The 57,671-nt window shown below is 41.8% G+C and carries 38 protein-coding genes, 1 rRNA gene and 1 pseudogene (1 of these 40 running past the window's edge); 23 read left to right on the top strand and 17 right to left on the bottom strand.

The genetic code is table 11. From position 1 onward, the window contains the following. Both panF and yfcC read left to right on the top strand, forming a co-directional pair. Nucleotides 1-729, top strand: partial view of a sodium/pantothenate symporter gene (panF, locus tag L2740_RS19335; RefSeq protein WP_248951684.1) — the 3' portion only. It extends 714 nt beyond the left edge of the window; 729 of the gene's 1,443 nt are visible here — the last part of the coding sequence; its start codon lies off the left edge, out of view; its stop codon occupies nt 727-729. A gap of 157 nt (nt 730-886) precedes the next feature. Continuing rightward, a complete protein-coding gene (gene yfcC / locus L2740_RS19330; protein WP_248951683.1) occupies nt 887-2,431 on the top strand; it encodes a putative basic amino acid antiporter YfcC in 1,545 nt (514 codons plus the stop codon). A 49-nt stretch (nt 2,432-2,480) separates the two neighbouring features. On the opposite strand, the pseudogene L2740_RS21515 reads toward yfcC, so the two are convergent. From L2740_RS21515 to L2740_RS19315, 4 genes and pseudogenes are all read right to left on the bottom strand, one after another. Continuing rightward, nucleotides 2,481-2,768 (bottom strand): annotated as a pseudogene (locus L2740_RS21515) (GNAT family N-acetyltransferase); the annotation flags it as partial. Nucleotides 2,769-2,820: 52 nt separating this feature from the next. Then, nucleotides 2,821-5,526 carry a TonB-dependent receptor plug domain-containing protein gene (locus tag L2740_RS19325; protein WP_248951682.1) on the bottom strand — a complete coding sequence of 902 codons (2,706 nt, stop codon included), beginning with the start codon at nt 5,524-5,526 and terminating at the stop codon, nt 2,821-2,823. 486 nt (nt 5,527-6,012) lie between these two features. Then, nucleotides 6,013-7,002, bottom strand: a complete 990-nt coding sequence (locus tag L2740_RS19320; RefSeq protein WP_248951681.1) for a TDT family transporter — start codon at nt 7,000-7,002, stop codon at nt 6,013-6,015. Nucleotides 7,003-7,121: 119 nt separating this feature from the next. Beyond that, a complete protein-coding gene (locus L2740_RS19315; protein ID WP_248951680.1) occupies nt 7,122-8,195 on the bottom strand; it encodes a methyltransferase in 1,074 nt (357 codons plus the stop codon). A 174-nt stretch (nt 8,196-8,369) separates the two neighbouring features. Here L2740_RS19315 and L2740_RS19310 point away from each other — a divergent pair, with 174 nt between their 5' ends. Then, nucleotides 8,370-9,047 carry a TetR/AcrR family transcriptional regulator gene (locus L2740_RS19310; protein ID WP_248951679.1) on the top strand — a complete coding sequence of 226 codons (678 nt, stop codon included), beginning with the start codon at nt 8,370-8,372 and terminating at the stop codon, nt 9,045-9,047. Between the two features lie 36 nt (nt 9,048-9,083). Here the strand turns inward: L2740_RS19310 and cysK are convergent, their stop codons facing one another. Then, entirely contained in the window at nt 9,084-10,052 is a 969-nt protein-coding gene (cysK, locus tag L2740_RS19305; RefSeq protein ID WP_248951678.1) for a cysteine synthase A, read from the bottom strand. A gap of 674 nt (nt 10,053-10,726) precedes the next feature. Between cysK and L2740_RS19300 the strand changes: the two genes are divergently transcribed. Next, a complete protein-coding gene (locus L2740_RS19300) occupies nt 10,727-11,974 on the top strand; it encodes a response regulator (protein WP_248951677.1) in 1,248 nt (415 codons plus the stop codon). A 99-nt stretch (nt 11,975-12,073) separates the two neighbouring features. On the opposite strand, the gene L2740_RS19295 is transcribed toward L2740_RS19300, so the two are convergent. Beyond that, nucleotides 12,074-14,422 carry a carbohydrate binding family 9 domain-containing protein gene (locus tag L2740_RS19295; protein ID WP_248951676.1) on the bottom strand — a complete coding sequence of 783 codons (2,349 nt, stop codon included), beginning with the start codon at nt 14,420-14,422 and terminating at the stop codon, nt 12,074-12,076. Between the two features lie 183 nt (nt 14,423-14,605). Next, nucleotides 14,606-15,379, bottom strand: a complete 774-nt coding sequence (gene cysZ, locus L2740_RS19290; protein WP_248951675.1) for a sulfate transporter CysZ — start codon at nt 15,377-15,379, stop codon at nt 14,606-14,608. A 230-nt stretch (nt 15,380-15,609) separates the two neighbouring features. Here cysZ and smc point away from each other — a divergent pair, with 230 nt between their 5' ends. The 7 genes from smc to L2740_RS19255 all read left to right on the top strand — a co-directional run bounded on the left by smc (nt 15,610) and on the right by L2740_RS19255 (nt 26,432). Next, nucleotides 15,610-19,035, top strand: a complete 3,426-nt coding sequence (gene smc, locus L2740_RS19285) for a chromosome segregation protein SMC (protein ID WP_248951674.1) — start codon at nt 15,610-15,612, stop codon at nt 19,033-19,035. A gap of 23 nt (nt 19,036-19,058) precedes the next feature. Beyond that, nucleotides 19,059-20,030, top strand: a complete 972-nt coding sequence (zipA, locus tag L2740_RS19280; RefSeq protein WP_248951673.1) for a cell division protein ZipA — start codon at nt 19,059-19,061, stop codon at nt 20,028-20,030. A 97-nt stretch (nt 20,031-20,127) separates the two neighbouring features. Then, complete coding sequence (gene ligA, locus L2740_RS19275; protein ID WP_248951672.1) at nt 20,128-22,134, top strand: NAD-dependent DNA ligase LigA; 2,007 nt, start codon at nt 20,128-20,130, stop codon at nt 22,132-22,134. A 467-nt stretch (nt 22,135-22,601) separates the two neighbouring features. Further along, nucleotides 22,602-23,069, top strand: a complete 468-nt coding sequence (locus L2740_RS19270; RefSeq protein ID WP_248951671.1) for a DUF2919 domain-containing protein — start codon at nt 22,602-22,604, stop codon at nt 23,067-23,069. Between the two features lie 545 nt (nt 23,070-23,614). Then, nucleotides 23,615-24,808: an HD-GYP domain-containing protein gene (locus L2740_RS19265; RefSeq protein ID WP_248951670.1), complete on the top strand. Its 1,194-nt coding sequence runs from the start codon at nt 23,615-23,617 to the stop codon at nt 24,806-24,808. A 41-nt stretch (nt 24,809-24,849) separates the two neighbouring features. Beyond that, nucleotides 24,850-25,698 carry an SDR family oxidoreductase gene (locus L2740_RS19260; protein ID WP_248951669.1) on the top strand — a complete coding sequence of 283 codons (849 nt, stop codon included), beginning with the start codon at nt 24,850-24,852 and terminating at the stop codon, nt 25,696-25,698. A 146-nt stretch (nt 25,699-25,844) separates the two neighbouring features. Next, nucleotides 25,845-26,432, top strand: coding sequence for a thiol:disulfide interchange protein DsbA/DsbL (locus L2740_RS19255; RefSeq protein ID WP_248951704.1), 588 nt, complete (start codon nt 25,845-25,847; stop codon nt 26,430-26,432). Nucleotides 26,433-26,583: 151 nt separating this feature from the next. On the opposite strand, the gene L2740_RS19250 is transcribed toward L2740_RS19255, so the two are convergent. From L2740_RS19250 to L2740_RS19240, 3 genes are all read right to left on the bottom strand, one after another. Then, entirely contained in the window at nt 26,584-29,220 is a 2,637-nt protein-coding gene (locus L2740_RS19250; RefSeq protein WP_248951668.1) for a family 20 glycosylhydrolase, read from the bottom strand. Between the two features lie 5 nt (nt 29,221-29,225). Then, nucleotides 29,226-30,077: an ROK family protein gene (locus tag L2740_RS19245; RefSeq protein ID WP_248951667.1), complete on the bottom strand. Its 852-nt coding sequence runs from the start codon at nt 30,075-30,077 to the stop codon at nt 29,226-29,228. Nucleotides 30,078-30,163: 86 nt separating this feature from the next. Then, nucleotides 30,164-31,435 (bottom strand): MFS transporter, encoded by a 1,272-nt coding sequence (locus L2740_RS19240; protein WP_248951666.1) that lies wholly within the window; start codon nt 31,433-31,435, stop codon nt 30,164-30,166. 676 nt (nt 31,436-32,111) lie between these two features. On the opposite strand from L2740_RS19240, the gene L2740_RS19235 reads away from it, so the two are divergent. The 7 genes from L2740_RS19235 to L2740_RS19205 all read left to right on the top strand — a co-directional run bounded on the left by L2740_RS19235 (nt 32,112) and on the right by L2740_RS19205 (nt 43,004). After that, nucleotides 32,112-34,754, top strand: coding sequence for a TonB-dependent receptor (locus L2740_RS19235; protein ID WP_248951665.1), 2,643 nt, complete (start codon nt 32,112-32,114; stop codon nt 34,752-34,754). A gap of 164 nt (nt 34,755-34,918) precedes the next feature. Then, a complete protein-coding gene (locus L2740_RS19230) occupies nt 34,919-36,406 on the top strand; it encodes a tryptophan halogenase family protein (RefSeq protein WP_248951664.1) in 1,488 nt (495 codons plus the stop codon). Between the two features lie 362 nt (nt 36,407-36,768). Beyond that, nucleotides 36,769-37,641, top strand: a complete 873-nt coding sequence (locus L2740_RS19225) for an AraC family transcriptional regulator (RefSeq protein WP_248951663.1) — start codon at nt 36,769-36,771, stop codon at nt 37,639-37,641. Between the two features lie 559 nt (nt 37,642-38,200). After that, nucleotides 38,201-38,467, top strand: coding sequence for a DUF4212 domain-containing protein (locus L2740_RS19220; RefSeq protein WP_248469162.1), 267 nt, complete (start codon nt 38,201-38,203; stop codon nt 38,465-38,467). Between the two features lie 29 nt (nt 38,468-38,496). Further along, a complete protein-coding gene (locus tag L2740_RS19215; protein ID WP_248951662.1) occupies nt 38,497-40,215 on the top strand; it encodes a sodium:solute symporter family protein in 1,719 nt (572 codons plus the stop codon). A gap of 204 nt (nt 40,216-40,419) precedes the next feature. Then, nucleotides 40,420-42,267 carry a DUF294 nucleotidyltransferase-like domain-containing protein gene (locus tag L2740_RS19210; RefSeq protein ID WP_248951661.1) on the top strand — a complete coding sequence of 616 codons (1,848 nt, stop codon included), beginning with the start codon at nt 40,420-40,422 and terminating at the stop codon, nt 42,265-42,267. Between the two features lie 59 nt (nt 42,268-42,326). Then, on the top strand, nt 42,327-43,004 hold the full coding sequence (locus L2740_RS19205; RefSeq protein ID WP_248951660.1) for an exonuclease domain-containing protein: 678 nt from the start codon (nt 42,327-42,329) through the stop codon (nt 43,002-43,004). Nucleotides 43,005-43,070: 66 nt separating this feature from the next. Here L2740_RS19205 and L2740_RS19200 read toward each other — a convergent pair whose 3' ends face one another. Beyond that, a complete protein-coding gene (locus L2740_RS19200; protein ID WP_275974399.1) occupies nt 43,071-44,834 on the bottom strand; it encodes an ATP-binding response regulator in 1,764 nt (587 codons plus the stop codon). A gap of 23 nt (nt 44,835-44,857) precedes the next feature. Next, nucleotides 44,858-45,391 (bottom strand): heme NO-binding domain-containing protein, encoded by a 534-nt coding sequence (locus L2740_RS19195; protein ID WP_248951659.1) that lies wholly within the window; start codon nt 45,389-45,391, stop codon nt 44,858-44,860. A gap of 252 nt (nt 45,392-45,643) precedes the next feature. Between L2740_RS19195 and L2740_RS19190 the strand changes: the two genes are divergently transcribed. Continuing rightward, nucleotides 45,644-46,222 carry a lecithin retinol acyltransferase family protein gene (locus L2740_RS19190; RefSeq protein ID WP_248951658.1) on the top strand — a complete coding sequence of 193 codons (579 nt, stop codon included), beginning with the start codon at nt 45,644-45,646 and terminating at the stop codon, nt 46,220-46,222. A 246-nt stretch (nt 46,223-46,468) separates the two neighbouring features. Here L2740_RS19190 and L2740_RS19185 read toward each other — a convergent pair whose 3' ends face one another. The 4 genes from L2740_RS19185 to L2740_RS19170 form a co-directional block, all read right to left on the bottom strand. Then, complete coding sequence (locus L2740_RS19185; RefSeq protein ID WP_248951657.1) at nt 46,469-47,533, bottom strand: ketoacyl-ACP synthase III; 1,065 nt, start codon at nt 47,531-47,533, stop codon at nt 46,469-46,471. A gap of 98 nt (nt 47,534-47,631) precedes the next feature. Further along, nucleotides 47,632-48,303: a GntR family transcriptional regulator gene (locus L2740_RS19180; RefSeq protein ID WP_248951656.1), complete on the bottom strand. Its 672-nt coding sequence runs from the start codon at nt 48,301-48,303 to the stop codon at nt 47,632-47,634. 314 nt (nt 48,304-48,617) lie between these two features. Then, entirely contained in the window at nt 48,618-50,183 is a 1,566-nt protein-coding gene (locus L2740_RS19175) for an aldehyde dehydrogenase (NADP(+)) (RefSeq protein WP_248951655.1), read from the bottom strand. 41 nt (nt 50,184-50,224) lie between these two features. Then, nucleotides 50,225-51,226, bottom strand: a complete 1,002-nt coding sequence (locus L2740_RS19170) for a 4-hydroxyproline epimerase (protein WP_248951654.1) — start codon at nt 51,224-51,226, stop codon at nt 50,225-50,227. Nucleotides 51,227-51,535: 309 nt separating this feature from the next. Between L2740_RS19170 and L2740_RS19165 the strand changes: the two genes are divergently transcribed. Continuing rightward, nucleotides 51,536-52,588 (top strand): proline racemase family protein, encoded by a 1,053-nt coding sequence (locus L2740_RS19165; protein WP_248951653.1) that lies wholly within the window; start codon nt 51,536-51,538, stop codon nt 52,586-52,588. 36 nt (nt 52,589-52,624) lie between these two features. Continuing rightward, on the top strand, nt 52,625-53,914 hold the full coding sequence (locus tag L2740_RS19160; protein WP_248951652.1) for an NAD(P)/FAD-dependent oxidoreductase: 1,290 nt from the start codon (nt 52,625-52,627) through the stop codon (nt 53,912-53,914). Nucleotides 53,915-54,740: 826 nt separating this feature from the next. Here the strand turns inward: L2740_RS19160 and L2740_RS19155 are convergent. Beyond that, a complete protein-coding gene (locus tag L2740_RS19155) occupies nt 54,741-56,048 on the bottom strand; it encodes an aminopeptidase P N-terminal domain-containing protein (protein ID WP_248951651.1) in 1,308 nt (435 codons plus the stop codon). Nucleotides 56,049-56,216: 168 nt separating this feature from the next. Between L2740_RS19155 and gmhB the strand changes: the two genes are divergently transcribed. Beyond that, the gene (gene gmhB / locus L2740_RS19150; RefSeq protein ID WP_248951650.1) at nt 56,217-56,771 is read left to right on the top strand and encodes a D-glycero-beta-D-manno-heptose 1,7-bisphosphate 7-phosphatase; all 555 of its coding nucleotides are present in this window, start codon (nt 56,217-56,219) and stop codon (nt 56,769-56,771) included. Between the two features lie 809 nt (nt 56,772-57,580). Then, nucleotides 57,581-57,671 (top strand): 16S ribosomal RNA (locus tag L2740_RS19145); the annotation flags it as partial.

Below are 57,671 nucleotides of genomic sequence, written 5' to 3'. Positions count from 1 at the left end.
ATGATGTTGTCGTTTTGGGTGTTGATCTGTTTTGGCACTATGGGGCTGCCCCATACTATAGTTCGGCTTTTGGCAGTAAAAGATACTAAGTCGCTTAAACGGGGGATGATTTGGGGAACGATTATCTGTTTTCTGATGACGTTGATTCCTCATTTATGTGGCTTTCTAGGTCGGGTATTATTTCCTGAACTCGCTATCCCAGATGAAATCATGCCAACCCTTATTGCGCAGTTGATGACTCCGTTTTGGGCGGGGATCCTACTGGCCGCACCTATCGCTGCGGTTATGTCTTCAGTTGACTCAATGTTATTACAATCAGCGGTGAGTATTGTCCGCGACGGCATGGTTAGAGCTTATCCAAGTATGTCTGCCACATGGCAAGTTCGATTAACACAAGTGGTGATGGTGGTGATCACCGCATTAGCGTGTTTTTGGGCAATTAATCCACCGGATATGATTGTTTGGATTAACCTAGCTGCTTTTGGTGCCTTACAAGCAGTATTTTTGTGGCCCATTATTGCCGGATTATTTTGGCCAAGCGTGAGTGGCAGAAGTGCACTTTTTGCTATGTGCAGCGGTATGGTGAGCTATTTAAGTCTACAATTACAAATTCCGTTGCAAGCAGGTATTCACCCAATTGTGCCTGCATTGCTAATTTCATTGATGATGTTAATTATCAGTCATTGTGGCGAACGCCTTTGTATAAGCCGAACGCTAAAAGCTAAGTAGATTAGTAAGCTGTGTTTTAGTTGCTAGTAAATACACTGTTTTGCTGTGGCTTTGTTGTGATTCGCATCAACCTTGTAACTATGGGGTAACTCCGCTCTGGTCAAGGCGTAGCCGTTAGTTTATATTTGCCGCCATATAATAAGAATATGGTGGTAAAATGGACCCAATAAGCCCCTCAAATACAATCGATAATCAGGCCGTTGCTCAAGGTAAGATCTTTAAAATGCCTGATACCTTAGTGATAATTTTCTTTGTCGCTATTGCAGCGGCAATTCTAACTTACTTCGTACCTATAGGTTCTTTTCAAACTCAAGATGTGAGTTATGTCGTTGATGGCGTAGAAAAGAGTCGCAGTGTTATTGACCCTAACTCTTTTACCTATGAAGTTGACGATGCTGGTGAGCCAATATTAAAGCCTGTCGCCTTATTTGAAGGCCACGGCGGAGTTGGCTTTTTTAACTTTGCTTTTGAAGGCTTAACTTCAGGCTCTAAGTGGGGCAGTGCCCTTGGCGTTATTATGTTTATGCTGGTCATTGGCGGTGCTTTTGGCATTGTGATGGCTACCGGCACTATCGATAACGGCATTTTAAAGCTAATTGATATCACTCAGGGGAAGCAGGGATTATTCATCCCGGTTATTTTTGTTCTGTTCTCTCTCGGTGGCGCGGTTTTTGGTATGGGTGAGGAGGCGATTGCATTCGCCATTATTATTTGTCCTTTGATGATCCGTTTAGGTTACGACGGTATTACCACTGTGATGGTAACTTATGTTGCGACTCAAATTGGTTTTGCTTCGTCTTGGATGAATCCATTTAGTGTGGCAATCGCTCAGGGGATCGCTGGCGTGCCTGTACTGTCGGGTTCTGGGTTTCGTTTTGCTATGTGGTCAGGTTTTACTTTACTAGGCTTGATTTTTACCATGCGCTATGGTGCAAAAGTAAAGGCAAACCCGGCACAATCTTATAGCTTTCATAGTGATAGCTATTTTAGAGAAAATCAAAAAGAAGCATCACTTGATAGCCGGTTTAACCTCGGTGATATTCTGGTGTTGTTGACGATTTTTGCAACGGTCGCTTGGATTATTTGGGGAGTTGTTACCCAAGCTTGGTTTATCCCTGAAATCGCCAGTCAGTTTTTTACAATGGGCATAGTTGTTGGTTTGATAGGCGTGCTGTTTAAGCTTAATAATATGAATATTAATACCGTTGCCAGTAGCTTTAAGCAGGGCGCTGCGACTATGCTAGAGCCTGCTGTATTGGTTGGCTGTGCATCAGGCATTTTATTATTACTAGGTGGTGGTGACGCTGCAACACCAAGCGTACTTAACACCATTTTAAGCAAAGCAGGGGAGTTTATTGGTCAGTTGCCAAGTGTGATGTCAGCCTGGTTTATGTATGTATTCCAATCGGTATTTAATTTCTTTGTTACCTCTGGTTCTGGTCAAGCAGCACTAACCATGCCGTTAATGGCACCGCTTGCCGATTTAGTTGGAGTGACCAGGCAAGTCGCCGTACTCGCGTTTCAGCTTGGTGATGGCTTTACAAACATTTTAGTACCGACATCAGCCTCACTCATGGCGACTTTAGGTGTTTGCCGGGTAGACTGGGGGCAATGGCTTAAGTTTATCTGGCGCTTTATGTTGGCGTTGTTTACGGTTTCTAGTGTTATCGTTATTAGTGCGCATTACTTAGGCTTTAGCTAGTAATAAACCAAGGCATAAGAGCAGACATTTTCAAACCGCTAAGCTCCCTTTATAGGGAGCTTTTTATCACATGTTTAATCATTTGCACGTCGATGATCGCTTGTCCTTGATAGTTATCTAGCAGTTGCCCATTACCAAATGTAAATCCTTGCTTTGTGTAAAAATTAATAGCGGACGCATTACAATCAAGTACGTATAAGCTAACTGTGCACGTAGAAGTCAGTTCAATGTTTTTCTCAAAATGTTGCATTAATTGATTGCCTAAGCCTTTTCCATAAACGCTGGGACAAAAATATAGCTTGCTAAGCTCAATAGTGTCAGACACAAAAAAACGGCACCCTAAGGTGCCGTTTTTATATTCACTTTATGTTAGATTAAGTGAGCCTAGCTTAGAACTTCACTTCGCCTTCAATGAAGTACTCTTGGCCACGAGCATTGTAAATACCACGTGGGTAGTGAGGCCACTGAGTGTCAGTAGGGTCAAAGTTTGGACCCGCATCAAACAAGTTGACAATACCTGCTTTTAGCTTGATTGACTCAGAGATAGTGTAGCCTGCAGTTAGGTTCCACTTAGTCTGTGATGCAACTTCATGATCTTCTTCAATGAATACATCGCCATTTGCTTCAGCAGCTTCTTTAAATGATTTGTATTGAACACCGTGCATACGTGCAGTGTGGTATGCGCCAAGTGTTGCTTCAAAATCATCAATGAAGTAACCAAGGATTAGGTTAGCGCGGTACTGAGGTAAGCCACCGTTGTCGATATCATCTTCTACAGGATCAGTCGATGTTAGCTGGTACTCAGAGTTTAGGATGTAAGTACCGCTAAAGTTAAGCTTAAGCTCACCAAAGCTGTTTAGATCCCAAGTGTAACCCGCAGTTAAATCTAAACCGCGCACTTTTTGGTACGCTAAGTTTTGTGCAACAGCGTTAACATGAGTAATTGTGCCGTTTTCGTCACGAGTGATCATATCTTCATACAGCTCATAATCACGAGCAGCTTGTGAAGCACTGATGTCACTCACCATGTCATCAAGTTTCCACTCCCATAGGTCGAATGAAGCGTCAAACGCGTCGCCGCCCCATACTGCACCGATGTTGGCTGTGTAGCCTGTTTCTGCATCTAGATCTTCGTTGGCACCAGTTGTGGTATCAATATGTAGCTCATTACATACAGCGTTTAACTGTTCATCAGGGTAAACTGTACCTGGTGTTCCGCCCATTGCCGCACACTGTTTGAAGTCAATAACAGTATTGAAGCCGTCAGTTGGGTCGCCGTATACACGGTGCATGTCAGGTGCGCGGAATACTGAGCTCCAAGAACCACGAACAAGTAATTCACGAACAGGACGGTATTCAACTGCGATTTGTGGTGATAGGTTACCACCGAAGTTGTCGTAATGGTCGTAACGTAATGCTGCATCGATAGTTAAATCATCTAATACAGGGATACTGACTTCGGCATATGTTGCCCAGTTCTTACGCTCACCAGCACCTGATGAACCACCTTTACCTAAGATGTTACCGTTCTTAGATTCTGAATCTGAGTCAGTTTCATAATCTTGAATAGTGTACTCTGCACCAAATGCGAACATTGCGTCGCCAGCATCCATCTCAAATAAAGAACCTGTGATGTTAGCTTGCACGTTCTTTTGTGTAGATTGCGCACGTTCAAACGAGCTATAAGACGCTTTTTCAGCATCTTCTGGAGACATATTCTCTAATAGAGAGTTACCGTTTTCACCTGCCGTGATGTAGTTGAACATACCGCCAACAGTTGCGTTACCATTACCAAATACATCTACACTTGTACGTCCGTAGTTAACTGAAGCGTCCCAGTTATACTCATCAGCAATCACGCCTTCTAGACCAGCGGTAAAGAAGTAGTTACGAGTTTTAGTTTCAGTTGAGCGATGCCCAAGTTCATGTAAACGGCGAGCATAATAGTAAGAACCATCTTCAGCGTTAGCAAAGTCACCACCAAGGCCAGTATCTTTGTCGAACTCTTTGCTCATGTACTTATCGCTACCAGCTTGACCATAACTTACGGTTAGCTTGTCACCAGCAACAGTAATATCGTAATCATCAATTGCTGATGGCTCGATGTTAGTAATTGATTTACCTTCAGAGAAATCTAAGCGACCAACGAATGTCATATCTTCAGCTAACTCATAGTTAAAGTTAGTTGAGCTGATAAAACGTGTGCTTTCTGGCTGAAGATCACGCCATGCTGAACGGTCGAAACCACAGATGTTGCGTGCTTCATCCCATAGGAAGCCACCATCAGTACACTCTTGAGGCGTAAGCTGGCGCGCACCTTCACCAGTACCAGCAATTCTTGCGCCGTAAGAGCTATATTGTGAATATTGGCTGTGTGGTACTTTGTCTGTATGCAAACCAAAGTTATCTCTATCAGTCGCTAATAGAGACTCGCTATCTGTAAATTCGATAAAGCTTGATACGTTACCTTTATCTGATGAAGCACCTAGAGATAATGCAATGCGATCACTTCCACCGCCACCATTTGTGGTATCGCCATGACGATACTTAATAGCAACGCCTTCAAAATCTTTCTTCAAGATGATGTTAATTACACCACCAACAGCGTCAGCACCATAAATTGCTGAACCACCAGATTGTAAAATCTCAATACGTTGAACAGCTTCCATTGGTAGGTTAGCTGTATCAACAAAGTTGTCAGTACCGCCAGCTGGCTTTGGATATTGGTTTAAACGTTTGCCGTTAATTAGGGTAAGGGTACGGTTAGCACCAGCACCACGTAAGCTAATTGAAGAGGCTGCAGGTGTAAAACCATGTACAGACTGAGTTGTCATTGCACCAGTGGTTGAGGTTAGACTTTCTAGAGCATCTTGTACGCTAGTAAAGCCTTGTTTAGCCATTTCATCAGCGCTAAGTACGGTAACTGGCGTTGCTGTCTCCATATCACTGCGTTGAATACGTGAACCAGTTACTTGAATGCGTTCAACATTCTCATCATCTGCTGCAAGAACTACTGGCGAGCTTAGTGCTGCTGTTGCTGCACCAGTTGCTAACGCAAAGCGAATTGCTTTGGCCAATCTTGAGTTAAGTGCCATATCTTTAATACTCCCTTGGAACTTATATAGTTATTTTTATTTAGCCACCACTCCTTAAGGGAATGTAAATATATGTTAAGAAGTGGGTGCTTGAACGGGATGAAAGCACAAAGGGTTAACTGGGGCAACATGCTATTTACAGCTGTTATTTATATAAGAAAATTACGATAAAACAGTTTGTTGTGAAGATTTTGCTCGATTGTTGCGGGTTTGTTTGCGTAAGAGAGGCTTTGAGTGCTGATTTGTTTTTCAGTTGGTGTAAATGTGTATTTACTGGTGTTTATTTGTTGTTATTCTGTTTTGTGCTGTAGAGTTTAAGATTGCAGTGTAACAAGCTGTATACTGTGGGGTTTAAAAGCTTTAATTTGTGATGTTAATCACACCGAGTCAAAGAATTGTTAAGTCTTAGCTACGACTGAATTCACTTTTCCGGCGTGATTAACATTATTTTTTCTTGATATCTTATTGAGTAAGTATAGTGCTTTATCAAAGGCTTACTTTTGTAAAAATGCTAGATTTATAGTGCTGTAAGTATTTGGTGGCAACATAGCCGACAACAAGAGTTGCTACAATTAGCTCTACTTTAGCTGTTATCAGTAGGTCTGCTGAGACGTTGCTTGCGCCAAATGTTACAACAATCCAGTTTACGGTTTTAAATAATGCTGTAGCTCCGATCACCATAGGGAAGGTAAATGCAGCGTATCCCGGTGAGAACGGTAGTTTTAGCAAGTGAAAAAACGCTAAGTAAATAACACTTGTCATCAATAACGCCAAAGTGAGCAGTACGCCAACAATAATCAACGATGGTTGTGTTGTCATCGTTAAGTAACCCGCAAGTGATAAGCTTGCTGGGGCCGCCATGATGGCAATAGTTGGTTTCGCTGCATCAGCAATTGGCTGGCAAAAGATTAGGCGGTATAACATGATAGGTAACATGATCAAATAACTCACCATACCAAACATCAAAATAGCATCAGCTAACCATTGATATTGCATTTCAGAGCCATGTGGAAATGAAACTGCTGCAACGATTATCCCAATAGGCGGTACAAACCAACTTGGCACCATATGTTCAAGTTTAAAATCGATTGCGCGATAGTAAATAAACATACCTAAGAAAATGATATGAATGGCAATTGCCACGAGCCATAAGCTTACACCTACAACATGATTAAATTGGCCTAAAGCAGCTGAAACGACCATTAACCCCATTGCGAATGTTGGTACAACACTACCAACTACCGGGTGAGTGAGTTCTTCGACAAGTACCTTTGGATGTAAAATAAATTTAAAAACCAGCATAAGTAGCATTACGCTAGCAATTGATGCGCCGATTAATTGACCTTGGCCATTTAAGCTGGGTAGCATACTTTCCCAAGCCCAACCAAGGCTTGCAATGGCTAATGCTAGCCCTGCCATTGGGCTAGGTAGACGAGAAACTCTGTGTCTAAGTTTATGGCTTTGTGTGCTGGTCATAATAAAATCCTTGTAGCAATCTTTATGGTTTTATTCTATCTCGACCTTTGGTTAATAAAAATTGAAACTAAGTTAACCTTAGCTTCAATTATATTTAATCTTGGTAGGTGGGGATTAAATTAGGGCTTACGTTTACAGCGAAGTAAAGTATGACCTAGGCCGATATTATCGATATCTTCATCTACAAATAAACCTGCCTGACTAATTAACTTAAGTAGAGTTTTACTGTGATACATACGGCTATTGCCATTAGCGATAGCAGTAAAGTACAGCGAGGTGGCATTCACGCAATAAGCACCAGCTTCAAATGGCTGGCGATCCCAGAACGTTTCTAAGATACACAGCTCACTATTTGGTTTCATCACTTTAGCGGCACGGGTTAAAATGCTTAAGATCTCTGATTCAGAGAAGCAGTCTAAAAATTGGCTCATCCAATAAAGGTCACCATTTTCACAAAATGGTTTTTGCTCGTCTAAAAGATCAGTCGTAAATGGATGGACTCGCTCTGCAACCCCGGAGTTTTTGGCATTTTCGATTGCCACCTTTAGTTGGCCGGGGAGATCCATAATGGTGATTTGCACGTCTGCATTATAACCAGTACAAGCCAGTGCCCACTTGCCTGTATTGCCACCCACATCAACGATATGTTTCGGCTTAGCTTGAAATATTAGGGGTAACAATGACTCAAAGGCATGATCTGAATAGTAATGATCAAATTCAAACCAACTTTTCTTAATTTGCTCTGGCAATTGGCTTAAGCCTGGATAAATTGTTTGCCAATCACCTAGCGAACTTAGACCTTTAGGTTTGCCTTCTAACAGCGAGGCTTCAAGTTCAAATAGTCCTTGATAGCATACATCGTGGGTGAAGTTGAGGTTCACCTGCGCCATATCATCATGGAGTAGGAAGTGGCCTATTTTATCTAAAGTATACATATCGTTATTGAGATACAGTAAACCCATACTTAATCCCATATCGACTAATACACCGACGGAATATTCGGACAACTCAGTTTGTTGAGCTAAGTGTGTAACACTACAGCCTTTGCTGCCGCAATCAGAGATAAGCTGTAATAAATTGAACTTTAATAAGCAACGAGCAACTTGGAAACTGATAGGAGCAAAAGCAATTTTTTGGGCTTCGAATTTTGCGTCAAACGCGCTAATAGCAAGGGGAGAACGATAAAAAGGCATAAGTAAACCGAGGTAAACAACGTCGTAATTAGTGGGGGGCGATTTTACATGTTACAGTTTGTTTATTGTTTGAACTTGATCCGACTTCATGCGTAAAGTCGTATTTTTATGAGCAGCATGCAAACGCACTGCAACCGCCGACAATTCTCAATGTTTAGCCGATAGGAAAGTAACATGCAGGTACCATTAACTTATGTTGGACGGCAATCAAACCGCAGTGACGGCCAAGCACGAAGAGTCGCAATATTAGAGGCGACATTGAAACTAATCGTTAAAGAGGGGATCCGCGGTGTGCGCCATAGAGCTGTGGCGACAGAAGCACAGGTTCCATTATCGTCAACTACCTACTACTTTGATGATATCAAAGATCTCATTAGCGACTCGTTGACCTATTTTGCGGAGAAAAACCTTTGGATGAATAAAGTGCTAGAGCAAAAAAGTTATGCGCTTATAGAAGGGTTAATGCAGGCAAAACAAAGCACAAATGCTGAGCAAACAAAACTAATTATTATCCAAGAACTGAGCTTATTTATCTGCGAACACATTAAAGGGCAGGTGGCGTTACGACACGATAGAATACTTGAAGCTGCCTTTCATGAAGAGGCCCTGCGTAACCCGCAATTAGCGGCGGCTATTATGGCGTTAGACACTACTTTTTTAACGAGTATTAAGCAGTTTTTTATCGCTATGGGCTCAGATACTGCAAAAACAGATGCCAATCAAATTTTGGCGATGATTAAGTTTTTTGAATATCAATATCTAATTCGTGAAGCGATAGATGAAGAGCAACTGGTAACAACGATTAATTCAACGGTTAGCTATATTGTTAACGCAATAAAAAACCCAAGCTAGGCTTGGGTTTTATGCTTAACAAATCTGCTGTTTTACTTATTGAACGTTTTCAGCGTCGCTAAATTGACCTTGGAATAACGCAGAAGACAAGTAACGTTCAGCTGCTGACGGTAAAATTACGACAATGTTTTTACCTTCAAACTCTGGTAGTGCTGCAATTCGGTTAGCGGCAACAACTGCTGCGCCAGAAGAAATACCCACTAAAATACCTTCTTCTTTCATTAAACGTTGAGCCATTTCAATTGACTCTTCGTTGGTTACGGCTTCAACTCGGTCAATTAGAGTTAAATCTAGGTTACCTGGAATAAAGCCTGCGCCAATACCTTGGATTTTGTGTGGTCCTGGCTGTACCGTTTGGCCAGACAAAGTTTGCGCGATAACAGGTGAGTCAGTTGGCTCAACCGCAACAGAGGTAATCGCTTTGCCCTGGGTATTTTTAATGTAACGGCTAACACCGGTAATAGTACCACCAGTACCAACACCAGCGACTAATACATCTACGCTGCCGTCAGTGTCATTCCAGATCTCTGGACCTGTGGTCTTTTCATGAATTTCTGGGTTGGCAGGGTTATTAAATTGCTGCAGTAACACGTACTTTTCTGGTGCGGATTGGCGAATTTCTTCAGCTTTATCAATAGCACCTTTCATGCCTTTAGCGCCTTCAGTCAGTACAAGGTTTGCACCAAGGGCTTTAAGTAGCTTTCTACGCTCTAGGCTCATAGTGTTAGGCATAGTCAGTGTTAATTTATATCCGCGAGCGGCGGCTACATAAGCAAGGGCAATACCAGTGTTACCTGATGTTGGTTCAATCAGTTCTTGCTCATAAGTCAAAATGCCTTTTTTCTCAGCATCCCAAATCATGTTCGCGCCGATACGGCATTTGACACTGAAGCTTGGGTTACGTGCTTCTACTTTAGCAAGCACTTTACCATTACTAACGCGATTAAGACGGACAAGAGGGGTGTTACCAATCGTTTGTGAATTATCTTCGAAAATTTTGCTCATGGGTTGCTTGCTCCTTTATATGCACAGCTAAATCATAATCGCCTTTGGCCACATTAGAAGTGATAGTTTGTTCTTCGTTATTCTTTTTGGTTATTAAAGCGTTTACTGTTATTCGTAAATGAAGATTTCATTACTGCTTGAGAATGTTAATGTAATGTAAGTTAAAGAAAATACAATGTTTTTGAAGCCAAATGCTTGGGCTTGATTCTGCCTAAAATTAGCGTTAATGGAAAGTTAATCATGAACCAGCCGACAATCTGCAAAAATAACGATCCAAAGACCTGGGTGACGCCGTTTGCTTTTGATCTCGCTCCAAATATTCTTTATATGCCACTAAGCGATACAAGATAAGATCTCTGCCACAGTTGTTATTGACGTGCGTAAAAGCAAGCATCAAGCGGCACAAGAGCATCAAAGTGACAATGAAGATGTTAATTTTTCACTTAATAATGCAGCAGATATCTGACATTAGTTATACCGTTTTGTATCAACACGGGGTAAGCTGGCATACATAAACGCATATAGAAAATATGTGACTGGATAAAATTTCCGTTTCAACATTGATATTTAGCGAAATGTCACCACCGAAGGTGGACTAAGTTGCCAAAATAGAAAGTTAACAAATGGCTGTTGCTAAATGTAATGCTGAAAGCGTTCGGAAGGAGGAGAGCAGCTTGCGAATTTTAGTGGTTGAAGATAGCCAAGTAGTTTCTCGGGTTATGCGGCATTTGCTAACTCAGGAGCTAAATTGTGAGGTTGATGTCGCACCAGACATGCACAGTGCTAAAGCGCTGCTGGCTGAAAACCAATACTTTGTTGCGATTACCGACCTAAATTTACCCGATGCACAAGAAGGCGAGATCGTTAAGTTTGTTTTAGCAAAACAGATCCCCTGTATTGTATTAACCGGCAGCTGGGATGCTGAGCAAAGAGCGCGTTTATTGCAGCTGGGTATTGTTGACTATGTATTTAAAGAAAATCGATTTAGTTACGAATATACGGCTAAGTTAGTTAAACGTCTTTGTCGCAATCAAAGCGTAAAAGTGCTCGTCGCAGATGATTCAGTCGTGAGTCGCAAGTTTATCCGTAGCTTACTTGAGCAACATCTTTTTCAGGTTATCGAAGCTGATGATGGCGTGTCTGCACTGGAAACCCTCAGTGAAAATCCAGATATAAAGCTGTTAATTACGGATTACAACATGCCAAGACTCGATGGCTTTGGCTTGATCATTAAGGTGCGTGAGCAACTGAGCCGTGAAGAACTTGCTATTATTGGCTTATCTAGTGATAGCGATGAAAGCCTATCTGCGCGATTTATTAAAAATGGCGCCAATGACTTTTTACAAAAACCGTTTGTACATGAAGAGTTTCACTGCCGAGTATTAACTACATTAGACGCCTTAGATATGGTGACAAGGCTCTGGGAACAAGCAAACCTTGATTACCTTACTAACGTGTTTAATCGTCGCTATTTTTTCAATATGTATGAAGAGAAGCTTAATACCATAGCTCAGAAAAAAGGTTCATTAGCACTGGCCCTGCTTGATATTGACTATTTTAAAAAGGTTAACGATACCTATGGTCACGATGTTGGTGATGAGGTGTTGATTGAGTTTTCTAGCAGGTTACAACAATCTTTTTCTCAGCACTTTACGGTAGCACGTATTGGTGGCGAAGAGTTTGTTGTTGGCTTTAAAGGGTTGAACGTTGAAAAAGCATATGTCTTATTAGATAGTTTTAGAATGCAACTTGAGGCAACACCGATTGCCACATCTAAAGGTTTACTCAATATAACTGTTAGCACTGGGGTGACTGAGTTTACTTTGGATGAAAACGTCGATGCGCTGCTTAACCGTGCGGATATTGGCTTATATGAAGCGAAAGCCAATGGCCGAAATCTAGTGTGTATTGCACAAGATTAACAATTACTCGCTAATGAAAAAGCAGCCCAAAAGGCTGCTTTTTTATGTGGTTACAAATGTTAGCTTTCTATTTGCTTATCGTTCCGTTTAATTCTTTGGCTAGAGCAGCCATGCGTAACTGATTTTCATAAAGTAGGTTTCTTCGGTTTTCATTAGTGAATCGACCTCATCATCAGCTTTTAAACCGTCCGAGTAGCCTAAATAAAACACGCTTTGTGGATTGAGCTTGTAGCCGTATAACACTTCATTACCCAATTGCTGATATTGCGCGTTGGGCGTGCTGTATTTATATAAGCTAGTGTCACGCTCAATATCAGTATATACACTCGAAATTCTGATGAAGTTATGGATATCAATATACCAACTGAGGCGTAAGTCGCTCAAATTTGCCGTAAATAATCGTCCCTCATCAACATCCAAGGTGCGATATACGTGAGATAAGTCCATTTCAATTGAGTCAGTGATCTTCCAGTTTACGCCTGGATTAAATTTCACTCTGGTACCCAATTGATCATTGGCAAAGTCAATGTCATCACCATAGTTAACATCCACTTCCATAAAAAGTGTTCGCGTTGGTTTGATGTTGCCATAGAACCAGCCCATGGTTTCGGTAAACATTTGAGTATTACCCGCTATGACTAGTGATGCACCGTTGTGACGGCGGCCGACACGGTCTCTATGTACGACACCAAATGTAGCGTAGCTTTGCCACTGACCATTTACTTGTACACGCGCCTCAGCTTCTTGCTCTAGTTTATCGCCTGCTTGATTATGGCTAATATCCCAGTCGCCGCTAAGTCGTACTTCGTTAAAAAAGCCCGATGTTGGATACCAAGTATAACCACCGCCGGTGACAAATTTATTAAAGTCGACTTGATCAACAAAACCTAAATCGGCTCTAAAGTCTTCACCTATCGAAATATATTGTGCAAAAGCGTCCCAATTTCGAGAATCATATTGGTACTTGAGCAGGTACATATCGTCACTAAAGCTGCCATTCTTTTGGGTTCTTAATACGCGCTCATTTACGCCGCAATCGTTTAAATCACAGTTTTGCTTTGGTAGGCAGTCATCGGTATTACAAAATTCTTTAAATAGATCCGTTGGGTATTTAGTATCTGAAACCACATATTGCGCGATAAATGTATCGTGATCACTGGGTTGATACTTTACATCCACACTACTGACATAATTGTGGTAATCATCGCTTTTCTTGGCGGTAACTAATGCACCAATAGATAGTGGTTTACCAAAATCAAAACGATAGCGACCAGCAAAGTTATGGCTTTTCTGATCAATACTGGCGACATCTGAACTGAGGTTACCAGGCACCAAAAAGTTGGTGTTAGTGTCGTCAGTAATAAGCGTGGCAAAGGTATGGTCACCGAGCTTGCTAGTAAGCTTTAAACCATAGTCTGGTGCGCCGATATTACGAGTGTGCAAAAGGTTTAATTGAGTATCGAAATAATCTTTGTTATCAAGAAAAAATGCACGTTTTTCTGGGTAAAACAATGCAAATGTACTATTGATATCGAGTTGACCTGCATCGGCCTCTACTTGGGAGAAATCAGGATTCAGGGTTGCGCTAAGTAAAGTGCTCGGGGTGATCCCCCAACGCAGATCTAAACTCGGTTCAATATTATTGTCGTTGTCCCATTCGCTGTTTTCTTCATGGGGGCGATTGCCTGTGCGGTTGAGCACTAATGAAGGAGTGATCTGTAAGTCGTTACCTTGTTCAATATTAGCAAGGCCTGTAGCAACGCCAAGTTGGCATAAAGTACAGTTGTTATTACGATCAATTTGATGGCTTGATAGGCGATGTTCTTCGTTTCGTGGATAGAAACGAATAAACTCAATGCCCCATGTTTGCTTATCTTTGTTATCGAAGTTCAGTAGTCGCAGTGGCAACTCTATTTCAACTTGATAGCCAGTATCTGTGCGTTTGGCTGCGCTGTACCATATGCCATCCCAAGCATCACTTTCACTGCCAGTAAGTTCATTTTCAATCGAGTCCATTTGCACACCATAGGCGTTAACAAAGAACTGATAAGCGAGTCGTGCATCGTTAAAGGTATCAAGTTTAATACCGACTAAATCATCGCCCCACACACTGTCTCGATCACTTAGGTTAGCGCGGATCTGCTCAGGGTTTGGATCTTTGGCATGGTAGCTAAGATACAGACTTGATTGGGTTGCAAATATTTTTACATCTGTTTTAACCGGAGCTGCAATATTTTCACCGGGGCTGGTTTCAAAAGCCAATGTTGCAGCTGCTGCTTGTTGCCATTGAGTTTCATTAAACTCACCATCAATTTCAACTTGACCTTCGATTGTTGGGATTTGAATATTAAATTGTGTTGTTTCGCCAGCTTGGGCATAAAAGACGGAGGATGCACTAAAAAATAAGACCAATGGAAGCAAGCGACGTTTAACAGCAGGTTTAATCATTTGTTATCTATGTTTATTTTATGTTGCGCAGATTGTGCCAGAATTAGTCCTTTGATAGAGCTTTAGCTTGTGGTGAATTTGTTACAAAACTTGTCGAGTGAACCTGCTTAATCGTAAAAACGATTAATTCGAACATAAAAAAAGCCATGGGAACATGGCTTTAATGGTAGCTATTGCTAGGTACTAATCCGGTGCGATGGCATTGTTTTTATACGCGCTACGGTACTTGTCGACCCACATGGCAGTCGCGCCGCAAATCGCCACAGGCATAACCACAAAGTTTACAATTGGGATCATTGAAAACAGGGTAACAGCAGCACCAAAGCTAAAGCTGGAGCCTTTAGTTTGGTTTAGTGCGAATTTCATATCGTTAAACGGAACTTTGTGGTTATCAAATGGATAGTCGCAGTACTGAATTGCCATCATCCACGCACTAAATAAAAACCATAAAACCGGCGCTATGGTTTGGCCAATAAAAGGCACTAAAAACAGCAGCAAAAATACAATTGCGCGTGGCAGGTAGTATTTCAGCTTTATCCATTCTCGGCCTAAAATTCGCGGTAAATCCTTAATCAAATTGATGTTACCACCGGTATTAAGTGGTTTACCGGTAAGCTGTTGCTCGACTTTTTCAGCAAGTAATCCGTTAAATGGGGCGGCTATCCAGTTCATCACTGAGCTGAAAATAAACGACATCACAACCAGCAAAGTTAAAATAGCCAACGGCCATAAAATAAAGTTAAGCCAACTTAAGTATTCTGGCAGTTGTCCTGATAGCCAAGCAAATACGCTTTCTAATTGACCAATAGCAAAATAGATGAGGCCACCAAACAGTAGTAAGTTGATTGATAATGGAATAAAAACGAATTTCCTCAGGCCCTTGGTTTTGATGAGACTGAAGCCATCTAGAAAATAATTAACACCGCTTTTTTTTTGTACTTGATTGGTTTTATTCATAGAAATACTAGGTTGTTAAAAATGCGTATTAGTACGATTGTGAGTCAGTCGGTATTTAATCACAAGTTAAAAGCGCTTAATCAACGATAAAAACGTTACAAAATGCAGTGAGCTTTGGTAAAGTTAGCCCATTAACACGCACACGCTGACTAGCGATAGTTTGCTTGATGCAAAGGTTAGCCCTCAAACTTAATCGCTACTGCCTAGCGAGGAAATGACTACACGGCACCATGAGACTCAAACAGATTAAACTTGCCGGATTCAAGTCATTTGTCGATCCAACTAAAATACCTTTTCCTAACCCATTAAGTGCCATTATTGGTCCAAACGGCTGCGGCAAATCCAATGTGATTGATGCTGTACGCTGGGTGTTAGGGGAGAGCTCGGCTAAACACTTACGTGGCGACTCGATGACAGACGTCATCTTTAATGGCTCAACTGCGCGTCGACCAGTTTCGGTGGCCAGTGTGGAGCTAATTTTTGATAATCAAGATGGCCGCTTGCTTGGTCAGTATTCAAGTTATCAAGAAATTGCTGTCAAGCGACAAGTGAGCCGTGATGGTGACTCTAACTATTTTCTTAATAATCAAAAATGCCGTCGTAAAGACATTACCGACCTTTTTATGGGCACTGGGTTAGGTCCGCGTAGCTATGCCATTATTGAGCAGGGCACTATTTCACGACTGATTGAATCTAAGCCACAAGAGCTTAGGGTATTTATTGAAGAGGCTGCGGGGATCTCGCGTTACAAAGAGCGCCGCCGCGAAACCGAAAATCGTATTCGTCATACCCGTGAAAACTTAGCTCGTTTAGGCGACATTCGCTCTGAATTAGCTAAACAGTTAGAAAAATTAGCAGAGCAAGCGAAAACTGCTAAAAAGTACCGCGAGCTTAAGCAAGCAGAGCGTAAGTGTGACGCCGAGTTATCTGTATCACGCTACCATGAATTAACGTTACAAATTGCTAAAATTGATGCTGAGCTAGCAAAGCTAGAGCTACAACAAGCAAAATTTGTTGCTGAAAACCAAACACTTGAGCTGAGTTTAACTGAACTTACACTAAAGCTAAGTGAGCTTGATGCGCAAGAAGCACATCAAGTCGAAGATTTTTATCTCACTAAAACCCACATTGCTAAGCTTGAACAATCCTTGAAGCATCGACAGTTGCAAAATGAAAGCTTAACTGAGCGATTACAAGAAGTCGCAGCACAGTTAACTGCTTATCGTGGCCGCCTAGTTGAAGATGAAGCAAAGCAAGCTTTACTGATTGAAAAGCAAACTCAGGCCTCACCTGAGGCTAATTTGCTGCGTAAGCAGTTAGCCGACTTTGATATTGATGTGCACTCTGCCACTGAGTTACTCGACTCCTTGACAGAGAAGCTCAATGGCTTAAATGATATTTATACTCAAGCGAATTTGAAGTTTGAGATGAATCGAACTCAGTTAATCCATTATCAAACGGGCATTGAGAATAAACTCAAACTTGTGACTCGTTTAGAATTGCAAGTTGACGCCACAGCATCTGAGCTGCAACAGTTCCAATCGCAAGATATAAGTCAACAAGTCAATGAGTTGACTCAAGCTGTTGAGCAGGAACTTGAAATTGTTGACGAGCTTAAGTTTAAGCTAACAACTGCAGAGCAACAGCAGCAGTCTTTGCTCATTGAGCAAGATAAACTAAAAGTGCAGCTTGCTGATGAAAAAGGTCGACTTGCGGTTGTAAGCCAATTATTACCGGTTGATAGACCTGGTAGTGAGCAAGCATTGTGGCAGGTACTTGAGGTGTCTCCGGGCTGGGAAGCTGCAGTGGATATCTTATTATCAGGGGTGTTGAATACGCAGGTGCTTGGCGCTGAACAACTAAATGCTGATGAGATTGCTACTCGATACGGCTTTACGGTCGGCACTACAGATAATGGCATTATTCGCGCACCGGTAAATTTGGCGCCTTGGCTAAATAATGTGACCTGGTCAGCCAGCTTGAATGACGCTTTGTTACAGCGCAGCACGTTAAAACAGGATGAGCTTATTGCGACAGCGGACGGCTACCTTGTTGGTAATGACTTCATTATTGAGAAAACTCAAGCTGCGGGCTCAACCGTTGAGCTGAAAAACGAACAAATTACACTTCAGGCAAACATTGAAGCTAACCAAGTTAAGTTAGCTGAACTAGACAATGCAGTCGCTGATGTAAAACGAAATTTAGCGCCGTTAACTGAACAAATCGCGCAAAAACAGCAGTTAATTCAAACTAAACAGATTGAACTCGCGACAGTTAGCTCACAGTTACGCTCACAGCAGCAATCTATTAAGGATATATCCTCAAGACTGAGACAAACTCAAACTGAGTTACAGGAAGCAAAGCAGGAGCAGCAACAGTTATTGTTAAATGCTGAGCAAGGCAAGGAACTGCATGAGCAGCTGAAAGTGGCGCTACAGCAATCCGCTACACAAAAGAGTGCGGTTCAAACGCAGAAATCGAAAGCGGTTGAACAGTTAGCCATTTTGAGGCCTCAGCGTCAGCAATTAGATGCTAAATTGAGCCAGCTTTCGGTCAATGAACATCAGCTACAAACTCAACTAATGTTGATTGAGCAGCAACTGAGTCAACATCAGCAGCGCTTGGTTGAATTTGAACAAACTCAAGCACAGCTGTTATCGCTACAAAATAAAGAAGACCAGCAACAAGAAGGTGATTCTCAGCCACTTACTGTACAACTTGAGCAAGCCCTTCAGGCGCAAAAAGTTAAGCAAGAGGCCTTGGCACAGCTCCGCCTAGAACAAGCGAAGATTCAGGAACTGTGCGATAGTGCAGGAACGAATAAAAAACAACAGCTTGCGAAGTTAGAAAACTTGACTCAAGCGTCAAGCACGTTAAAGTTACGTCGTGAAGGTTTAAAAGGACAAATTGATAGCCAACAACGCATATTAGATGAGCAAAGTGTTGACGTTGCACAAATATTATCGACATTAGATGATAATAAGACCACGCTATGGCGTCAAAAAGAGCTAGAGCGACTACGTGCACAAATTGCTCATTTAGGAGCAATTAACTTAGCGGCTATTGAAGAGTTCGAACAACAAAATCAACGCAAGAGCTATTTAGACAGTCAAGACGACGATCTTAATGCTGCACTTAGTAGCCTTGAAGAAGCGATACGAAAAATTGATAAAGAAACCAAAAGTCGCTTTAAAGAAACCTTTGATAAAGTTAACGCCGATTTAGGTTTGTTATTTCCAAAGGTCTTTGGTGGTGGTAGTGCTTATTTAGCCTTAACAGATGATGACTTGTTGGAAACAGGCGTTACTATTATGGCAAGGCCGCCGGGTAAGAAGAATAGTACAATTCACCTTCTTTCTGGTGGAGAAAAAGCGCTAACAGCTTTATCATTAGTATTCGCTATTTTTAGACTGAATCCAGCGCCATTTTGTATGTTGGATGAAGTTGATGCACCTTTAGATGATGCCAATGTCGAACGTTTTTGTCGTTTGGTAAAAGAGATGTCGCAAAGTGTGCAATTTATATATATTAGTCACAACAAGATCACCATGGAATTGGCCGATCAACTTATCGGTGTGACTATGCATGAGCCCGGCGTTTCACGCATTGTGGCTGTTGATATTGATGAAGCGGTGGCGCTAGCTGACGCCGGATAAACATAAGAGATACAGGGTAACCAATGGAAAATTTGCAACTGGTATTGCTATTTTTAGGTGCGATAGCCATTATCGCCGTACTTGTGCATGGTTTTTGGTCGATAAGAAAACAACAACCAAAGGGTTATAAACAAAGCCCTATGACCGACATCAATCGTGAGCGTCGTGATGCAGATGGTTTTGATAACGACGGAATTGGTGAAGTAAGAGTGGTTAAGGTTGCTGCAGACGATGCCACTAATAACGACTCTGTAGCGACTGTAAACGATGGCGTAGCAAAGTTCTCTGCAACTTCAGAACCAGCCATAAAAGAAAATGCATTTGAGTTAACTCAAACTCCTCAAGAAAAAGTGACTAAAACTCGAGTCGAGCCATCATTGTCGACCGAAAATCCTGAGTTTGCAGAGCAAGCACCTGTGCAAGAGTCATTATTCGCAACAGAAGAGATGACTTCGGAGCAAACGGTTACAGCGCCTGTTCAACAAGCTAACGAAGCTCAAATCCAGGCTCATAATCAAGCTTACAGCGAAAACGCACAAGCTGTTGCGGCTCCGCAAGAAGCTGCACCTACACAAGAGCTCGGTGAGCCTCAAGACGTTTTAGTGTTACATGTTGTCGCCAAAGATGGTGAAGAACTCCACGGTGCAGAATTACTACCTTGCTTATTAACGCTTAACTTTAAATATGGCGATATGAATATTTTCCATCGCCATGAAGATAATGCTGGAACAGGTAAAGTATTATTCTCTATGGCCAATATGGTTAAGCCAGGTGTGTTTGACCCTGACAATATGGAGCAATTTACCACTCAAGGCGTGGTGTTATTTATGACTCTACCTTGCTATGGCGATGCGCTAATGAACTTTTCAATCATGCTTAATTCTGCGCATCAAATTGCTGATGACCTCGGTGGTGAAGTGCTTGATGGCGGCCGTGATACATGGTTAGAAAGCACTAAGCAGAATTATATTCAACGGATCAGAGCGCTAGCATAAGTGTAGATGATTGCACGACAGTGTCTATTGTTAGGCTGTAAGCGTAGAAAATTGAAAGGCCGCAGCAGCGGCCTTTGTTATTATTTGGACATATAAGATGCAAGCTATTGAAACCGAAATTGCTCAGTTAACCGCTGAACTCAATCAACATAACTATCGCTACTATGTCGACGACAGCCCGTCAATTCCTGATGCTGAGTACGACCGCTTATTACATAAGCTTAAAGCCTTAGAGACCGAGCATCCGCAATTTTGTTTACCTGACTCACCCACTCAGAGAGTGGGTGGCGAAGCGTTGGCTAAGTTTGATCAAATTCAGCACTTAAAGCCGATGCTGAGCTTGGATAATGTATTTGATGAAGCAGAGTTTAATGCGTTTAATCAGCGCATTGTTGACAAAACAGGTAAAGATTTAAGTTACTGCTGTGAGCCAAAGTTAGATGGTCTAGCTGTGAGTATCACTTATCGCAATGGCGTATATGAGCGTGCTGCAACCCGCGGTGATGGCCAAACAGGTGAAGACATCACCGAAAACGTGCGTACGATTAAATCTATTCCGTTAACGCTACGTGGCGATAACTTACCTGCACTGGTTGAAGTGCGTGGTGAAGTGATTATGCCTCATAAGGCGTTTGAAGCCCTTAATGAGCGCGCCCGAGCTAAGGGTGAAAAGCTATTTGTAAACCCGCGTAATGCTGCCGCTGGTAGTTTGCGTCAGCTAGATAGCAAGATCACTGCTAGCCGTGCATTAGGTTTTTATGCCTATGCATTAGGTGTAGTAGAACCTGAATCGTGGCCACTTGCCGACAGTCATTATGGCCAACTTGAGCAGCTGCGTTCATGGGGCGTACCGGTCAGCCAAGAGGTTAAAGTATGTAGTTCGGTTGCAGAGGTAATTGAATACTATAATGATATTCAACAGCGTCGTAGCAGCTTAGCTTTTGAAATTGACGGCGTAGTGATCAAAGTAAACCAAATCGCTCATCAGCTAAGCCTAGGTTTTGTGGCAAAAGCGCCGCGCTGGGCAACTGCATTTAAGTTTCCTGCACAAGAAGAGATGACACTGCTTGAAGGTGTTGATTTTCAGGTCGGTCGCACTGGCGCAGTAACACCTGTTGCGCGCTTAAAGCCTGTATTTGTTGGCGGTGTGACAGTATCGAATGCCACATTGCATAACGCAGATGAAGTCGCACGTCTTGGCGTTAAGATTGGCGATACTATTATTATCCGCCGCGCAGGTGACGTTATTCCTCAAATTGTTGCAGTGGTTGCCGAAAAACGCCCTGATGATGTTAGAGATATCGTTTTTCCAGCGCTTTGTCCTGTTTGTGAAAGCGAAGTTGAACGAGTTGAAGGTGAAGCTGTTGCACGCTGCACGGGCGGTTTATTTTGCGAAGCGCAGCGTAAAGAGGCGATTAAACATTTTGCTTCACGCAAAGCATTAGATATCGACGGTATGGGTGATAAAGTTGTTGAGCAGCTAATTGATAAAGAACTCGTTGCGAGCCCTGCAGATCTCTTCAAGTTAACCGCATCAGCTTTGACTATGTTAGAGCGTATGGGAATGAAGTCGGCGACGAAATTAGTCGCAGCAATTGAGGTTGCTAAACAAACAACATTCTCGCGCTTCTTGTACGCGTTAGGTATTCGTGAAGTCGGCGAGGCGACAGCGGCAAACCTTGCGGCATACTTCAAAACACTAGAAGCGCTTAAAGCAGCTAATGCAGAAGCATTTATCAAAGTTGATGATGTAGGTACGATTGTTGCCGCGCATTTAGAGCACTTTTTTGCCCAGCCACATAATCTCGAGGTGATTGATAAGCTTGTTGAGGCAGGTGTTCACTGGCCAGCCATTGAAGAGGTTGCTGAAGAAGATCTGTCTTTGAAAGGGCAAACCTGGGTGTTAACTGGTACGCTAACACAGCTTAATCGTAATGATGCTAAAGGTCAATTACAGGCTCTAGGGGCAAAAGTAGCTGGTAGCGTATCTAAAAATACTGACTGTTTAGTTGCAGGCGCAGCTGCAGGTTCAAAGCTTGCGAAAGCCCAAGAGCTTGGGGTTAAAGTGATTGATGAAGAAGCGCTAATCGCTATTTTATCGTAGCTCACTTCTTAGTTTTACACCTTGCAGTAAAAAGCTCCTAGGCCTTTGGTTAGGAGCTTTTTTGTTAGCCCTGATTGGTATTACTAACCCATTAAATGATCCCAGTACTAAGTGAGTGGATCGTGGATTAATGGGGATGGCAGTGTTAGCGCTACATTGAGCTAATGTTGGTGATGAGATCAGTTGTTTGGCATTTCTTGATAAGCCTGCCTTATTGCGCTGGTAATTGATAATTTTCGGGTTAGGTTTGTTTGCAGCAATAGGTTGAATAGCAAAGATTTTGATATCAACTGAGATTAGTGTGTCCCACATCTTGAAAAGTACCTAAAAAGCACCATATCTAACATGACCTGAGTAAATAGGTTTTAGCTTGTAAAAGCGCAAAATATATAAAACTACACGGCTTTAAATAACTAAGGCTAGCTACATTAGCTGTTGAGCAATTAACTTTCAATTAGGGACGGTTTGTGAATTTTAGCAATATCACTTGGCTCGATGATAAAGGCCACGTTAAACCACCAATTATGCTGTATCTATTGCTAGTGTTTATTGCCCGTGGTTGGTGTGTGTTTGTGGCATCATTAACACAAGCTAGCGATCGTGCTGGTTTAGTGACGTTATTTTATCCCCACAAAAATGACTTTTTAATGGCCTTAGCGGCAGGCGCTGGAGCACTTTTTATTTATGCCGCGGTAATTGCTGAGCGAAAACGTAAACCTGCCTGGGTACGTCATGTGTTTCCGTACATGAAATGGCTACTGGCAATACTCTTGATCGTTGATGGTGGTTTACTCATCCAACGGATTTTGCACACCTATTATGTTTATAGCTGGAGTATAGGTTTAGATGCATTATTTTTATTCTGGGCCAGTTTGTACTTGTATAAATCTAAACATTTAAATTTGTACTTTAGCGACTGGAAAGAAAAAGAGTAAAAAAAAGACGCTGCAAGCAGCGTCAAATAGGGTTGCTTGTACAGAGAGTCACTCTGTATAAGGCGCCTTATGTTTACGATAAAACCTTTACTGTTCAACCTCGGCTTAACTGCAACCCAGATCTCCCAAAGTAAAAGGACAATTGACAGTATTGCTCCCTAACGATCTTTCGGGGCGACCAATGTTAAGGAACAGTTTCAGTATAGACTCTTGGTATATTGTATGCAATTCTCTGTTGCAGCATTTTTCAATAAATTTAGAATATGATATTCCTATATTGAATTTGCTTGTTTTCGACGGGAGCGGATTAAACGTTCAAATAGGCCTGTCAATTTAACTTTAGCTGTCATAAAGTTGGCGCTAGGTCTTTATTATAACGTAAATATCTATAATATATCGTTATTAGGCTAGTGTATTATGCTGCCTAACAAGCTTTAGATAGCCAGTCAGTCACATTTAATTTAAGTGACCAGCACAGTGCGCCTTCTAGATATAGTCAATACAGGTTTAAATCCGCCTGCAAAGTGAAATTGGGAGTGATATCAATGTCAAAAGCTGTCGAGGTGAGAGTGCCCTTGTCAGACCTAAAAGTTGGCATGGTCGTTAAATTGCCGCTTGCATGGACCAATCACCCGTTTCTGTTTAACCGCATTGAAATTGAAACTCTGTCTCATATCGAGTTGATTAAAACACTAGATGTCGCCTTTGTGTATCTTATTTCCGGCGAAGAGCTATTACCTAAGAAAACCGAGGTAGAAATTGTTGTGCCTGAACTGACTCCAGAGCAATTGGCCGAGCAGGCTAAAAGTGTAGTGAGGAAGTCAATCCGCCTAGGGCAGCAACGTTTTACTAAAGGAGCAAACGATTGCCGCTCCGTTTTTTCTAAATTAGGCTCAGATCCTCAAGGCGCTTACCGCAGTGCCGCGACCTTAGTTGAAGAATTAATGGATCACCTAAAAGAAACTGAAACACCTTATTTGGCAAGCGTTGATGCGGGAGTGGATATATCGATAAATCAGCATGGGGTGTCAATTGCTGTATTGTCGATGATGATTGCGCAGACGTTAGGCATGAATCATAGCCAGTTAAGAGATATCGCTCTAGGAGCGCTATTTCATGATATTGGTAAACAAAAAGTACCGGATATTATTCGCCGTAAGAAAACTAACCTATCTGACCATGAAATCAATTTTCTGAATATGCACCCACAATTTGGCCATAGCATGTTGGAAAAATCAGGATTGTTCCCTAAAAAAGTGCTTGATATTGTGTTACATCATCATGAGTGGGTTGATGGTAGTGGTTATCCGCATAAGCTAAAGGGGGAGCAAATTGCGGCAGAAACTCAAGTGGTTAGCTTAGCAAATGATTTTGAACGATTACTTCGCGGCGAGGGACGATCACCGCAAATTGCTTTAGGGTATCTATTTAAAAATCGTGTGCAAAAGCATGATGCTGCGATGATCTCAGCTTTGGTTAAAGTTTTAGGTATTTACCCTCCAGGAACTTTGGTGGAACTGTCTAACGGCGAAGTCGCTAAGGTTATGGTAACGACTGCAGAGTTTAAAAAGCCGATTATTCGCAGTTGCACTGCCCAAGGGCTGCAATCTCAGCTTAGGTTCTTGCAACAAGAAGATATCGAAATCAAAGGTGTCATTAAAGTTGAACAACTGTCTGCGGCGGCAATTAGAACGTTAGATGCAAACTCGCCAGTTAGCTTTTATTTTAGTACCTTATAGCTTAATTAAAGCTAATTCATAACCAATAAAAAGAGAAATATATGATCAAAACTGTAGGTATAGTCGGCTGCGGTTGGTTTGGTTTGCCTCTTGCTCAATTCCTTCAAGAACGTGGCACTATCGTTTATGGCAGCAAGCGTTCGCAGTCTGCAGCTGAAGAATTAAGTGTGTTTGGCATTAACGGTTTTCAGCTCGATTTAGATGATGACGAGCATTTGGCTCAAGATAGTCAAACTATTACAAATGCCCTTAATGCTGATTGCCTTGTGGTTAATATTCCCCCCGGATTAAGAAAGGCTCCTAATGCCTATCTGCAGCGACTTGCCAAATTAAAGCAGTTAATCGCAGGTTTCGATTATAAAAGACTGATTTTTGTCAGTACAACTGGGGTTTACCCTGCAATTAATGGTGTGCTTACAGAAAAAGACGCACAGGCACACTCGCCAATTAGTGAAAAGCTATTGCAAGCAGAACAACTGTTTTCTGACCAGCCGAATATTTGCGTGGTTCGTTTTGCTGGTCTTGTTGGCCCACAAAGGCACCCGGGACGATTTTTGGCAGGTAAAAAAGAGCTTACGGGTGGTATGAGTGCAGTCAATATTGTGCACTTAAATGATTGTATTGCGGCAGTGACTAAACTGATTTTTGAGTCTAACGTTGGTGGTATTTATAATGTATGCGCTCCCGAGCACCCAACGAGACAGGATTTTTATGTAAAAGCAGCTAATATGCTGGGCTTAACTGCTCCTGATTTCGCCAAAGAGGAAGGTGATGCTTATGACGTATCATCAGCAATGGGTAAGTTAATTTGTAGTCAACGATTGGTTGAAGAGATTAATTTTGAGTATCAATTTTGCGATCCTATGGATATGCTAGAAGCATGTGAATAGAGGGTTAGCTTGGCTCAAAACGTTTAATTAAACACTGAACTTTAAAGTATTTAAAGCTAGGCAGCATCTCAAAGGTTTAGTTAAAGCAACAATAGCAATTAAGGATGAATATGAAATTATTAATCAAGGCCGTTAGTCACATTTTTATGGTTGCTATGCTGTGGTTACCATTACAAGTTGCAGCGGCGAACACTTATGTTGAAGGTGTGGATTACGTTAAAATCGCAGGGATCCCAGAAAGCACAAAACCTATTGTGCGTGAGTTCTTTTCGTATAACTGTGGTCACTGTTACCGCCAAGATCCATTTTTTGAGCAAACAGCGCACCTTCTAGGTGATGAAGTTAAGTTTGAACGTACCCCAGTTGGCGCCGGTCGTACAAGTTGGATTTTAAGTCAGGAAGCCTATTACTTGGCGCAAAAGTTCAGTGTAACTAAGCAAGTTCATGGCAATATTTTTACTCGAATTCATGAGAAAGAAGGCGCATTTACTCGCCCTGAACAACTGAAAGACTTTTTTGTAAGCCAAGGCCTAGATGGCAAAGATGTCGAAGCAGCAATGCAATCAACCGATGCTAAATTAGCGCTGATGAATTACGACACTCAAGCGCAATTAGCTGAAATTCGTGGCGTGCCATCAATCGTTGTTAACGGTCAGTATTTAGTTAAGAATCCTGGTAAAACACCAGAAGATCTAGTGCAATTAGTCAAATATTTAAATACTCTCGAAGAGTAGGTTCAGTTTCAAACTCTAGCGCTTGATAATAGGCAGTTTGAAAGCACAGAATTTGCAACTCAACAGCCCACTAAAAGTGGGCTTTTGCTATTTGTGCTATTTGATATTTTTGAAGGCAAAGACATCAATACAGCATAGATTACAGCCTAAGCTACAAATTCAATCTCCGGCCTTTTCGTACGCCATCAGCCCCTATCGCGCGTACTTCAATAGTGCCTGTTACCTCACTAGTTGATGTATAAGGCTGCCAATTTTGGCTTGCTGACTGGGCTGTATCAGCTTGAACCTCTCTATACTCAACCTCGATATAAGGGAATGGGGTTTTCACTTTTAACTTGCCATTCTCTACAGTGGCTCCAACAGTTGGAATGCGGTAAAACACGTCGGATTTTGCCAGCTTTGCTAGCTCTCTTGCACCAAGTACATAAGCAAAACTCTGCCAGTCTTTGGCGCGTTGCTGCTGCGCTTTTTTACTAAAGTGACCGCTGTTTTCATCATAGACTACTCCGGAATAATCATAATCTAATTCCCACTCTGCTTTATGCCAAGCGCGTTCAGCTAGCGCAAGTAAACGGGGATACAGCATGTATTCTGCTTGCGAGTCGCTCCTTAGCATCTCGCTCCATAAATGTCCTTGTACGCCCTTGTACCGTACTCCTTGATCTAGGGGGGATTGGCTGTCATCAGAGCGATAAGGGTGGCCAGTACTGTCAAACCAAAACTCTGCATGGGCAGGTAAGTTATCAGGCATAAATTCAAATACTTTTTGGGTGCTGATATGCCGTGCAGCCCAGTGATTACCGCGCTCTTCAGGGTGCGCTTGATATGGAAAATCGAAATAGGTTGCTTCAGGTGTTGAGATCACTGTATCCCAGCGATGATTAGCTTGTTGATGTGTTGCAATATGACCTTTTTCAAACAAAAGTGACCAAGAGTTAGTTTGTACATTTTTAGGCATGTTCTGAGGACGAGTTTCGCCCATGCCGTCATTCCAACCTGCCACTTTTATATTTTTGTCTGCAAGCATCGCTGATATTTTTTCAATAAAGTAGCCGTTTAGTGTGTGTAGTCCGGCCACCTTTTCTGCTTGTTCAATTTTTAATTTATCGCAGGAAGGCGACTCCAACCAAGCTCCAGCGGTTTCATCTGCGCCAATATGATAAGTCGTTAAAGGTGTACCTGCTTGTTGGTGCATTGCTTGCACTTCAGCTATCACTTTATCAATAAAGTGATAAGTACTGTCTAAACATACGTTAAGAGTATTGTCAGAATAGTGCTGAATTGAGCTGTATTGGGTTTTATCTTCCGGCTCTACGAGACGATATTGCAGCGCAAGTTCAACATCACCTTTAGCTAGGTATTTTTGGTATCTGGCCTCCATTGCATGAATGGCTGCGCGGCTGTGACCTGGCATATCTAGAGAAGGAATAACCTGAATATGGCGAGCTTTAGCATAGGCGAGAATGTCTTGGTAATCTTCAACACTATAGTAGCCATCACTTTGGCTATTTCCGGTTATTTCGCTTCCCAGCTGAGGCATTAAGCATTTTTCTGGCGCATTAAAACAGCGTCTGCCGCCAACCTCACTTAGTTCTGCAAGCCCGGGAATTTCGATTCGCCAGCCTTCATCATCAGCGAGGTGCAAGTGAAGCTTATTTAGCTTGTAGGCGGCCATTTGATCGATAGTTTTTAAGATAAAGTTCTTTGATAGAAAGTTTCTCGCTACATCAATATGCAAGCCTCTAAAGCGGTATCTCGGTGAGTCTTTAATCTTTAAGCTAGGAATGACCTGATGCTTCACGCTTACCAAGCCTGCCAGCGACATTAGCCCGTAAAAAGCACCAGTATTTGAACTTGCTTTGATAGTAATCGCTAAAGGAGTGCTTGTGAGGCGATAATCTTCAACGCTCTGAAATTCATTATTAGCGTTGCTATTGAGCTCGCTATTTACAATGATATTGACAGGAAAGCCGTCTTTAGAGGTTTTTAAGCCCACTAAATTAAGGCGTTCAATTGCCGGAGCTAGTACAGCAGTTGACACGCCTGTGGTCGTAAAACTCAACCCTTTAGATAAGTCGATAGTTTTATTTGAGGTGATCTCAACAGATGCAGGCTGAGGGATCAAACGGCCACTCAAATTTAAACCTTGAGGCACTTCAGGAGTGGTTGCGTAAATCTGTTGAGCGCTTGCCCACTGAGTATTATCGGTTTTTGACAATTTAAACTGTGTTTGCTTGTCAGTAAAAGGTAATAGGTAATCTTGGGTTTCTAAGCCTGTTTCTGGATGGATATCAGTCCGAGTGCTATCAATAATGGTAGCTTTTAAGCCTTCGGAATACACAAAGTAATTAGGCATAAACTCTGAGCGAGTTATTTGGGTGCCGTAATTATAGAAATCGATAGTGATCGGTTGATTTGCACTAAAGCCTGAAAACTGCTTTGTTGGAGTGATTTTATGTAGATCGCCATTTATATGAGTGATGGTAAATTCACTTGAGTTGACAGTTTGTACTGGCGTTAATTGGCTAAAGTAAATAGCCCAATTACCAAGTTTAGGTTGATAGTTATGGGGATATTCAAGGTGGATTTTAGAGCGGTAGCACTCGTCAAGATTATTAGGACATTGCTCTGGATAAGAGTCGACAAATTCGTGTTTAACTTCAAGGTTACGCGCTAAATTGTCTAGGCTAGCCTGAGTATATGTTGTTTGCTCAGGAGCCGTGCCCGCAGCGAAAGAAGTAGCAGAGTAGAGCGAAAGTAAACCTGTGAGTATTATTTTTTTATGCATAGCATTTACCTTTTAGAGGCTAAGTGTAATTGTGCTGCGCCAAGTAACGCGCTATCACTTTGGCTTGAAGGAGTAATGATGAGGTTACGAACCAGCTTCTGATAAGGAAACGCAGCAAGCCCGTTCCAAACCCCTTTGATGAAAAGGTCAAACGATTTGGCTACTGAGCCGCCAATAATGATCACTTGTGGGTCGACTACCAGAAGTAAGTGGGATATTGCATGGGATAAGTGCTGTCCGAACTGCTCAAAAGCATCAATGGCTTCTTTATTACCGGCTCGAGCCGCTTGGGCTAGCAACGCCCCATTGATGCCAAACTGCAGTTCAAAGAAGCGCCCAGAGCAATAGTCATCAATGGTGGAATTGAGATAAGCTATTTCTCCGACTTCACCGGCGGAGCAATTATGGCCTTGATATAATTGATTTTGGATAACAAAACCTGAACCGACTCCTGTACCTAAGCACAATCCAATAATATCGTTATAGCCCTTGCCAGCACCAAACAGGTGCTCGCCTACGGTAAAACAGTTAACGTCATTATTAATATAAACTCCAATGTTGTAATGGCGCTCTAATCGTTGCTTTAACGCAAATTCTTTCCATGCTGGAATATTTACAGCGTCGTATACCACCCCTAGCTGAGTATCAACTATACAAGGCACCCCAATGGCAATACCGACAGTGCTGTGTATAAAAAAAGTATCAATGCAGTGAATAATAAAATCTTCAATATCCTCTGAGCTTGCGCTAGCGCGAAATTCAAATGAACGTGATTCTTCGATTACACCGTTAACGTAACGGCCTGCATTGATTTTAGTGCCACCAATATCAAGGGTGACAATTGAAGGAAAACTCATATTAAACCTAGTCATAACTCTGCTTATTACAGAGTGAATAAGATGGATACTTAGTGAAATAAACCTAACACCGCGTCATTATTTGCTTAAATATTGCTTGTTGTTTCTCCCTTAGATTTAAATATTTGTATGGTTTTGTTTGTGATTAAAGGCTTTGCCCAAAAACCGATACTAAGGATATAAAACAGCATCGCATAAACGATAAGTAGCCCAAGTCTAAGGTCACCACTAATATCTGCGATAAAACCAACAAGAGGTGAGGCTAAGCCACCACCAACGATGCCGGTGCACAAGATCCCGGCAACCGAACCATGATGGTGTTTTACTGAGTTTAGGGCTAAAGAGAAAATTACTGACCACATAACCGAAAGGAAGAAACCGACAAGGGGGAAGGCAATAACACTAATCGACGTTGACCCGAGAATTGCAGCGGTCAAAGAGAGGATAGCGCAAAGCGAAAAGCCAACGAGTACAACCCTGCTATCGAGTAACTTAACAAGCCCCAGACCTAGAATGCAGCCGAGGGTAAGCATTAACCAAAATCGGCTAACGATTGCCGCACCTTGGGTGACAGGATCAAGTCCGTGATGCTGCTGTAAAAATAATGACATAGCATTAGCCACCCCTTGCTCTGCTCCTACATAGGCGGCAATGGCAATAAAGAATAAAATCACAGTTTTGTTGTTAAATAGCTGTTTATAAACAGCCAGAGTACCGACTGACTCACTGCTATTACGCTCAACAGTTGGAAAATTAACGCGAGAGATGATTAGTAGCATAGCAATAGAAATGATTGCAAAAAGCCAATACATAGATAACCAGGTCATGTCACTTGGTACGACATTGGCCAGTAAATTAATTATTGGGTCTTGCGCCGATGGCTTATTGAGGCCTATAACCAAGTAGCTATAAACCAATGGACTAAGCGTACCTGCTGCGCCAAAAAGAAGCTGTCCTGAAACAGAATAAAAAGCAAAGTTTTCTTCTCCTCCAACAACTCTCAACAACGGATTTATTGCTACCTGTAACATTGCCATTCCAGAACCAATGAGGAAAAGTGAAAGCATTGCCATTGAGAAGCTTGGTAATAAGCCGAAGAGTAATGCGCCTGATGCGGCCATAGAAAAAGCGAGATAAAGGACAGCTTTTTCACCGTACTTATCGACTAAAACTCCCGCAGGGATCGACATGACACCATAAGCAGCGAAAAATGAAAAAGGTAAAAAACCTGCGATAGCAAGACTAATATTAAAGTCGCTAACGAGTGAAGGGAATATTGGTCCTAAAATATTCGTTATAAAAGAAACCACAAAAAATGTAAGTAGAACAGTCCCTACTAAAAATAAATTCTTATTCATTAATAGCATCCTTTGCTGTGCTAAATCCTATTGTTTAATAAAGTTTGGATTGAGCGAGTATTATTGGTCGTTATATATTGCCTAGCTTTTACTTGAGTAGAGATACTGAATTATCAAATAGTAATACTATTCAATTATTGGTTTTTTAGTGTGTTCCAGCCATTTTCTAGCATTTGTTTTTAATGGGTTTATTTTACTTGTTGTAATGATTGTAGAGAGTTTAGGCTTAGCGAAGATGAAGAATCACAAATTACGAGTTTAAATTTTTCAGCAATTATTTTGTTCTAGCGATATAAAACTAAACTTATAGATTAAGTGATAAGTGATAAGTGATAAGTAAAATTGTTAGCTCAATAAACCATAAACCTAAGAGCGAGGTAAATGCGCAACTGCAGTATTACCAATTAAATAATAGGTTTTTACATCAAGGTATAAGTGCAATATTTAAACTATAGCTTGAGCCAATAATACGCATTGTCAGTTAATTTTAAGCGTAAATAGCGAATCCCATTATTCACATGGTATTTACAATTGATATTGGATCGGTCGATTTTTTCAGCAATTAAGATAGATAAGTATCATTACTTAGTTGAAATGTACCTAAATTAAATTGCGCAGCAGTATAAGTTAGTAATGGTTTTTTAACATTGGACGTGTAGGGAATACAGGAATAACCATGAAAGCTAATAATAATTTAAAAATGTTTAAGCGCTCGAGTTTGGCACTATGTGTTATCGGTGTGTTGATGGGGGCTTCAAGCCCTGTGCTGGCTGCTGAAGGGCCGCAAGCGGATGATAATATTGAAGTGATTGAAGTTAAGGGCATGCGTAGCTCGCTACAGAAATCGCTCAATACTAAGCGTTTCGCAAACTCAGTTGTCGATGCTATTACTGCGGAAGATATCGGTAAGTTTCCAGATAAAAATGTCGGTGATGCGCTGCAGCGGATCTCTGGGGTAACAGTGGATCGCCAATACGGTGAAGTGAGTGGGGTGACGATTCGAGGTACTGCGCCGGAGCAATCGCGTATTTTGTTAAATGGTCAATCAGTTGCCAATACATCATGGTATGACTTAGGGCCTGCAACTAGAACCTTCAATATGGAGCTTGTTGGGGCAGAGCAGATCTCTGGGGTTGAAGTGTATAAATCGCCTGAAGCACGAATTGAAGAGGGGGCATTAGGTGGTACAGTTAATTTACAAACTCGTAAGCCGCTCGATTTAGACGCCAATACCTATATGGTTTCCGCTGAAGTCGCTCGCAGTTCTTTGTATGAAGAAAACGATCCTGGAGCGGCATTTTTAGGAAGCTGGAAAGATGAAGATGAGCGTTTTGGTATTTTAGCCGCGTATTCGTTTGAAAAGCTCACTTCTGGCCGACAAGTATTAGAATCTTTAAGCGGCTATTACCCCTATTTTGCAGCTAATGAGCAAACAGGTGAGGAGGCCGCTGTAGGGGCATGGGGAATCGGCTCTCAAGCCTTTAGAGCGGAGCGGGAACGCACTAGTGCTCAACTAACGTTGCAGTTTATGGCAACTGAAGATTTTGAGTTGACTTTAGATTACTTTAATTTTGAGTTTGATAACCCGCATGTTAACCATAACTTTTTAACTGTAAGCGCCCGTGGCTCAGAAGCGACAAATGTTGTTAATAACTCACTCGGTGGCACAGAGTCAGCAACAATCCAGCCCGCTTATGCGTCAATTATTTATAACCCGGTTGTACGTCATGCCGTAAATATGGAAGCAGATGTGCTAAACCTAACCGGTAAGTATACTGGCGATGGTTATACATTAAGTGGGGTGGTTGGCCAATCAACATCTAAAGGTGGCACTCAAGGTGGCTCATCTTCTTGGTGGATTCCGGCAACAGATGAGGGTGATAAAATTGGTGACCCAGCCTTTCCAAATGGTCAAGGAAGTGTAGATGGCGGCTTTAGCTATGATGCAACAGGGCCTTATCAAGTTCAGTTAACTTCTCTTGATGCGACAGATGCATCGCAGTTTAAACATGCTCAAGAAGCAAACTATGAAAGTTCGCTTCAAGATCATGATATTGCCTATGCGCAATTTGATGTGGTTTTCGAACTTGATAATGATTACATCGACAATATAGCCTCAGGTATTAAGTACAACACCAGCGACTTTTCTCGAGAGGCCTATAACCGCAACCCTAGTGAAATCATTGGTTTTGTGCCTGATGGTAACCTCGCTAATTGGAGCGGCGGAGTACTAACTGGTCTGCACTCGCAATCATCTGGTAATACATTGAATTCATATGCTTATCTTGATGAAAATAAATGGTGGGATTTCATTAGCCAAAAATACCAAAATGGCGAGCTTGTAGAGGTGCTTAATAAAGGTAATACCTTTTCCGTAGAAGAAGAAATGTTAGCACTATACGCACAAGTTGATTTTTCCGGTGACAATTACCGCGGTAATTTAGGTGTCCGTTATGTAACTACAGAACAAAAATCGACGGGGTATGCTGATGGCAATGTTTTCAATGAAACTGTTGATTATGATAATTGGTTACCAAGTTTAAACATTGCTTATAACTTATCTGATGACTTGATTTTACGTGGTGCAGCATCAAAAGTGATGGCTCGTAATAACTATAGTGATTTGAAACCTGGTCTAAATATCGCAACGAATATTGGCAGTGCAAATGGCGGTAACCCTAATTTGCAGCCTTACGAATCAAATCAAGCTGATATTGGTGTTGAGTGGTATTTCTCACCATCTTCTTTGTTATCTGCAGCCGTTTTTGTCAAAGAAATTGACAACGTTGTCAATGTGGTTGAAAGCACTGAGTATGTTGAAACATGTGGTCCAAGCGAAGATTTATGGGATGAGTGCCGCGTTACGCGTCCACAAAACAGTGGTGATGGCTCTGTAACTGGTGTAGAGCTGCAGCTGCAGCACACTTGGGATTCTGGTGTGGGCTTCTTAAGTAATTATACTTATGTTGATAGTGAGCAAACTAATGCTGCTGGTGAGAAAGAGATGGTGCCTGGTGTATCAGAGAACTCATTTAATGGCTCAGTGTTTTATGAAAATGAGTATATCACTGCTCGTGTTGCGTATAACTGGCGCACAGAGTGGCAAGGAGTTGGTGCGCTAAATACTGTACTTAATGATGACTACAGCCAATGGGACGCCTCTATTACTTGGCATATATTAGAAAACCTCAACCTTACGCTAGAGGGTGTTAACTTAACCAATGAAGTCATTCAGTCACGTGATACAACCTATGATTTGACTCAAAATACCATTGAATTTGGCTCGCGTTACTATTTAGGCGCAAGCTACCAATTCTAGTAACAGCAAATTAATCGGTATTTGTCGTGTGAGGAGAGGCTGAGATTAGCTCTCCTTTTGCAGTTTTAACAGTATGCCTAAGAATGCTTAATATCACGCGAGTTATCATCTAAAACTGCCTGGTTAGCGTGCTAGTGAGTTATCAGTATTTTGGAGTCGATAGAATGGAAGCGATTAAGAAAATAGTTATTGTTGGTGGAGGTACATCTGGTTGGATGGCTGCTGCAGCGCTAGCAAATGCGAAAAGTACTATTCCACTAGATATCACCCTTATTGAGTCGAGCCAAATTGGGACCATTGGTGTTGGTGAAGGTTCAACGCCATATCTAAAGCACTTTATGGCCTCGTTAGGGTTTAGTGAGGCTGATTGGATGACTCGTTGTGATGCAAGTTTCAAGACTGGTATCTATTTTGACGACTGGAGCGAGCCGGGAAGCCGCTATTTTCATCCGTTTTATACTTCCTTTGACGTTAAACCTGCCGAAGTATTTTTCCACCTTGCGAATGCTAGGCGTCGCGGGGCGGGTCCACACACAATTGGTGATGACTTTTTTCTTACAGGTCAGCTTGCACAGATGAATTTAGCCCCTAAGCCGCATAAACCTCTGCCAGTAGAAGTTGAATATGGCTATCATTTTGATGCCGCAAAACTTGCAAGAGTACTCAAACAGTACGCACTTGATAAAGGTGTTACTCATTTAGTTGATGAGGTTATTGCAACCGAGTTGATGCAAGATGGCAATGTCGCAAAACTCACTCTTGAGAGCGAAGAAGCGCTAAGTGCTGACTTTTTTATTGACGCTAGTGGCTTTCGAGCCGTATTGATTGAAAAAGCGCTTGATGTCGATTTTGAGTCTTTTTCCACTGAACTTATTAATGATGCTGCTGTTGCCGTAAGTACTAACATCGACCTTCAACAAACAAAGCATTACACAACGTCAAAAGCCTTATCTGCTGGTTGGATGTGGCAGATCCCGCTTACGTCGAGAGCTGGCAATGGCTATGTTTATAGCTCAGCGCATTTAACACAGGCTGAAGCAGAGCAAGAGTTAGCAGCAGAGCTAGATATTGATCCAACTACTGTAGATTTTAAGCATTTAAAAATGAAAGTGGGCATGCGTTCTAGCCCTTGGACAAAAAATGTATTGGCAATTGGACTCGCTCATAGTTTTGTCGAACCGTTAGAAGCAACCGCATTAATGGTGACTCAGTGGAGTATCGAATCATTTGTAAAAGTTTTAACTACAACAAAGTTTGTTGAAACCCAAACCGAGTCTCGCGCTACCTTTAACCAGCAATTGTCGCAGTTAGTGCTCGGGGTAAAAGAGTATATTCACGCTCACTATGTTACTAGTCAGCGCAGAGATAGCTCCTATTGGCAGCAAGTCACCAGTAAAACACATATTCAGCCCCGACTTGCGTCAATGTTGTCTTGTTGGCGTTCAGGACAAGATTTTGATGCATTGTTGTACCGTTTTGATGCGGAGCTGGCTTATTTTAGTCCTTCTTGGTATGTGCTACTTGCTGGCATGGATTACCGCGATGATAAGCTATGTATGCCACACAATACGCTTGACCCACAATTTATTGCAAAAGCCCAAGGCTATTTTAAACAAATAGCTTTAACGCATTTTGGAAAAGCGGCAGCGTAATCGATAGCGAATATAAACAAGGTATTAACTCTTAAAGGTAGGACTACCAATAGATTTTAACGCTGATTCATTGGTTTCTCGATATTTGCATCGGGTAACTTTTGTTTTCTGGTATATGACTTTGGCTTGAGGTTAGCGCTATTAACTATAGAGCCAGTTTTGTATAGCAAACAGACCTCTTTTTTATTAGATATAATCAAAAAGATTATTCAACTTAAGTCTACTATTCAATCGGTTACCCCTAGTTAGAATTCGGCGTTATGAATAAAATTCATGGTCAACTGCTAACTTAAACAAACAATATAAACGGTGTTGTGGTTCCTAATCGCTAGGATGCGCTAAGTAAATGGACTTATAAAAAAATGAAACCTATGTGTGAAAAAGTGATCCCATCAGCGAATTGCTCGTGGCGCTTTGTAAAGTATGAATTAGCCAATATTGATTTCAATTGGCACTATCACCCTGAATATGAAATTTGCCTAACATTAAACTCCTCTGGGTTGCGTTATGTAGGTGACAATATTGAAGAATATACTGGTGCAGACTTAGTGCTTGTTGGACCTAACATGCCCCATACATGGCATACTGATGAGAATAGTAACGGCACAATTCAAACGGTTTATGTTGCGCAGATCCCCAAGCTTTGGATTGAGGGGTTAATTGATGAACATAAGGAGTTTACTGAGCTAAAGTCTATGCTCGACTTGTCATCAAGAGGTTTATTGTTTGGGGCGGAATGCACAACAAGGGCGCAAGAGCTTTTCTTAGCAATGGATAACGCAGATCCTTTTAATCGTTATGTTCAATTAGTCACTTTGTTGAATGTGATGAAAGCTGATCCGCTAGTTTCAACATTATCCAGTAGCTTTTTTACATTTGGTCACCGAACAGATGTAGGCATAGATAAGTTAGATAGAGTAATTGAATATATTTACAATAACTTTGAGCGTTCTATTTATGCTGAAGAGCTTGCTGAAATTGCCCATATGAGCACCAATCATTTTCATCGGTTTTTTAAGAAGCGTACAGAGCGAACTTTAACGACCTTTATCAATCAATTACGTATTGGAAAAGCGTGTAAATTGCTGATTAATTCTAACCATCCCATTGCTGTGATCAGCGACCAATGTGGTTTTAATAACACATCGAATTTTAATCGTCAGTTTCTTGCTATTAAAGGCAGCACACCGAGTGCATTTCGTAACAGTATCAAAGTTAAGCATGTATTATCTTAGGCCTCTGCCTACCTGTGTGATGAGCTAACCTAGGTTAGTTCATACAAGCTTTTCTTGCCGAGTCGCCAACCAATTAAAATATAAATTTGCAAAATATGTCATCGAGGTTTTGTCTCGGCAGCTGTTGCTATTTATTTCAAAATAACCAGATTAAAAAACTCCCGTATCTAGCTTCATTCCTTGTCAAAACCTAGCTTAAATTTACATAAAAACTTTGCTTCAAATCCTCTAGTTAACACTGATGTTGCAACATCAGTTTGAGCCTTTTGACACAATAGGTTTTGCCGCAGCAGCAATTAAGTGGCATTGAAGCTGTCAATTTCAACGCTAAATCCTGCTTATTTGTTAACAATCAAATACTACCTTGGTCTAAGGTTTTGTTTGAAAAACATAAGCATTGACGTGCACGTAAATTATTATCTTGTTGTTTTATATCTCTATTTATTTGTGGCGGTTCTAACTTTACGTTGGCGTTAGACTAAGGTCGCGATTGTTGTTGGCTCTGTGCTTGTTAGATTAAGTCATGACTTAAATATAAAAACAGTACACGGGAGTCACTATGAGTTTTGAAAGTAATGAGCAAGCAGAAGGATATTGGCGTGAGAATTTACGCTTAGTACTTAAATTATTAGCGGTATGGGCAGCGGTATCTTTTGGCTGCAGTATTTTGTTAGTTGATGTACTCAATGAAATCCACTTCATGGGGTTCAAACTTGGATTTTGGATGGCCCAACAGGGCTCTATTTATGTTTTTGTTGCATTGATTTTTGTCTACGTTGCCAAGGCTAATGCGTTAGATAAGAAATATGGCGTGCATGAAGACTAAGTCGACCCAATTATATAAGGAAGCATGAGATGGATGTACAAACATTAACATACTTAATTGTGGGGTTAACTTTTGCCCTATATATCGGTATTGCGATTTGGTCTAGAGCTGGGTCAACGAAAGAGTTTTATGTGGCTGGTGGCGGTGTGCCGCCGGTAATGAACGGTATGGCTACTGCGGCAGACTGGATGTCTGCGGCATCATTTATTTCCCTTGCAGGTATTGTATCTTTCGTCGGTTACGACGGTTCGGTATACCTAATGGGTTGGACGGGCGGTTATGTTCTGCTAGCGCTTTGCATGGCTCCATATTTACGTAAGTTCGGCAAGTTTACGGTGCCAGATTTCATTGGTGATCGTTATTATTCTCAGGCAGCGAGAACTGTTGCCGTCTTTTGTGCCATCTTCATCTGCTTTACTTATATTGCAGGTCAAATGCGTGGTGTAGGGGTTGTATTCTCAAGATTCCTTGAAGTTGAAGTCGAGACCGGTGTTTATATTGGTATGGGTGTCGTATTTTTCTATGCTGTTTTAGGCGGCATGAAGGGAATTACCTATACGCAGGTTGCGCAATACTGTGTTCTTATCTTCGCGTTTATGGTTCCAGCTATTTTTATCTCTGTGATGATGACGGGCCATATTTTACCGCAAATCGGTTTTGGCGCTGAGTTAGTTGATGCCGCTGGCAATGGTACAGGGGAGTTTTTATTAGATAAGTTAGATGGTTTGTCAAAAGATCTTGGCTTTGCTCAGTATACTGAAGGCTCTAAGAGCACGATTGATATCTTCTTTATTACTGGTGCTTTGATGTTTGGTACTGCTGGTTTACCTCATGTAATTGTACGTTTCTTTACTGTACCTAAAGTAAAAGATGCACGTGTATCTGCGGGTTGGACACTAGTATTCATCGCAATTATGTTTACTACTATTCCGGCTTTAGCGGCGTTCTCTCGAGTGAATATGATTGAAACCATTAATGGTCCAGAGTCAAAAGGTGTCGCCTATGAAACTGCGCCAGAATGGATTAAGAACTGGGAAAAAACAGGTCTAATTAAGTGGGATGATAAGAACAAAGACGGCAAAATTTATTACGCAAATGGTCCTGAAAGCGAAATGAAAATTGACCGCGATATCATCGTACTTGCAACTCCTGAAATCGCGAGTTTACCAGCATGGGTTATTGCATTAGTGGCTGCCGGTGGTCTTGCTGCGGCACTATCGACTTCAGCAGGTTTGCTATTGGTAATTTCTACTTCAGTCTCGCATGACTTGTTGAAGAAAAACTTTATGCCGGATATTTCAGATAAAAAAGAACTCATGTTTGCGCGTATTGCAGCTGCAATGGGGATTGTAATGGCGGGTTACTTCGGTATTAATCCACCAGGCTTTGTGGCGGCAGTTGTTGCAATTGCATTTGGTCTTGCTGCATCGTCACTATTCCCTGCAATTATCATGGGGATCTTCTCTAAGACAATGAATAAAGAAGGTGCAATTTCAGGCATGATTACCGGTCTGCTATTTACCGCATCTTATATTGTGTACTTTAAGTTTGTTAACCCAAGTGCCAACACGGCTGATAACTGGTTACTAGGTGTATCACCTGAAGGTATTGGTTTGTTTGGCATGATGGTGAACTTTGCCGTGGCATTCGGAGTGAGCCGTGTGACTAAGGCTGTACCGCAAGATGTGGTTGATATGGTGGAATCAATTCGATTCCCTAAAGGAGCCGGTGGAGCACACGACCATTAAGCGTTAATCAATGTTGTATCGATAAAAGAGTGCTTCGGCACTCTTTTTGATTTTCATCTTGCAGTGCATTTTAAGTTAAACCTAGCCATTAGATTATCTTGCATATGTTACTTCTTTAGTTGGCGCTGGCCTTTGGTCGAATAGAGCTTAGATTGCTTCTCAATATATAGTGCTAGCAACAAGTTTGGTTGGAGTCATCACTTTATGGATGCTAGCGAACTACATCCCATTTTACAGTTTCTGCAAGATAGAGTGCCCTTTGATAGTTTAGATGAAGTGACACTGTGTCAATGCTGTAAATCGCTCACTATTGGTTATTACGGTAAAGCTGCTGGATTTGTCCCCTTAGAACCTGACAATCCACAGCTTTATATTGTACGCAGTGGGGCTTTTGAAGTGAGGGACAAAGAAGGGGAGTTGCTGGATAGATTAGGCGAGGGGGATTACTTTGGCTTCCCATCGTTATTATCTGGTGAGCATGCCAATACTCAAGTCGCTATTTTAGAAGATGGTTTGGTGTATCACTTACCGCCTGAAATGTTTGATCTGTTGCGGCAAAAAAGCCGCCAGTTTGACCGTTTCTTTAATCGAGCCTTTGCAAAAAGGCTTAGACATCAAGGCCGTTTTAAGGCCAAAGATTTAACCACAACAAGCCGTATTACCAGTTTAATGTCGCAAACACCGTTAACCATTGATATGAAAGCAACGGTGGCGGAGGCGAGTCGATTGATGCGTAGTGTCAGAGTGTCATCAGTACTTGTTATCGATAATCACAAACTGGTGGGGATTTTAACCGATAGAGATCTGCGTAATCGTGTGCTTGCAGAAAATCTTGATGGAAATTTACCTGTGCATCAAGCAATGACAACCACCCCGGTAGTTATTGAGTCTAACGCTCTGGTGTTTGAAGCTATGTTGCTGATGAGTGCTCATAATATCCATCATTTGCCTGTGATTGAAAATGGGCAAGCGAAAGGGATTGTTACCAGCACAGATATTCTTCGCGGACAAAGTTCTCAACCATTATTGCTGATAGGCGAGATTGAGCGACAAAAGGATATCACTAGCTTAATTCAAGTCAGTAAACAAATTCCTTTATTGCTACAAAACTTGATTAGCGCAGATGCTAGAGCTGAAGAGATTGGTCGTGTGCTGACATCAGTCACAGATGCGTTAACTCGGCGATTAATAGTGCTCAATCAACAGATTTTAGGTGAAGCGCCAATGGCTTTTTGCTGGCTAGCATTTGGCTCTCAAGGGCGACAAGATCAAGCAGCATGTTCAGATCAAGACAACGGCTTATTGCTTGCCCATGAACCAGATGAAGCCGCCGCAGGTTATTTTGAAACCTTATCTCGTGCGGTTTGTAAAGGTTTAGACGAGTGCGGCTATATTTATTGTCCAGGCGATATTATGGCGCAAAACCCTAAATGGCGCATGTCGCTAGAGAAGTGGCAATCGGTATTTGATAAATGGGTTAATACGCCTGAACCTAAGGCTTTGATGCATGCCAGTATCTTTTTTGATATGCGCAGTGTTTACGGGCCGCAATCTTTATTTGATGGTTTACAAGATTCAGTACTGAGTAAAACCAAAGGAAACGATATTTTTTTGGCAGGGTTAACTGGCAATTCATTGACTAGTGCGCCGCCGCTGGGCTTTTTTAGAAAGTTTGTATTGGAGCGCGATGGCTCAGAAGTAAAAGGAATCGATCTCAAGCATAAAGGGAATGCACTCATTAATGATATTGCCCGGGTGTACGCGTTGTCGGCGGGGATTAAAGAGGTGAATACTGCCAAGCGTATTCGTGCGCTTATGGAGCAAAACATTATTAATCGTAAGGATGCACTCAACCTTGCTGATGCCCATGAGTTTATTGCGCATATGCGCCTTTCTAATCAGGGCTATCAATACACTCATTCGTTACCGATAACCAACTACCTTATGCCTAAAAGTGTGTCTTCGTTAGTTAGGCATCAACTTAGAGATGCATTTAAAGTTGTCCATGATGGCCAAGTAGGCCTGAAGTTAAAGATGATGAGGAGCTATTAGTGATGCCTACAATATGGCTAATTGTATAGGTTTATGCGATTGATAGGAGTTAGATAAAATTGAACGCTATCTACTTAAAGCTGCGGCTGCAACTTAACGCTCTACTGTGTAAACAGGAGTTAATTGCAGATTATTATCGTGAACTTAGCCAACAATTATCTCACTCGGTAAGTAAAATGTCTTTCATGGCATTTGACCTTGAGATGACGGGGCTTAACAGTCAACAAGATCAAATATTGAGTATTGGCGTTATCCCAATAACCTCGGGGGTTTTGCAGCTTGCTAAGGCTGAACAGTTGCTGGTTAAAATTGAAGGCAGTGTTGGTAATAGCGCAACCATTCATGGCATTGTCGATGAACAATTAGTCGATGCAGTGAGTATTGAACAAGCTATGCAGTGGTTTTTAGCAAAAACCAAAGGGCATATATTGGTCGCGCACCATGCACCACTGGATCTCTGCTTTTTAAAAGCTGATTGTCTGCGCTGGCTCGGCCATGAAATACAGTTTGTTGCGATAGACACCATGGCGTTAGAGAAAAAACGTTTGCTGCGACAGCATGATGTACTTAAAGAGGGCTCACTTAGGCTTGATGCATGTCGTAATCGCTACGGCTTACCTGTTTATGCTGCACATAATGCGGCGATTGATGCACTGGCATGCGGCGAATTGTTGTTAGCGCAAATGGCCGCCATTGCGGGGAAAGACGAGCTAGCCATCACAGACTTAATGGTTTAGCGGGTTAAACCTTAAATTAATTGCCGCAATACAAGTCGTAAACCTCACTTAATTCGTGGCATATTTTTACGAACTACTCGTGGTAACCGCTGAATTTAACTTACAGCCCCACTTTACCAAAGCTTTTCTAATATCTTCTTTTTGATAGGGTTTGTTAACTATCTCGTCCATCCCACATTGATAACATTGCTCGGTTTCCGTAGAGGTGGTGCTAGCGGTTAAGGCGATAATCGGTTTACTGTAACCATCGGCTCTAAGTCTTTTGGTTGCCTCAAAACCATCGATAACAGGCATGCGGCAATCCATAAATATAATGTCGACTTGTTGATTATCTAAAAACTCTATCGCTTCAAGGCCATTACTGACAATGCTAGGTTTTACGCCCAATTTAGCTAAAATCATTTCAATTAAAACTTGGTTAACGGTGCTGTCCTCAACAACGAGTAATGAGAGGGTTTCAATGGGGAAGTTCTGCTCACTCGCGCTAATACTCTCCGGTAGAGTTTGCACCGGTTTTAATGGCAAGCTGATATTAAATTGAGTGCCTTTACCTAAGGTTGACTCTAAATTTATTTCTCCTTGCATCTCTTCAATCAGGTGCTTACAAATCGCTAAACCTAGTCCGGTACCTTCAAAGGCGCGATTACTTGAGTTGTTTACTTGGGTAAATGGGTCGAACAAGGTGTCGATTTTATCTTGTGGAATGCCGCAACCTGTATCAGTGACTGAAAAACAAAAACGTTCTGCTCGCCATTCTAAGTTGACGCTGATCTTACCTTGCTGAGTGAACTTAATAGAGTTGCCAATTAAGTTGACCAAAATTTGTTTAATTCTGTCAGGATCACCCAGTAATCGTTCAGGAATGCCATCTTGATAATTAAAGATGAACTCTAGACCGAACTCTTCAGTTCGCAGTTTAAAGATGTCGTAAATCATTTGGCATAGTTTTGCCGGAGAAAAGTCGACTTCGACAATTTGCAGCATGCCCGCGCTCATCTTACTTAAATCTAGCAAATCATTAATGATTACCCGTAGTAACTCACCTGATTGACGCATGGTGCTTAATAGTTGCTTCTGGTGCGAGGATAGTTCCGTATCACTCATCAACTCTGCTGAGCCTAAAAGGCCATTTAACGGCGTTCTGAGCTCATGGTTTATCATGGCGACGAAATCACGAGTGGATTGTTCTGAACTCTCCGCACGTTGTTTTTCTTCAATTGTTCGCGCAAGTAACTCTTGTCTGCTATGGGCTGCGCTAATCATATCGCAAAACAAAAGTAGTTGTTTCTCAATAGTATGTTGCCAAGAGTTGGGGGAATCGATAACAAGAGTTAAGCTACCTAAAATAATATCTTCAGAGTTTATAATGATTTTTATTTGCCGATGGTCATTACTCCAAAATAGTGGAGAAGAGATCTGACTATCGTTATTGATAAGCGCCTTATTACCAGCATAATAGGAGCGAAATTTTCCGCTTTGATCTAATGATTTAAACCTGACTTTACAGGCCTTAATTTCGTCGATACCGATTAAGTCGTCAAGTAAACGTTGTAATAATATATTTGAGATTGGTTTTTGTAAAAACAGCTGATTAAAGTCTAGCAGTATGGATTCAAGGTAAGTTTTAAATTGCAGTAGCGCTATGTCTTGCTCTGATTTCTCTTTGATATTGACTAACGAGTCTTCGACTAACTGTTTGGCACTATAAAGCTCACGACTTTTCTCTTCCAAGAGCTTTTCCGCCGCCTTTTTAGCTGCCTTTTCTCGCTCAATCTTACGAGAAAGTAAGCTGACTTTTTCAGTTAATTGAATAATCTCATCATTAGGCATAAATATCGCTCAAGCAGGCAAAATTAAACTGTGGTTAGGGTAAATCTTACTTCTGACTGATCATCAGCCATCGGCTCCATATTGATTTCGATTGTTTCATTAAAGTGTTCTGCGCAGCCTTGAATAAGGCCAAGACAAACATGAGACATACAGCGAGCGGAGAGATAATCCATAATTAGCTGAGTTTCGGTTTCAGAAACAAACTTAAACGCAGGTGGGTTTGCATTGGCGTAGAGCTTTTTTACCTCAATATGAATGTATTCTTCAACACTGTTAATAAACGAAAAGGTACTATCGGCTTTGCCTTCAAGGCCTGGCATGCTGTTATAAAGGGTTTTAAAAATGGATTTACCGTAGACTTGTTGTAGATCTTCTGCTGAAATGCCGGTTAGCTTACTAAGGGTGACAATGAGTTTGACAAGATCTTTGTGGTCGTAGGTACCTACCGCCGTATAAACACCGTCATTTTGGTTTTCATCAAGCATTTTCTGGCAGGTTTCAAGGCCAAAGGTATCTTCAACAAGTTCTAAGAATTCAGCAAAAATAATCCCTTTCATATACGACTCCTTATGCGGTTGTCACTATTTAAAGTAGTGTATTAATAGCAATCTTTCAACGGATAATCAGAAACTTAATCATACTTTTATTTAAGTTTTTAAGTCATTAGCACTTACTCCAATTGTAAAGTGATTATTAGAATGCCTTTCAATAGGTATTTTGGTTACATTTTTACTATTCAATTAGCGATTGCTCTTCTATAACTTAAGTTGAAAGTCATTTTAAATGAATCGGTTACTAAGGACGATGATATGGCGTTTCCGTTAATTTGGTTAGGGGTTGCTGCTGTTGGTGCAGCACTTGTTGCTGAAGAAAAAGAAAAGCAAAAGAATATCGCTTCTAAGCGAAGGCGAGGCCAGGCTAAATCTGACCACGTTTTTGGTGAGTCAGCTGAGCTTGTGCCGAGTTTATGGGGCACTGATGGGCAAAAGGTGCGGCCAGTTCCCGGCAGTATTGTATGTTGTTTTGTATACGGTGTTATTGAACACACTGGTATTTGGATAGGTGATGACACGCTAGTAGAATTACATGGCAGTGGTTTAGTGAGAGCAGTTTCAGCCAGACGCTTTTTAGCTGGGCGTAGTGGTAGTCGAATTTATCAAGCGGGTAATCACCTACATCAAGCCTTGGTAGGAGATACCACGCTAGAACGTGCGAAGCAGGCCATTTTTAGTTATCGTGAATATGATGTGTTTGATAATAATTGCCACCGTTTTGTCTGGCAATGTGTGAGTGGTGAAGACATTACTGTATCAAGCTTTGGTAAACTTAATAACCACATAGGTAGTTACTTTTCTCAGGCGGTATATTGGGATGAGATCTATCAATAACTGCCAATGTTGTAACTGTAAGAGTTTTGAACTATTTAGCTGGTGGCTTATCTCTGAATTAAGTCTGTTATTTGGTTTTATGCTGATGAGTATGAGTGTTTTTCGGGCATAAAAAAACACCGAAAAATCGGTGTTTTAGTAATACTTGTACTGTTAATGACAAAACTTAGTCATTAGGCTTCAGCAAATATAAAAGTGAATGATTAATTCTGCTTGACCATTCACTTCGTCTGCAATGTTAAGGTATTAACCGCAAAAGTGCTTAACAGCTTTAGCAACTAGCTCAATACCTGTTTTATCACAAGGTGGCAGTTCGGCATCGCTGGTAGCAATAGGTGTGACGCGATCACCCCATTTGATTAACGCTGCAGCTGAGGTTAAACCTGCACCAAATGCACATGACAGGATCATTTGGTTTGGCTGAATTTTGCCTTGCTCAAGTGCATCACAAATCGCAATCGGAATTGTCGCTGCAGAAGTATTACCGTAGTTAGCAATGTTGACAACGGCTTTTTCTTTAGGGATTTTCATGCGGCTAATTAAGGTATCAATGATGCGTTCGTTAGCCTGGTGAGGAATAACCCAATCGATTTCTTCTTTATCAATACCGCATTTTTCAATCACTTTGGTGCTTAGCTTACCCATGCCAGCGATTGCGCGTTTGAAGATCTCTTGGCCATTAAACTCAATATAGAAGTCTAAAGAAGAGGCTTCAAAACGATCCATAGCGGTACCAAAACCTGCTTTTAGGATATCTCGGCCATCTGGGTCGTTATTTAGCTCGTAGCCTAATACACCGATTGCTTCATCTGTTGCTTCTAGCACAACAGCGCCAGCACCGTCGCCAAATAAAACCGCTGTGTCACGGCGCGACCAATCTAAGAAGAATGACAGGCGCTCTGCACCAATAACTAACACTTTTTTACACTGGCCGCTTCTAATTTGAGAGCTACCAAGACCTAAGCCATATAAGAAGCCACTACATGCAGCGTTGATATCAAAGGCTGCACAGGTTGCGCCAATATTTGCTTGCACAGTTGATGCAATGTTTGGAATAAGTGTATCTGGCGTTGCGGTTGCCAAAATAATCATATCCAATTCACTACCATCAATACCTGCAGCTGCAAGAGCGCGTTTAGCTGCAACTGATGCTAACTCTGAAGTATCTACGTGGCTAATGTGGCGTTGGCTGATCCCTGTACGAGGCTTAATCCACTCGTCAGAGGTTTCAATAAAGGTGGCTAAATCATGGTTTGTTAAGGTTGCGGGCGGAACACACTTGCCCCAACCAGTAATAGTGGCGTACTGCATTTAGGTATTCTCTTAACTTAAAAAGGCAGAACCTGAGCTCTGCCTTATGGGATCTTTATAAGCGAAGCTTAGCAAGGATAATGCTAATCAACAGTGAGCTAGTCGTCTTGTTGGCTCACTAATACGCGGATTTCATTAGCAGCATGTAAGATATGCGCGCGCAACAGTTCGACAGCTTTTTCAATATTCTTGTTTTTACAATGCTCAAGCAGCTCTCGGTGATCTTGCTGAGCTTTTGGTACTCCGCTGGCTAAAAATAGCTGTAAACGGATATATCGGTCGCAGTTTGTATTTAATCCTTGAACAACTTCAAGGGTGTGCGGGCGGTTGGCTGCACTGTAAAGGCAAGTGTGAAACTGCGAGTTTAAGCTACTCCAGTTTTCAATTTGCTCTTCATCTTGGTACGCCGCATCCATTTCTTGCAGTATGCTTTCTGCTTGATGGAGATCTTCTTCGCTTAAATTTGGAATAGATTTGGCGAGTAAGTCGGATTCAATCAGTGCTCGTAAATCAAAAAGTTCGGTGACTTGCTCTGTAGAAAGTAGCGTTGCGGTTGCGCCTTTATGAGCTTCAAATTTAACTAAACCTTCAGCTTCTAACTGCAGTAACGCTTCTCTAACAGGAATTCGGCTAACATTTAATTCGTCTGCCAAGGCGCTTTGACGTAAGGGTTGACCTGCGGCAATTTCACCGGAAAGGATTTTTTCCCTAAGCACCTCGACCACAATTTGTGTGCGAGTTTTATGGACGATAGGTGTTGTTTTGCTCATAGTACCCGATATTTTCTTGTTATTAATACACGTTGATCCGTCCTAGGGTAACGCTTATGTCAATATAAAGAAAGGGCAACAGATGGGTTCCCCGTCATCTTTTTAGCTTTTTCTATCGCTAGTTGAAAAAAATTCACTATGATTTTTTGGCAATCATAAATATCGGCTGGGTTGGTTTTAGTACCCTAAAAGTTAAACCCCATCAATTTTTGCAAATAAGTAAATGCGGCTGTTTTGCTCAATGATTCTATATCGACAAGTGACGTTAAAATCAGAGAAGCTCAATTAAAGCTTCTCTGATTTGTTTTTGAAACTTAAAAGGTTTTAACGCCAATAGCATCTACTTTAGTTCGCCCAGGCAATATTGATTGCGGCATGTTTTGGTAGCAAATTGGTCTCTCAAAGCGTGCCATTGCCGCAGAGCCAACAGAGGTTGTGCGGCTATCAGTGCTTGCTGGATATGGACCGCCATGATTCATCGAATGGCATACCTCTACACCAGTAGGCATTTGATTAAATATTAATCGACCTACATTAAAGGCTATGGCTTCAATTAATGTTTGATTGTTTACTAATTCCGCTTCTACACCATGTATCGATGCTGTGAGCTGGCCCTCAAGTTGCTCGGCAATTAATAACATTTGTGCGGCATCATCACATTCAACCAATATTGCACAAGGCCCAAATACTTCTTGTTGAATATCGCTCGATGCCAAGAAGTCATTGGCTGATACGTTAAGCGCTACCGGACGAGTAAAGTGACTAGCAGGTGAAGATTCACCTTGCGCAATTAATTCAACTTTGGGATTGGATAACAAGGTATCAATTTGCGACTGGTAAACAGAAGCGATCCCTGCTGTTAGCATGCTTGCAGCACTTTGGGCAGCAATACCTTGCGCTAGTGTGGCTTTATATCGGTTAAGGGAGTCACCTTTTATAGCAACGATAACTCCTGGGCTTGTGCAAAATTGACCATGGCCCATTAACATAGATTGTACTTGTGTAGATGCAAGCTCTTGCGCTTGTTGCTCAAGGAGTTCAGGTAAAATAAACTGTGGATTTGTTGAGCCTAACTCGCCATAAAAAGGGATAGGTTCAGCACGAGCTGCGCATAAGTCCGCTAAAATACGGCCAACTTTTAATGAGCCTGTAAAACCAACCGCTTTAATCGCAGAGTCCGTGACTAGTTGAGTTGAAACCTCTGGGGTTACACCTTGTACTAAGTTAAAAACGCCTGCTGGCATATCACATCGGAGAGCAGCGCGCGCAATCGCTTTACTCACTAACTCGCTGGTTGCTGCGTGGGCAGGGTGACCCTTTACTACGACGGTACAGCCTGCGGCTAGTGCAGATGCAGTGTCGCCGCCAGCCGTTGAAAAAGCGAGCGGGAAGTTGGAGGCACCAAACACTGCAACTGGACCAAGAGGTAAAGTCGACAAGCGCGTATCAGGTTTAGGCAGTGGTGCTCTTTCTGGATCCGCAAGATCCACATAACGAGTATCAATTGGGTTGATTAGGTTTCCAGCAAATAGTCTTAATTGGCCGCAGGTACGCCCTGTTTCACCTTGAAGGCGTGCCATTGGCAAGCCTGTTTCTAAGTGAGCAGTTTCAGTTATCAGGGCAATATCTGCTTGAATTTCATCTGCGATAGCATTTAAAAATTCGGCGCGGCGAGCTGGCGCAAAACTGCGATATTGTGTAAAGGCTCGCTTCGCTGCGCTTGTGGCACTGTTAATATTGTCGTTGCTGGCATTGGCAAACTTAAATGGCAGTGGTTGATTAGTGACAGGGTTATTGCTCGAAAAATCAGTGGTTTGATTGGTCCAAGCACCATTAATAAAATGTTGGCCTGTAATATTTACGTTGTTGAAATCTGTCATACTTGCTCCTAAAGGTTGCAGCTCATATAGAATTTTTGGTGTTACACCACTTGAAAACCAAAGGCGTAAGGGTCGTTATCATCTACAGTAATGGCGTTTTGTCCGGTAATTCGCGCCCAGCCTTTGATACTGGGCATTATTGCCTTGTAATTGCCTACTTGGGTGGCGGATTCAATTCGGCCGACAAATTGACTGCCTATTATGCTTTCATGGGTATATTCATCACCGACATTTAACAGGCCCTTGCAATAAAGCTGGGCGAGTCGAGCACTCGTTCCTGTGCCGCAAGGTGAACGGTCTATCGCTTTATCGCCATAAAAAACAGCATTGGCACCGTCAGAACCATCACTTATGGTGTCGCCGGTCCAAAGTACGTGACTGATGCCGCTAACTGTGGGGTCGTCAGGATGTATGCAACTTAGCTGTTCTTGGGCGATTGCTCTAACAATCGGACTCCATTTTAATATGTCTCCAGCATTCCAATGACGCAGCCCAGGAAAGTTAGCTTGAGGATCGACAATGACGTAGTAGTTACCGCCGTAGGAAACATCGACTTTTAGTGGACCAAGGCCGGGAATATCAAGTATTTGGTCTTGATGTGCTAGGTAGGCGGCGACATTATAGATTTTGACCCAATCTACTTTTTCAGCAGTTTGTTGGTATTCGATTCTGATTTGTCCTGCGGGCACATCCAAAATAAGCTGCCCAGGAGTTTTTGCGACCAATAAGCCAGACTCTATTGCCGCTGTGACCGTGCCAATAGTGCCATGGCCACACATCGGCAAGCAGCCACTGGTTTCGATAAATAGAATTGAGGCATCAGCATTATCAGTGCATGGCGGATAGAGGAAAGCGCCTGACATCATGTCGTGTCCACGGGGCTCAAACATCAAGGCTTGTCGTACCCAGTCATATTCTTTGAGAAAATGCTGACGCTTTTCACTCATGGTATTGCCGTTAAGGTGAGGGTGGCCGCTAGTTACTAGCCTAACTGGATTACCGCATGTATGAGCATCGACGCAAAAAAACGTACCTTTCTGCATGGGAAAACACTCCCTTGTTATCATTGTTTTTAGATTTGTAACGACTAATAAAATTCTGTGCTTGGTGAATTCACCATGCAATGGCTTAGGTTTAACTTTTTAGTTAGTCGAGATTAAATTTGCCGGAAAACAGCTTGCTAACCTATCTACATATCAACTCACTATAACTGCTCAGCAGTGTCGTATTCTGTATCCATGTGTTTGAAGGTTGAACGCTAATTGTTATTAGTGTGTATGTAAAAAATACTACTAAAGCTTCCTTTAATGTTGTATACAATATCCAAATAATAATGTTGGAGCAATGAAAATATGACGTCTATCACAATTAAATCTCAGCTATCCGTTGATTTTAAGGAATTCGTTACCCTTGACGCACACACTGAAGGTGAGCCGTTACGAATTATTATGTCTGGTTATCCGGAGATAAAAGGCGATACGATTTTGGAAAAGCGCCAATATGTGCAAACTCATTTAGATACTTATCGAAAATTGTTAATGCATGAACCGCGAGGACATGCAGATATGTACGGCGTATTGATCACCGATGCTGTGACTGAGGGGGCTGATTTTGGCGTGTTATTTTTGCATAACGAAGGCTATAGCAGTATGTGTGGCCATGGTATTTTAGCCTTGGTTAAGGTGATGTGTGAAACCGGGACAATTAAGCTAACAGCCGAGAATGAAAGCAATGCGCGTGTGATTAAAATAGACTCGCCTGCAGGATTAATCACTGCAAAAGCTTTCAGGGACAAGCAAGAAAAAGTTCACGCCAGCTTTATTAATGTGGACTCCTGGGCTGATGCGATTAACTGTCAAGTTGATGTTGAAGGTTTTGGTATGGTCGATTACGACATAGGTTTTGGTGGTGCTTACTACGCTTATGTTGACGCAGACTCGCTAGGAATAAGTTGTGCGCCTAGCAACGCAGCTCAATTAATTGATTTAGGTCGTCGGATTAAATTAGCGGTCATGGCTAATCACCCGCTTATTCATCCAGTTGAAACCGATTTAAGCTTTTTATACGGTACGATTTTTACCTCAAAAAAGGTGACTAATCCTGAGGCCCACTCTCGTCATGTGTGTATTTTTGCTGATGGTGAAGTTGACCGCTCGCCAACCGGAACAGGGGTTTCTGGGCGAATAGCGTTGCTTCATGCTAAAGGTGAGGTCGAACTCAATAACCCGATAATGATAGAAAGTATTGTTGATGGACGCATGATTGTGAGTGCAACGGCTCAGTCGCAATTTAATGGTAAAAGCGCAGTATTGCCCGAGGTTTCAGGTCGTGCGTTCATCACCGGAAAGCATGAGTTTTATCTTGATCCAGATGATATTTTTCAGGATGGTTTTATTTTGCGCTAATCGAAGAATGGACTCTATAACGATAAAGAGAAAAGCATGCTGGATATTACTCAAATGAATGACAAACAAACGTTGCACAAGGAACAGATCACAGTTGTTGGCGCAGGCATAGTCGGATTGTCTGCAGCGATTGAGCTGATGCGTGCCGGCTTTCAAGTGACTGTAATAGATAAACAAGGCGTGGGTGAGGGGGCCTCAAAGGGCAATGCTGGCCATTTTGCAACCGAGCAAGTGTTTCCTTTAGCTGATCCTGCTATGTTACCTAAATTGCCGGGAATGCTGTTAGATCCACTTGGACCATTTCGGATCCAACCTCGTTACTTTTTTAAAGCGCTACCTTGGTTTATACGCTTTTTAGGCAATATGCTGCCTTGGCGAAGAGCCAATAATAGCCGAGCGATTAAAAGCTTAAATCAAACGTCTATCGCGGCCATTAAGTCATTAGTGACATTTTGCGGTTGTGAACATTTACTGACATTGAACGGTAGTTTATTGGTATTTGAAGGCACACCTGCGAAACTAGTTGAAAAAGAGTTTAAAGCATATAGCAACGCTGGCGTTGCAGTGCAGTTGTTAACTGGTGATGAAGTACGTTTACTGGAACCATCGTTAACCAGCAATATCACTCATGCGTTATATTTTACTCAGGTAGGACACACCTCTAATCCACATGGTTTGTGCCTAGCCTTGGCGGCTAAATTTAAACAGATGGGAGGAAAGATTCTCACTGAAGAGCTAGTTAATGTTAACGTTTCAGCTGAAGGCTCAGATATTGTTTTGCAAACCCAAACAACTAATCGCGTAAGCAAACGTGTGCTTATAGCATCGGGGGCTTGGTCAAAACCTTTTGCTAAACAGCTTGGCTATTCTGTTCCACTGGAAACTGAGCGCGGTTATCATTTGATGATGCCGCAAAAAAGTAGCCTATCGCGGCCGGTGGCTTCTTATGAACGCAAGTTTATTATTACACCTATGCAGACAGGAACGCGTTTAGCTGGCACTGTGGAGTTTGGTGGCTTAGCTGCGCCGCTGGTTAATGCTAGAGCAGACTGTTTGTTTCCTCATGCTAGAGCTTTATTGCCAGCACTATTTGCTGATGCCAGTGAGTCTGACGGCGAACGTTGGATGGGCTTTCGCCCGTCAATGCCTGATAGTTTGCCAGTACTTGGCCAAAGTCAAAAGCAATCGAATGTTTACTTTTCTTTTGGCCATCAACATTTAGGTCTTACTTGGTCTGCGATAACTGCGCGTTTGCTAGCAGAAGATATCCAAGGTAAACAGCCTAGTATTGATCTAAGTCCTTATCGTATCGATAGATTTAGTTAGTTTATAATTAGACTCATATCTGCATCGTTTTTAATGCTTGGAAGGTCTTTGTACGTGGCAAAGCCGAGTGTAGAGGCTTTTATGCAATAGGGAAAAACTGGACTGGGTTAACAAGCTTGAACGTAGAGTCACTATGCTCATCACTTGTTGCGAGCTGCATGGTCTTGCCTGTTTCAGACATGCATAAGACATTTCCTCCACTGACCCATAGGGATATGGGAAATGCCTTTAAAGCGAATGGAACGCTTAAGGCCTTGGAGGTCAGATGCAGCGAATGTCATTAAAGCACGACTATATGGATATAGGAGGCAGAGTAACGCAGGAGCAGGTACCGAGGAGCACTTAATGACTTTGTCTCAGATCTCCCAAATTTTCGCTGAGCGACCAAATCTTTATGCTGATTGTTAATATGAAAGCGTGGTTTTTGTGCGGTTAGTGCATTTGTGTTGTTTAATTGGCCGAAAAAAAGTTGAATTGATGATCCTGTTATTAATTCGAGTTAGCCTTAAACTGCTCTTTAATTTAACCACTAGTGGGACTGTGTATCAAAAAGCTATTATCTTATTGTAAAGCCGTTTTAGAAGATCCGTTAAAATTAGTTGAAGACCTTTTATTGATCATTCAAGTTATATTGGGGGTGGGCGTTATCTGGTCATTTTTCTCCATTTTCTATGCTTTAGGTGGGGGGACGGCTGCTGATCTTATTAGCCCAAACTCCTGGTAATAAGCGCTAATAGTTAGTTAGCGCCTTTAATCTGCTATTTACCAAGACTGCAGACAAGCCAAACAGGCTTGTCTATTTCACTAAATTAATGGCTTATTGCATTTATACTGGCATCATCAGTTGCTCAATCTGTTGGACAGTGCGGGGGACTTCGGCAGATAAATTTTCAAATCCACTAACAGTGACAAGAATATCATCCTCAATACGAACCCCTATACCTCGGTAGGCTTCAGGAACGTCTTCAGCATTTAACGGTATATAAATCCCGGGCTCAATAGTAAAGACCATTCCGGCTTCTAGTTGCCGCCAATGTCCTTGTTGATCGTGGTAAGGACCCACATCGTGAACATCCATTCCAAGCCAATGACCAGTTTTATGCACGGTAAATCGCTTGTAGCTCTCAGTTGCCATGATCTCTTCAATTGACCCCGTAAGTAGCCCTAGCTCTTTTAGTCCTTGAGCCATCACCTGCATACAGGTTTCATATAGTACGTTCCAACTAGCGCCAGGCTTTACTTTGGCAATTGCTTGATCAAGCGCGCTTAATACTAGTTGATAAATTACTTTTTGCTCCGTGGTAAATCTGCCATTTACAGGATAGCTGCGGGTAATATCTGCGGCATAATGTTCATATTCACCTCCTGCATCAATTAATAGCATTTGTCCGTCAACCAGTTCGCAGCAATTTTGTTCGTAATGCAAACAACATGCGTTATTGCCTCCGGCTACGATATTTGGGTAAGCGACATCGTTACAGCCACCTTTAGAGATAGTGAAGTCAAAAAGAGATGATAGCTCTCGTTCATTAACGCCAGGTTTACAGGCACGCATGACCGCGATGTGCCCGGCAACGGAGGCTTTGACTGCTTTACGGATTTTTTTGATTTCATTCTCGTCTTTTATTACCCGCTTTTGATGCAACAGCTCGGCTAGCGGTTTAATGCTAGTAAATTGTTTCGGTGTATCAAAGGAGCAATGGTGTCTTTGATGATTAGCCCAATTCACGATTTGTGCAGCGAAGCGACCTAACTCATCATTTATATAGATATTTTTAGTTTTGTTTAACAGTGGTAGAAGGGTACCTTCAAGATCTGCAATGTTATAGCCCTTATCTGCACCATATATGGAAACAGCACCTTGAGTTCCAGCACGCTCTCCAAAGCTGACTTCCTGTGCTATATCTTTAGGCCTACAAAATAACAAGTATTTGCAGCTATCATGCTTAACCAATACCGCTACAGCGTCAGGTTCTTCAAATCCAGTAAGATAAAGAAAGTCATTGTCTTGTCTAAAGTGGTACTTAATATTTTTACTGCGTACTTTTTGTTGATAGCCAGCGATAATAGCAACACTGTTCTCTGGCAGCTCAGCAAGTAGAGCTTGGCGTCTTTGTTGATAGATATCAGACATCTTGTTATTTTCCCTATCTTTACTAAAACAGCTATGATTAGCTGCGACCGAGTTAAATGGTATACTTTATTCATTACACGATATTCACTGCTTTATAGCAAGTTCACGGTGCAATTTTTTGTAAGGAGTGAAATAATAATGGCTATTGCATATTAGAGAGAATGTATTGTGAATCGAGCGGTATTTTTAGACAGAGATGGCGTTATCAATTTAGACCATGGTTATGTACACCAAGTAGACGACTTTGAATATGTAGACGGTGTATTTGACGCGTGCGCATCTTTAAAGGAGATGGGGTATTTGCTTGCTGTCGTTACCAATCAGTCAGGTATTGCTCGAGGAATGTATAGCGAAGACCAATTTCACTCATTAACAGAGTGGATGGATTGGAACTTTGCCGATAAAGGTGTTGAGCTTGATGGGATCTACTACTGCCCGCATCATGCAGAAAAAGGTATAGGCGAATACAAAATAGATTGTGATTGCCGCAAGCCAAAGCCTGGAATGCTTAATTCTGCTGCGCAATTTCTAAAAATCGATCTGTCACGCTCTGTAATGGTTGGCGATAAGCGAGATGATATGTTGGCTGCAGAGGCTGCCGGCGTGCCTACACGTATTTTAGTGAGAACAGGAAAAGAAGTAACTGATGATGCTATCGCTGCAGCAACTGTTGTTTTAGATTCTATTGCTGATGTGCCAAAGTATTTAGCTAGTCTTGGTTAGTTTTTACCGGTAGCTAAATAAAAGAGAAGCTAACCCTATCTTGTAAGCTAGCTTACATCGAATGCCTCGAATCTATCGGGGCATTTTTAATTCTGCATCTTAAGCTATTCTCTGGCTGTTAATATTCCGCCTTAATGTTGTGCTGAACGTAGGTATTAGCCATCTAAAAGCTCTTATATCGTCAAGTTAACAACTAAAGGTGCGCAAATATCGAGATTGTTTACTAGCATACTAGTTGGTTTATTGTTCGGTAGTGTTGTTTAAAACCGCATATCGTGCAGTAACTAAACGCTTGGTTCGAATATTCTTATTTAATTAATAAAGCCACTTGTGCTTTCAACTCACATCCCTATAATGCGCATCCACTGACACGGCACAGCAGGCCAACTACCCAGCGTTAAGCTAGATAGAATGGGACTTGCAGCAGTGTTAGGGAGTTTAACTTCTTCGGAAACTAAACTCTGGTTACAAGCGGTTTAAGAGCTTCAAGTTAAGACTTCTGATTAAGGAATCAACGCTTGAAAAACTTCTTAAAATAAACGCTTGACGCCAACAACGGGAAGTGTAGAATACGCACCCCTAGCCACTTGGAACGGTTCGCAAGAACGGCAATGATGGCAACGCTCTTTAACAATATGACAAGCAAATCTGTGTGGACATTCACAGAGATTAAGTTATTCGAAATTACCCATTCTTTCTAGTAAAGAGTGATGTAATCAAAAATTACTTAATGAATGAGTGTTCATAGCAATATGTAATACAGAATTCGTTGAGCCGCTGATTCCTACGGGATGAAGCAAACAAAACTTTAATTGAAGAGTTTGATCATGGCTCAGATTGAACGCTGGCGGCAGGCCTAACACATGCAAGTCGAGCGGTAACACAAGGGAGCTTGCTCCT

It is taken from the genome of Shewanella pneumatophori, from assembly GCF_023283895.1.
In the GTDB taxonomy this organism is placed as follows: domain Bacteria; phylum Pseudomonadota; class Gammaproteobacteria; order Enterobacterales; family Shewanellaceae; genus Shewanella; species Shewanella pneumatophori.
The sequence above is the reverse complement of the archived record's forward strand: the minus strand, read 5'-3'. Positions and strand labels throughout refer to the sequence as shown.

Bases quoted from the DNA above. Each gene is read 5' to 3' on its own strand.
- yfcC (WP_248951683.1), top strand. From the start codon at position 887: ATGGACCCAATAAGCCCCTCAAATACAATCGATAATCAGGCCGTTGCT.
- L2740_RS19325 (WP_248951682.1), bottom strand. From the start codon at position 5,526: ATGGCACTTAACTCAAGATTGGCCAAAGCAATTCGCTTTGCGTTAGCA.
- L2740_RS19320 (WP_248951681.1), bottom strand. From the start codon at position 7,002: ATGACCAGCACACAAAGCCATAAACTTAGACACAGAGTTTCTCGTCTA.
- L2740_RS19315 (WP_248951680.1), bottom strand. From the start codon at position 8,195: ATGCCTTTTTATCGTTCTCCCCTTGCTATTAGCGCGTTTGACGCAAAA.
- L2740_RS19310 (WP_248951679.1), top strand. From the start codon at position 8,370: ATGCAGGTACCATTAACTTATGTTGGACGGCAATCAAACCGCAGTGAC.
- cysK (WP_248951678.1), bottom strand. From the start codon at position 10,052: ATGAGCAAAATTTTCGAAGATAATTCACAAACGATTGGTAACACCCCT.
- L2740_RS19295 (WP_248951676.1), bottom strand. From the start codon at position 14,422: ATGATTAAACCTGCTGTTAAACGTCGCTTGCTTCCATTGGTCTTATTT.
- cysZ (WP_248951675.1), bottom strand. From the start codon at position 15,379: ATGAATAAAACCAATCAAGTACAAAAAAAAAGCGGTGTTAATTATTTT.
- smc (WP_248951674.1), top strand. From the start codon at position 15,610: ATGAGACTCAAACAGATTAAACTTGCCGGATTCAAGTCATTTGTCGAT.
- zipA (WP_248951673.1), top strand. From the start codon at position 19,059: ATGGAAAATTTGCAACTGGTATTGCTATTTTTAGGTGCGATAGCCATT.
- ligA (WP_248951672.1), top strand. From the start codon at position 20,128: ATGCAAGCTATTGAAACCGAAATTGCTCAGTTAACCGCTGAACTCAAT.
- L2740_RS19265 (WP_248951670.1), top strand. From the start codon at position 23,615: ATGTCAAAAGCTGTCGAGGTGAGAGTGCCCTTGTCAGACCTAAAAGTT.
- L2740_RS19260 (WP_248951669.1), top strand. From the start codon at position 24,850: ATGATCAAAACTGTAGGTATAGTCGGCTGCGGTTGGTTTGGTTTGCCT.
- L2740_RS19255 (WP_248951704.1), top strand. From the start codon at position 25,845: ATGGTTGCTATGCTGTGGTTACCATTACAAGTTGCAGCGGCGAACACT.
- L2740_RS19250 (WP_248951668.1), bottom strand. From the start codon at position 29,220: ATGCATAAAAAAATAATACTCACAGGTTTACTTTCGCTCTACTCTGCT.
- L2740_RS19245 (WP_248951667.1), bottom strand. From the start codon at position 30,077: ATGAGTTTTCCTTCAATTGTCACCCTTGATATTGGTGGCACTAAAATC.
- L2740_RS19240 (WP_248951666.1), bottom strand. From the start codon at position 31,435: ATGAATAAGAATTTATTTTTAGTAGGGACTGTTCTACTTACATTTTTT.
- L2740_RS19235 (WP_248951665.1), top strand. From the start codon at position 32,112: ATGAAAGCTAATAATAATTTAAAAATGTTTAAGCGCTCGAGTTTGGCA.
- L2740_RS19230 (WP_248951664.1), top strand. From the start codon at position 34,919: ATGGAAGCGATTAAGAAAATAGTTATTGTTGGTGGAGGTACATCTGGT.
- L2740_RS19225 (WP_248951663.1), top strand. From the start codon at position 36,769: ATGAAACCTATGTGTGAAAAAGTGATCCCATCAGCGAATTGCTCGTGG.
- L2740_RS19220 (WP_248469162.1), top strand. From the start codon at position 38,201: ATGAGTTTTGAAAGTAATGAGCAAGCAGAAGGATATTGGCGTGAGAAT.
- L2740_RS19215 (WP_248951662.1), top strand. From the start codon at position 38,497: ATGGATGTACAAACATTAACATACTTAATTGTGGGGTTAACTTTTGCC.
- L2740_RS19210 (WP_248951661.1), top strand. From the start codon at position 40,420: ATGGATGCTAGCGAACTACATCCCATTTTACAGTTTCTGCAAGATAGA.
- L2740_RS19200 (WP_275974399.1), bottom strand. From the start codon at position 44,834: ATGCCTAATGATGAGATTATTCAATTAACTGAAAAAGTCAGCTTACTT.
- L2740_RS19195 (WP_248951659.1), bottom strand. From the start codon at position 45,391: ATGAAAGGGATTATTTTTGCTGAATTCTTAGAACTTGTTGAAGATACC.
- L2740_RS19190 (WP_248951658.1), top strand. From the start codon at position 45,644: ATGGCGTTTCCGTTAATTTGGTTAGGGGTTGCTGCTGTTGGTGCAGCA.
- L2740_RS19185 (WP_248951657.1), bottom strand. From the start codon at position 47,533: ATGCAGTACGCCACTATTACTGGTTGGGGCAAGTGTGTTCCGCCCGCA.
- L2740_RS19180 (WP_248951656.1), bottom strand. From the start codon at position 48,303: ATGAGCAAAACAACACCTATCGTCCATAAAACTCGCACACAAATTGTG.
- L2740_RS19175 (WP_248951655.1), bottom strand. From the start codon at position 50,183: ATGACAGATTTCAACAACGTAAATATTACAGGCCAACATTTTATTAAT.
- L2740_RS19170 (WP_248951654.1), bottom strand. From the start codon at position 51,226: ATGCAGAAAGGTACGTTTTTTTGCGTCGATGCTCATACATGCGGTAAT.
- L2740_RS19165 (WP_248951653.1), top strand. From the start codon at position 51,536: ATGACGTCTATCACAATTAAATCTCAGCTATCCGTTGATTTTAAGGAA.
- L2740_RS19160 (WP_248951652.1), top strand. From the start codon at position 52,625: ATGCTGGATATTACTCAAATGAATGACAAACAAACGTTGCACAAGGAA.
- L2740_RS19155 (WP_248951651.1), bottom strand. From the start codon at position 56,048: ATGTCTGATATCTATCAACAAAGACGCCAAGCTCTACTTGCTGAGCTG.